Below are 47,128 nucleotides of genomic sequence, written 5' to 3'. Positions count from 1 at the left end.
CTTGTAAACCATTGATCTACAAGGCTTTTTCGTTTCCGTCTGCGCCGGAAGTGGGGCGAATTATAGACAGATCACAGAGGGCGTCAACCGTTAATTTCAAAAATCTGCAATTCAACTGCTGTGCCCCAACAAACACGGGAGATCCTCTTTAAAGACGATCTCCCGCTACGGGAATTTACAAGCTGGGAAATGCGAATTGCGACGCTTCATGGCTCGCACGTTGCGGCCAGCGCTGCGTAATCGCCTTGCGACGCGTATAGAAGCGCACACCATCGGGACCGTACGCATGCAAGTCGCCGAACAGGGAACGCTTCCAGCCACCAAAGCTGTGATAGGCAACCGGTACCGGCAGCGGAACGTTGACCCCGACCATTCCCACTTCAATCTCATCGCAGAACAACCGCGCAGCTTCGCCATCACGGGTAAAGATGCAGGTACCGTTGCCGTATTCATGGTCGTTGATCAGTTGCATGGCCTGTTCAAGGCTGTCCACGCGCACGATGCACAGCACCGGCCCGAAGATCTCTTCTTTATAGATGCGCATTTCTGGCGTTACGCGATCGAACAGACAGCCGCCCATGAAGAAGCCATGTTCGTGCCCGGCAACCTGGAGATTGCGACCGTCTACCACCAGAGTAGCGCCCGACTGCACACCATCTGCTATATAGCCGCCGACCTTGTCGCGATGCTGACCGGTAACCAGTGGCCCCATATCCAGGCCGCAAGTCGTACCTGCACCGATTTTCAGGCTCTGAATTTGCGGAACCAGTTTGGCCACCAACGCATCGGCGATCTGATCCCCGACGCATACCGCAACCGAAATAGCCATGCAGCGCTCACCGCAGGATCCATAGGCAGCGCCCATCAAGGCACTCACTGCGTTGTCCAGGTCGGCATCCGGCATCAGTACCGCATGGTTCTTGGCGCCACCGAGAGCCTGAACCCGCTTGCCACGCGCTGCGCCCTCTTTGTAGATGTACTCGGCAATCGGGGTCGAACCGACAAAGCTCAGCGCCTTGACCTCAGGCGCTTCGATCAGTGCATCGACGGCAACCTTGTCACCATGAACCACATTCAGCACACCCTTCGGCAGCCCGGCCTCGTGCAGCAGCTCGGCTATCAGCAGCGTGGAACTGGGATCGCGTTCGGAGGGTTTGAGGATGAAGCAATTGCCACACGCGATGGCCAGCGGGTACATCCACAGCGGCACCATGGCCGGGAAGTTGAACGGAGTGATACCGGCAACGATACCCAGCGGCTGGAAATCAGACCACGCATCGATGTTCGGCCCGACATTACGACTGTATTCACCCTTGAGCACTTCAGGCGCAGCGCAGGCGTACTCCACGTTTTCAATACCGCGCTTCAGCTCGCCCGCCGCATCTTCCAGGGTCTTGCCGTGCTCTTCACTGATCAACTGAGCAATGCGCGCTTCGTTCTGCTCCAGCAATTGCTTGAAGCGGAACATCACCTGAGCGCGCTTGGCTGGCGGTGTATTACGCCAGGCCGGAAACGCAGCCTTGGCCGAATCGATCGCCTTCTGGACAGTGTCCCGAGTGGCAAGCGCTACTGTGTGGATAACCTGGCCGATCGACGGATTGAACACATCTGCGGTGCGGCCATCTTCAGAAATGAACTCGCCGTGGATCAGGTGTTGAATGCTGCTCATGGAAAACTCCGGATAATTGCATCGGGCGCGAATGGCTTCGCGGCCCATGCGACAAAAGCACCTGTATAAAAGTACCTATATAAGAAGAGAGCCTGTCAGCGTGGTCAGTCGATCAGGTTCAGCGTCTCGCCGACGGCATCGAACAACCGGTCCAGGTCCTGCGCCTGACTGTTGAAGGTCGGGCCAAACTGCAAGGTGTCACCGCCAAAACGCACATAGAACCCGGCTTTCCACAGTTTCATGCCTGCCTCGAAAGGCCGCACGATTGCATCGCCGTCACGAGGTGCGATCTGGATGGCGCCTGCAAGGCCGTAGTTGCGGATATCCACCACGTTTTTCGCGCCCTTGATACCGTGCAGCACGCTTTCAAAATGCGGAGCGATTTCTGCTGCCTGCTGTACCAGGTTTTCACGCTGCAACAACTCCAGCGCCGCGAGCCCGGCCGCGCAGGCCACCGGATGTGCCGAATAGGTATAGCCGTGGGGGAATTCGACGGCGTATTCCGGCGTTGGCTGATTCATGAAGGTCTGATAGATCTCGCTGCTGGCGATCACTGCGCCCATGGGGATCGCGCCATTGGTGATCTGCTTGGCGATACACATCAGGTCAGGCGTGACACCGAAACTGTCCGCACCAAACATCGAGCCTGTACGGCCGAAGCCGGTAATGACTTCGTCGAATATCAGCAGGATATTGTGCTGATCACAAATCTCGCGCAGACGCTTGAGATAGCCTTGCGGCGGAACGATCACGCCGGCAGAGCCCGCCATGGGTTCGACGATTACCGCCGCGATGTTCGACGCATCGTGCAGCTCGATCAGCTTGAGCATCTCGTCGGCCAGCGCAATACCGCCCGCTTCGGGCATCCCCTTCGAATAGGCGTTGCTGGCCAGCAGCGTGTGCGGCAGATGGTCGACATCCATCAACTGGCCGAACATCTTGCGGTTACCATTCACTCCGCCCAGGCTGGTGCCCGCCACGTTCACGCCGTGATAGCCACGCGCGCGCCCGATCATCTTGGTCTTGGTCGCCTGCCCCTTCAGCCGCCAGTAGGCACGCACCATCTTCACTGCCGTGTCCGCGCATTCGGAACCGGAGTTGGTATAAAAGACGTGATTGAGATTGCCCGGCGTCAGTTCGGTAATCTTTTCCGCCAACTGGAACGACAGCGGATGCCCGAACTGAAAGCCCGGCGAGTAATCCAGAATGCCCAGTTGCCGGGAAACGGCTTCCTGAATTTCCTTGCGGGTGTGCCCGGCCCCGCATGTCCATAGCCCGGAAAGCCCATCGTAGATCTTGCGGCCCTTGTCGTCTGTCAGATAGCTACCGTGCGCAGCCACGACCATGCGCGGGTCACGCTGGAAATTTCGATTCGCCGTGTAAGGCATCCAGTGGGCATCAAGCTTCAACTGACTGGCTACAGGCACATCTGACGCTTCGAACATATTCATGGGGGCAAGCCTCGCAGGCGCTAAACGAACGGTCATTGCAGCCAAGGTGTCACGCGGCTAAAGTTCATAAAACCCGATTTTCATAATCTTTGGTTTGGTAAGGACTAAACAATGAGTGTCCGTCGCCCCGATCCACTGTCGCAGGTGAGCGATTTTGATATCCGCTTGCTGCGCATTTTCAAAAGTGTCGTCGAGGCAGGCGGTTTTTCCGCGGCCGAAAGCGTGCTCGGCATTGGCCGGTCGGCGATCAGTCAGCAAATGAGCGATCTGGAACAGCGTCTCGGCTTGCGGCTTTGCCAGCGAGGGCGGGCCGGTTTTTCACTGACCGACGAAGGACGTGAGGTTTATCAATCGTCGTTGCAACTGCTCAGCGCTCTGGAAAGTTTCAGAACTGAGGTCAACGGCCTGCATCAGAACCTGCGCGGCGAGTTGAACATCGGCCTGACCGACAACCTGGTCACCCTTCCCCACATGCGCATCACCCATGCACTGGCCCGCCTGAAAGAGCGTGGCCCGGGCGTGCACATCAATATCCGCATGATTGCTCCCGCCGAAGTCGAGCGAGGCGTATTGGACGGCGGCCTGCATGTCGGTGTCGTGCCACAGGCCAGCGCCCTGCCCGGCCTTGAATATCACCCGTTATACAGTGAGCGTTCGCTGCTTTATTGCGCGGTGGGCCACCCGCTCTTCTACGCGGACAACTCAACGCTGGATGATGAACGCCTCGCACAGCAGGAAGCCATTGCCCCGACCTTTCGCCTGCCCAACGATATTCAGGAGCATTATCAGGCACTGACTTGCACCGCCAGTGCTTCAGACCGCGAGGGCATCGCGTTCCTGATTCTGACTGGACGCTACATTGGCTACCTGCCAGATCATTACGCCAACGCCTGGGTGCAGGAAGGTCGATTGCGCGCGCTGAAACCGGACTCAAAGTTCTACGACCTCAACCTGGTGACCGTTACCCGAAAAGGCCGACGCCCTCATTTGGTGCTGGAGAGCTTTCTGGAAACACTGGCCGCTACCCGATGACACACTCCTGCAGGACACCCTTCCAGTCAGCCAACGTTGCAGAGCGGCTCGAAAACGCTATCAGGCTGATATTTATTGAAATAGTTGGACTCAAATAAAAATAACCTGAGCAACTGGACAGTTTTTTGCAGTGATCCCAGATAACGACACGCCAGTACATGGCAGTTCCCCGTCCGAGACCTTGCCATGCAGCCTGAAACACTCGACAACGATGACCTGATTTACGGCCTGAATGATCGCCCAAGACCTTTAACGGCCATATTGGCAGCGTTCCAGCATGTCCTCGCCAGCTTCGTCGGGATCATCACCCCGCCGTTGATCATCGGATCGACGCTCGGCCTGACTCAATACCTGCCGTATCTGATCAGCATGGCCCTGATGGTGTCGGGCACAGGTACTTTCATTCAGGCGCGCCGCCCGTTTGGTATCGGCGCAGGCATGATCTGCCTGCAAGGCACCAGCTTCGCTTTCCTGGGCGCGGTGTTGTCCGCGGGTTTTCTGGTCAAGCAACGCGGCGGCAGCCCGGAGGACATCATGGCGATGATCTTCGGCGTGTGCTTTTTCGGCGCGCTTGTGCAAATCGTGCTCAGTCGCTGTATTGGCCAGTTGCGACGTGTCATCACGCCGCTGGTGACCGGCATTGTCATCACGCTGATTGGTGTAAGCCTGATCAAGGTAGGTGTGACGGACCTGGGCGGCGGCTTCAACGCACCTGACTTCGGCGCGCCGTTGAACCTGGCGCTGGGCGCCTTCGTTCTGGCAGTGATCATCGTACTTAATCGTTCGAATACGCCTTGGGTGCGCTTGTCGGCGATCATCATCGGCCTGGCGGTCGGCAGTCTCGCCGCCTGGTTCAGCGGCAAGCTGATTCCACAGCCGATCCACGACCTGCCCTTGATCAGCGTGCCGGTGCCGTTCCGTTTTGGTTTCAGCTTTGACTGGACCGCTTTCCTGCCGGTCGCGCTGATTTATCTGATCAGCAGTATCGAAACGGTCGGCGACCTGACCGCCAACTGCATGCTCGCCAGCCAGCCGATCAGTGGCCCGAGCTACGTGGCGCGCCTCAAGGGTGGCGTGCTGGGTGACGGCGTGAGCTGCATGATTGCCGCAACGTTCAGTGCATTCCCCAACACCACCTTTGCGCAGAACAACGGTGTGATTCAGCTGACCGGCGTTGCCAGTCGCTATGTCGGGCTGTACATCGGCGCGGTGCTGTTCGTGCTCGGGCTGTTCCCGCATATCGGTGCCATCGTCCAGCAGATTCCCAAACCGGTACTCGGCGGCGCAACGCTGGTGATGTTCGGCAGCGTCGCGGCAGCCGGTGTGCGCATTCTGGCCCAGTCTCCGCTGGACCGACGCAGCATGCTGATCATCGCCACGTCACTGGGTGTCGGTCTGGGTATCGCCGCGCAGCCTGCGCTGCTGCATCAGATGCCCAAACTGGTACAGAACCTGTTCGATTCGGCCATCACCAGCGGCGGCATCACAGCCATCGTAATGTGCCTGCTGACTCCGGAAGGAAAGGTCGCCGTGACCCGGAATGATTCAGCGACGGAACCCAATCCCCTTGAACAACCACGATAGGCTTCCATAGCCGCACTTGCGCCGGTGCTTGCGAGATAATCGCCGGTGCGCTATCTGTTCATTAGTTGCGCCCTACGACCTGTCCGGAATTGCTCATGACCCTTGAAGTCCCCGCACACAGCGCTCACGTCACCAAGCCCGCAAGCCGTATTCGTCAGAAGAACGAACAAGCAATCATCCAGGCAGCCGAAGATGAATTTGCCCGCCACGGCTTCAAGGGCACCAGCATGAACACCATTGCACTGAAAGCCGGGCTGCCCAAAGCCAACCTGCATTACTACTTCACCAACAAGCTGGGCCTGTATGTCGCGGTACTGAGCAACATCATTGATTTGTGGGACAGCACGTTCAACCACCTGAGCGTCGAAGATGATCCAGCTGAGGCACTGGCCCGCTACATTCGCGCCAAGATGGAGTTTTCGCGCCGCCAGCCTCAGGCTTCACGGATCTTCGCCATGGAGATCATCAGCGGTGGCGAATGCATGAGCGAGTATTTCAGCCAGGACTACCGCCTGTGGTTCCAGGGCCGGGCAGCGGTTTTTCAAGCCTGGATCGATGCAGGCAAGATGGACCCGGTCGACCCTGTACACCTGATCTTCCTGCTGTGGGGAAGCACCCAGCACTACGCTGATTTCGCCTCGCAGATCTGCCGAGTCACCGGTCGCTCCCGCCTGACCCGGCAAGACATGGATCAGGCCAGCAATAATCTGATCCGGATCATCCTCAAAGGTTGTGGGCTCACGCCGCCAGCCTTGTAGAATCGACGCCTTGACGTCAGCTGGATACACGCATGCCTTTTACCCTGGTCGGCCCTTGCGAGTCTCGTGAAGAAATCCGCAAGAGCCGCTTCATGACCCTCGCCGCCCCCATCGCCAGCCCGGCCGACGCCCAGGCGTTCATCGAGCAGCACAGCGACCTCAACGCCACCCACAATTGCTGGGCCTGGAAGCTGGGTGGTCAGTATCGCAGCAACGATGACGGGGAACCGGGCGGTACTGCAGGCAGGCCAATCCTGGCAGCCATCGAGGCGCAGGAATTCGATCAAGTCGTGGTGCTGGTGATCCGCTGGTACGGCGGCATTCAACTGGGGACTGGCGGCCTGGCCCGCGCCTATGGCGGTGGTGCCAACAAATGTTTGCAGCAGGCCGAGCGTCTGCCGCTGATTCAGCGTTCGTCATTCCAGCTTGAATGCAGCTTCAGTGAACTGGCGCTGGTCAAGTTGCGTCTCGCGGAAGTCAACGGCCTGCTGGAAAGTGAAAACTTCACTGCCACTGGCGTGCAGATGGCAATCGCGATAGGCCCCGAGCATGCCGACACGCTGCAACGACAACTGGCTGATCTGAGTCGCGGCAGAATTGTTTTGCACAAGGCCACAACAGAGTAGGCAACGCGTCAGCAATTGCCCACATCTACTGTGCATCCGGCTGTGGATAAGCTGAGTACACTCCACTGCGGGCCTTGCCGGGCTTGCGTTTCAGGCGAATGATCGTTTTTTGAGCAATCGCCTGTCATGGATCCATAAACGGTGCAAAAACAGTCTGTTAGCGCTCGTTAGTCCCTTTGGATGCTAACCACCGACGTATTATTCTCCGCTGACGCGCTTGCGCACAGTATCTGTGGAAGAACCTGTGGATAACAGGTGCAAGGGTCGCGCATCCGTATAACGCACCTCGCTTGACGCCTGCTGTACATTTTTCACTCAAATCAAAGAGCCACCTTTGCCCCTCGCTCCGCCAGCGCGCCCCGAACTGGTGCCGAAATGATCGCGTCAGGTTGTCACTGCACGGCCATGAATGTCGAAAACACCTTACTCAACCTTGATTGAACGCACAGGACAGGAATCCTGACTCCTTGGCCAGGATTTTGCTTTATCCACAAGCGACCCACTTCTGCCTTCGAGCCTTTCATGTCAAACCACGCGATACCTGCGCGTCTACAACTGCGCCACATCACTAAACGGTATCCCGGCTGCCTGGCCAACGACGCTGTCGACCTGACGATTCAGCCCGGCGAGATTCATGCCCTGCTGGGAGAGAACGGTGCCGGCAAAAGCACGCTGATGAAGATCATCTATGGCGTGACGCAGCCCGACGCCGGGTCGATCATCTGGCAAGGCCAGGCGCAGACCATGCGCAATCCGGCACAGGCCAGAAGCCTGGGGATCGGCATGGTGTTCCAGCATTTCTCGCTGTTCGAAACCCTCAGTGTCGCGCAAAACATCGCCCTGGCGATGGGCGCGGCGGCAGGCACGCCCAAGCAACTGGAACCGCGCATTCGCGAGGTTTCGCAACGCTACGGCATGGCAGTGGAGCCCCAGCGCCTGGTCCATAGCCTGTCGATTGGCGAGCGGCAGAAAGTCGAAATCATTCGCTGCCTGATGCAGGACATTCGTCTGTTGATCCTCGACGAGCCCACCTCTGTGCTCACACCCCAGGAAGCCGAAGAGCTGTTCGTGACCCTCAGGCATCTGGCCGCAGAAGGCTGCAGCATTCTGTTTATCAGTCACAAGCTGGGCGAGGTTCGTGCCTTGTGTCACAGCGCAACCGTCCTGCGCAACGGTAAGGTATCCGGGCACTGTATCCCGGCTGAATGCTCCGATCTGGAGCTGGCGCGCTTGATGGTCGGTGATGCCGAAGGGTTGACCGCGCACTACGACAAAGTCAGCGGCAGCGAAGCCTTTCTGCGCGTCGACAAGCTGTCCTGGCACAACCCGGACCCGTTCGGTTGCTCACTGAAAGACCTGAGCCTGGAAGTACGCAGCGGCGAAATCGTCGGCATCGCGGGCGTTGCCGGCAATGGTCAGGATGAATTGCTGGCGCTGCTGAGTGGCGAACAGACCCTGCCTCATGCCCAGGCGACAACCCTGCGTTTCCAAGACACCCCGGTCGGCGACCTGCGCCCCGACGCCCGCCGCAAACACGGGCTGGCGTTCGTTCCGGCAGAGCGTCTGGGGCATGGCGCAGTGCCGGAACTGAGCCTGGCCGACAACGCTCTGCTAACCGCTTTCCAGCAAGGACTGGTGAGCCACGGCTTGATCCAGCGCGGCAAGGTTCGCGCACTGGCCGACGAAATCATCCGTCGCTTTGCAGTCAAGACGACGGACGCACAGGCCGCGGCGCGCAGCCTGTCGGGCGGCAACCTGCAGAAATTCATTCTCGGCCGGGAAATACTGCAAAACCCCAAACTGCTGATTGCCGCGCACCCGACCTGGGGCGTGGATGTCGGTGCTGCCGCAGCGATTCACCGGGCATTGATTGCCTTGCGTGACGCGGGGGCGGCCATTCTGGTGATTTCCGAAGACCTGGACGAGTTGTTCCAGATCAGCGACCGACTCGCCGCCCTGAGCGGCGGCCAGCTTTCCGACCTGATCCCCACTGAACAGACCAGCACCGTGCAAATCGGCGGCTGGATGGCGGGACAGTTCGATCATTCTCACACCCAGGCCCATACGGCGGGTTAACGGAGCAAAAGATGCTGCTTTCTCTGGAACCGCGCGGCCAGCAATCGCGCGCCATGTTGTGGTGTTCCCCTTTACTGGCTGCCGTCCTGACACTGGTCTGCGGCTCGCTGCTGTTCATCGGCCTTGGGCTCAACCCTTGGGTGACGCTGCACACCTTGCTGATCGCACCGGTCAGCGACTGGTATGGCGTGTCGGAATTGATGGTCAAAACCTTGCCGATTCTGCTCTGCGCGCTGGGCCTGGCGGTCGCGTATCAAGCGCGCATCTGGAACATCGGCGCAGAAGGCCAGCTGCTGCTCGGCGCGCTGGCAGGCAGTGCCGTAGCGGTAAATATCATTGAGATGGAAAGTCGCTGGGCCTTGGTCATGGTGCTGCTGGCCGGCACCCTGGCAGGCGCGGCCTGGGCGGGCGTGACCGCCTGGCTGCGCACGCGCTTCAATGCCAATGAGATCCTTACCAGCATCATGCTCAACTATATCGCCCTCAACTTGCTGCTGTACTTCGTGCACGGGCCGCTCAAAGACCCGGCGGGCATGAATTTCCCGGAGTCAGCGACTTTTGGCGACGCCAGCCGCCTGCCGCTGCTGATGGAAGATGGCCGCGCGCACATCGGCGTGTACTTCGCCCTGTTTGCGCTGGTCGCGGTGTGGGTGCTGCTGCAACGCAGTTTCGTCGGTTTTCAGATCAAGGTGCTGGGCCTGGACAAGCGTGCTGCCGGGTTTGTCGGCTTTCGAGAAAAACGCCTGGTCTGGCTCGCACTGTTGATCAGTGGCGCGCTGGCCGGGCTGGCCGGCGTATCGGAAGTGACCGGGCCGATCGGTCAACTGGTGCCGCAGGTCTCGCCAGGTTACGGCTATGCCGCGATCACCGTGGCCTTTCTCGGCCGCCTCAACCCCATCGGCATTCTGTTCTCCAGCCTGTTGATCGCCCTGCTGTATCTGGGCGGAGAAAGCGCGCAAATGACCTTGAACCTGCCCTTGGCAATCACGCAGTTGTTTCAGGGGATGATGCTGTTCTTCCTGCTGGCCTGTGATGTGCTGATTCTCTATCGCCCAAGTTTGAAACTGCACTGGACCAAGCGCCAGATGACAGCCGTCACAGGAGCCGCATGATGGATATCGACCTGCTGAGCAACATTTTCTATGCCATGGTCCGCTGCGGAACCCCCTTGCTGCTGGTGGCGCTGGGCGAACTGATCTGCGAAAAAAGCGGCGTCATCAACCTGGGTCAGGAAGGCATGATGCTGTTTGGCGCGGTGATCGGTTTCATCATCGCCCTGAGTACCGGCAATCTATGGCTGGGCGTGCTGCTGGCGATGCTCGCTGGCATGCTGCTGTCGGCACTGTTTGCGCTGGTGGCACTGGTGTTCAACGCCAATCAGGTCGCGACCGGGCTGGCGCTGACCATTTTCGGTGTCGGCCTTTCCAGCTTCGTCGGCGCCGCCTGGGTCGGCAAGCCATTGAGCGGTTTCGAACCGGTGGTCATCCCGCTGCTGAGTGACATTCCGCTGATCGGCCGCATGCTGTTTGCCCAGGACTTGCTGGTCTACCTGTCCTTCGCCTTGTTCGCTTTGGTCGCCTGGGCGCTGCTGAAAAGCCGCGTCGGGCTGATTATCCAGGCGGTCGGCGAAAATCCCGATGCGGCCAGCGCCATGGGCTTGCCAGTGTTGCGTGTACGCACGTTGGCCGTGCTGTTCGGCGGCGCAATGGCTGGGCTGGCCGGGGCTTACCTGTCGCTGGCCTATACGCCGATGTGGGCGGAAAACATGAGCGCCGGACGCGGCTGGATAGCCTTGGCGCTGGTGGTGTTCGCCAGCTGGCGCGTGTGGCGCCTACTGCTCGGTGCGTACCTGTTCGGCCTCGCCAGCATCCTGCACCTGGTCGCGCAAGGCATCGGCCTGGCCATCCCGTCCAACCTGCTGGCGATGCTGCCTTACCTCGCCACCATCATCGTCCTCGTCCTGCTCTCCCGCGACGCCCTGCGCACCCGACTGTATGCGCCGGTATCGCTGGGCCAGCCGTGGCGGGCGGGGCATTGAGGGAGCTCGCGGCGCAGATGGTTGACGCAGAGCGTCATGAACGGCATTCCCACGCTGGAGCGTGCGGAACGATAATCCCGACTATCGCGCCGATGCTCAGCGTCAGACATCTACCTTGAACGTTTCCGGCTCACGGAGATTCCAACACTGCATAGGCAGTAGTACGCTGCGGGGTCGAAACTTTCGAGAGGTCCTGCTTGCGCTGCCATGGAGTCTGTCTCTCAATTTGCCAAGGAATCATTCATGACCACTACCAAGAAAACCGCCCTCATTATCGGTGCTTCGCGTGGCCTCGGGCTCGGGCTGGTGCAGCGCTTGACCGAACAGGGCTGGCAGGTCACCGCCACGGTGCGTGATCCGCAGAACGCCGAAAACCTCAAAGCGGTAGAAGGCGTGCGCATCGAAGCGGTGGATCTGGACGAACCTGCTTCGCTGGAAGTGCTGGTCCAGAAGCTGCGCGGTGAAGTGTTCGACGTGCTGTTCGTCAATGCCGGCATCAGTGGCGCGGCACACCAGAGCGCTGCGAAGTCGACCGCTGCCGAACTCGGGCAGTTGTTCCTGACCAACGCTGTAGCGCCGATTCGTCTGGCCGAGCGCTTCGTTGAGCAAATCCGTCCCGGCACGGGCGTCCTGGCGTTCATGAGTTCGTGGCTGGGCAGCGTCACTTGCCCGGACGGCGCAAACCTTGCGCTGTACAAGGCCAGCAAGGCTGCACTCAATTCGATGACCAATACCTTTGTCACCGAGCTGGGCGAGAACCGTCCTACCGTGCTGTCGATGCATCCGGGTTGGGTGAAGACCGACATGGGCGGCGAAAATGCCGCCATCGACGTCATGACCAGCACCACCGGGCTTGTCGAACAGCTCAATGCCTACGCAGGCAAGGGCGGCCATCACTTCATCGATTATCAGGGCAAGACGATTGCCTGGTAATCGGCTGCTCGACTAGAATCGCCGTCCTTCGCCGGGGCGCACCTGACCCCGGCGACCCTGGATCAGCAGACAGGGCAACACTGAGCTGGCTAACCTGAACCTGTCTTTCAGAGGAGCCGGCCCATGCCTGCGATCCGTATCTGGTTGAAAAATCCCCTTGCCGTGTTCACTGCCAATGACCTGGACGCCCGTGGCGGTCTGGTGATCGAAGGCGGCGTCATCACTGAAGTGCTGGCCGCCGGACAACAACCGTCGACGCCCTGCACACAGACATTCGATGCCCGCGAGCATGTGCTGCTGCCGGGGCTGATCAACACGCACCATCACTTCTATCAAACCCTCACCCGCGCTTGGGCACCGGTGGTCAACCAGCCATTATTCCCGTGGCTGAAAACCCTGTACCCGGTGTGGGCGCGCCTGACGCCAGAGAAGCTCGCGGTCGCCAGCAAGGTGGCGCTGGCCGAGCTGTTACTGTCCGGGTGCACAACCGCTGCCGACCACCACTATCTGTTTCCCGACGGGCTTGAACACGCCATCGATGTTCAGGTGCAAAGCGTCCGCGAGTTGGGTATGCGCGCAATGTTGACGCGTGGTTCGATGAGCCTTGGCGAAGCGGATGGAGGCTTGCCGCCGCAGCAAACCGTGCAGCAGGGCGAGGTGATTCTGGCCGACAGTCAGCGCCTGATCGAGACCTATCACGAGCGCGGCGATGGTGCGCAGATCCAGATCGCGCTGGCACCCTGCTCGCCGTTTTCGGTCACGCCGCAGATCATGTCCGAGAGTGCCGCCATGGCCGAAAAGCTCGACGTGCGCCTGCACACCCACCTGGCTGAAACCCTCGACGAAGAGGACTTCTGCCTGCAACGCTTCGGCCTGCGCACCGTGGATTATCTGGACAGTGTCGGCTGGTTGGGACCGCGTACCTGGCTGGCCCATGGCATCCACTTCAACCCCGACGAAATCGCCCGTCTCGGCGCAGCAGGCACCGGCGTCTGTCACTGCCCAAGCTCGAACATGCGCCTGGCTTCTGGCATCTGCCCGACGCTGGAGCTGATCGCTGCCGGCGCGCCGCTGGGGCTCGGGGTCGATGGTTCGGCGTCCAACGATGCATCGAACATGATCCTCGAAACCCGCCAGGCGCTTTACCTGCAGCGCCTGCGCTACGGCGCAGAGAAAATCACCCCGCAACTTGTGCTGGGCTGGGCCACCAAGGGGTCAGCGCACTTGCTGGGACGCACAGACCTCGGTGAACTGGCGGTAGGCAAACAGGCTGATATAGCGTTGTTCAAGCTGGACGAACTGCGCTTTTCCGGCAGCCACGACCCGCTGTCAGCGCTGCTACTGTGTGGCGCGGACCGTGCCGATCGGGTGATGATCGCAGGACAATGGCGAGTGATCGACGGCCAGGTCGAAGGCCTGGACATCAAGCAGTTGATTGCCGATCACAGCCAGGCCGCGCGGGAGTTGATTCGGGGCTGAACGTGCGGGGCGATAATCTCAACTATCGTGCGACGCTCCGCGTCGGCATGCCGTTCAGGACGCTCTGCGTCCTCTTGCGACGCAGAGCGTGGGAGCGATAGGCAATAGGCCCTAAAGCCCCAGACACGAGAGCATGATGAACGTCGCGAACAGCACGAAGTGGGTCATGCCTTCGATGGCGTTGGTTTCGCCGTCGTTGAGGTTGATGGCGGACACCAGCAGGGTGATGAAGATCATCACGGTCTGCACCGGCGTCATGGCCATCTGGAACGGCTGGCCACTGTAAAGCGCCATCGCTTCCATGACCGGAACCGTCAGAATCACGGTGGACAACGATGCACCCAAAGCAATGTTGACCACTGACTGCATGCGGTTGGCGAGTGCCGCGCGCAGGGCGGTCAGAATCTCCGGTGCAGCGGAAATGGCGGCCACCAGAATGGCGGTCATCACTGGCGGTGCCCCCGTCCCTTCCAGGCCCAGGTCGACCGTCTTGGACATCACTTCAGCCAGCGCGCCAATCACCACCACACCGATGACCAATGTGACAATTGAGCGGGTCAGGTTGACCGGCTCTGCATGCTGTTCAGCCTGATCCGAGCCCTGGCGCTTTTTCTTTTCCGGGTAGCTGTAGCTGAAAAAGTAGCTGTGCGGGCCGACCTGCATGCGCAGGAACAGCGTGTAGAGCAGAATCATCGCGCCAATGGTGAACGCCGAATAGATCTTCCAGTCGCCTTTGGGGATGAACTCGGGCACCACCATCGACACGCCCATGGCGGTGAGGATCATCACGCTATAGGTGCGCGCCGAGTCATCGTTATAGGACTGCTCGCCGTGCTTGATACCGCCCATCAGCGCGGCCAGGCCAAGGATGCCGTTGATGTCGAGCATGACCGCCGAGTAAATCGTGTCTCGCACCAGCGTCGGCGATGGTTCGTTGCTCATCATGATCGCCAGAATCACCACTTCGACCAGCACCGCCGAGAGCGTGAGGATCATCGTCCCGTAGGGATCACCGACCTTTTCCGCGAGCATTTCGGCGTGGTGCGCGACGCGCATCGAGGCGCAGACGATGAAGCCGACCAGCGCCAACCCGGAAACCAGTGCGACGACCTGTCCGTTGCCCAGCAGCACATGCTCCAGCGGATAGGCGACAAACATGGCAATGATTGCTAGCAGTAGAAACTTTTCTTGCTTGAGCAAAGCGCCCATTACTTTCTCCAAACCCTTGCGACAGATCGCCGCGGATAGTCATGAACGTGTCTGTCATTGAAGCCGTTCAGAGTGCGGTGTGTGACAAAAGGTTTCAACAAATGACCCGAATGAGAACTGCACCCACACGTAAATGACTTTTGATCCCGTCGTCACGATGTGAAATAGTGCCCGCCGTTTTCCAGGCGCCTTTTCTGGCGCGTCTGTTTTTCACGATTCAGCTTCTGTTAGAAAGGACATTCGCCGTGCGTGCTTTTCGACTTCCGCATTTATTGGCTTGCGGCCTGCTCACTCTGCTGGCGAGCGCCGCCCAGGCCGCACCTATCGACATCGATGACGGCCAACACAAAGTCCACCTGCCTGACACTCCCAAGCGCGTGGTGGTGATGGAGTTCTCGTTTCTCGACGGCCTGGCGTCGGTCGGCGTAACACCCGTCGGTGCCGCGGACGATGGCGATGCCAACCGGGTACTGCCCAAAGTGCGTAAGGCGGTAGGCGAATGGCAGTCCGTGGGGCTGCGCTCGCAACCCAATATAGAAGTGATCGCGCGGCTCAAGCCGGACCTGATCATTGCCGACCTCGGCCGCCATCAGGCGCTTTACAACGATCTGGCCAGCCTGGCACCCACACTGATGCTGCCGTCGCGCGGCGAGGATTATCAGGGCAGTCTGAAATCTGCCGAGCTGATCGGCGTGGCGCTCGGCAAAGGCCCAGAGATGCAGGCGCGGATCGCGGAGAACCGCCAGCACCTGAAGACTGTTGCCGATCAGATTCCGGCCAACACCAACGTGCTGTTCGGCGTCGCCCGCGAAGACAGCTTCTCGATACATGGCCCGCACTCTTATGCGGGCAGCGTGTTGCAGGCGATCGGTCTGAAGGTCCCGGAAGTACGCAAAGACGCCGCGCCCACCGAATTCGTCAGCCTGGAGCAGTTGCTGGCATTGGACCCGAACTGGTTGCTGGTCGGTCATTATCGTCGCCCGAGCATCGTCGACAGCTGGAGCAAGCAGCCGCTGTGGCAGGTGCTTGGCGCAGTACGTAACAAGCAGGTAGCTGAAGTGGATGGCGACAGCTGGGCGCGCAATCGCGGGATCATGGCGTCCGAGCAGATCGCCGACGATGCGCTTGCCGTACTCAAGGGCGGCAAGGCCGTGCTGAACCCGTAAATGCGCCGCTGGCTGATGGCGGGCGTGATCACCGCGACCTGCCTGGGACTGTTCTGGGTGTCGCTGTTCGCCCTGTCTTCGTTCAGCATTCGTCAGGTAGATGCCTGGAACGGACTGTTCACGCAGGGTCGCGAGGGCGGCAACATCGCTTATATCGTTGCGCAATTGCGCGTGCCACGCGCCTTGTGCGCGGCGCTGGTCGGTGCCTGCCTCGGCGTGGCCGGGGCCTTGATGCAGGGCATCACGCGCAACCGTCTGGCCTCCCCCTCATTGTTTGGCGTTACGGCGGGCGCGGCGCTGGGGCTGGCGCTGTTTTCCACCGGGCTGGTCGCCCTGCCCTTCCCCGGCGGCGCGCTGCTGATGACCTGCCTCGGTGGTGCGTTGGCATGGATCACAGTGTTCAGTCTTGGCGGCGCATGGTCGCCTGCCACCGCTCAGGGGCGACTGGTGCTGGCGGGTGTCGCCGTCGCCGCGCTGTGCGCAGCCTTGACCCGCCTCACTGTGATTCTTGTCGAAGCACAGGCGCAAAGTGTCCTCAACTGGCTGGCCGGTTCACTGGCCAACGTCGGCGCGGCGCAGTTGCAACTGCTCTGGCCGTGCACGCTGATCGGTCTGGTGCTGGCGATTGCCTGTGCGCCGCGCCTGAACCTGATCAACCTCGGCGAAGACGCTGCCCGCTCACTGGGCGTACGCATCGGTGCCTTGCGCCTGCTGGTGTTCGTGGTCAGCTTGCTGCTGGTCGGCGCCAGCGTCTGTGCGGTGGGGCCGATAGCATTTGTCGGCCTGATCGCGCCGAACATTGCTCGCCAGTGGCTGGGCAATGACTACCGCTGGCTGATCCCGATCAGCGCCGGCCTGGGCGCGGCCATCGTGCTGGCCTCGGACCTGATCAGCCGCGCCGTGGCATTCCCCGTGGAAACGCCGGCCGGCGTGGTCACGGCGTTGATTGGCGCGCCGTTCTTTCTGTTTCTGGCGAGGCGCGCGCTATGAACCAGTCCCGCTCACGGCTGTTGTTGCTGATTGTGTTACTGGTACTGGCCCTGCTGTTGAGCCTCAGCGCGGGCACCGTCTGGCTGACGCCCGGCGCGGTGCTTGATCATCTGATCGCCCACGACAGCAAGGACTTCGAAGTCTGGAATCACCGCCTGCCACGCGGACTGATCGCAATCATGACCGGCTGCGCGTTCGGCCTGGCGGGTGCCATCGTGCAAGGTGTGATTCGCAACCCGCTGGCCTCGCCGGAAATTCTTGGCGTGACCCAGGGCGCAGGGCTGGCGCTGACCATCGCGATTATCGGCCTGCCGCAATTGCCGGTGGCCGCGCTGCCGTTTGTGGCGTGTCTGGGCGGTGCAGCGGGGGCATTGCTGCTGGCGTTGTACAACACCGGCGTGCAGTTTTCCGGCGTGCGTTTCGCGCTCTCCGGGGTAGCGATTGCCGTGACGCTGTCGAGCATCACCGAATTTCTGATTCTGTCCAACCCGCTGGATATCAATACCGCCCTGCTGGCCCTGACCGGCAGTTTGTGGAGCCGTAACTGGCACCATGTGTTGCTGGCCTCGCCGCTTCTGCTGCTGATCCCGCTCAGCTTGCTGCTGGCCAAACCGCTGAACCTGATCGGCCTGGGCGATGAAGCAGCGCAGAGCCTGGGTACCGGCCTCAAACGTACGCGCTGGCTGGCGATGAGCAGTGCCGTGCTGTTGACCAGCCTGGGCGTGGGCATCATCGGACCGGTGAGTTTTGTCGGGCTGGTCGCGCCACACATGGCACGCCGTCTGGTCGGCGGTCATCATCAATACCTGCTGCCCGCCTCCATGGTATTGGGCGCGTTATTGCTGGTGCTGGCCGATACGCTGGGGCGCACATTGATCGCACCCAGCGAGATCCCCGCCGGTATTCTCACGGCGGTGATTGGCGCTCCGTATTTCCTCTGGCTGCTGGCCCGATTCAAAGGTTGATCCCATGAGTATTCTGAAGGCGCAGCAACTCGACATCGGCTATGGCGCAACGCGGATCGTGCAAGACCTGTCATTCAGCCCGCCGCCTGCGCAGGTCACCGCGCTGATCGGCCCCAACGGTTGCGGCAAATCCACACTGCTCAAAGCGTTTGCACGGATTCTCACCCCGCAATCGGGCAGCCTCAGCCTGGACGGCAAAGCCTATAGCCAGCTCTCCGCCAAAGAGCTGGCCCGCAAGGTGGCTTTTCTGCCGCAAGTGCTGCCCATTCCAGAAGGCGTCAGTGTGCGTCAACTGGTGGCTTACGGTCGCAGCCCGCACAACAGTCTGTGGGGACGCTTGAGCGGGGCCGATCAGCACAGTGTCGAACAGGCGCTGCAACGCATGGAGCTGGAAACCCTGGCCGACCGGCCGCTGTCCGACCTTTCCGGCGGGCAGCGCCAACGAGCGTGGCTGGCGATGATCCTTGCGCAGGACGCGGCCATCGTCCTGCTCGACGAGCCGACCACCTATCTGGACATCAGCCATCAGGTCGAACTGCTGGACCTGATGCGCGAACTCAGCGCCGAAGGCAAAACCGTGATTACCGTGCTGCACGACATCAATCAGGCCTGTCGCTATGCCGACCATCTGGCGGTCATGCAGGGTGGACGTCTGGTGACCTGCGGCGCGCCGGGCGAGGTGCTGACAGCCGAGCTGGTCTGCCAGGTGTTCGATGTGCAGGTGCAGATCATGCGCGAACCCGTGGCCGGTACGCCAATGTGCATTGTCGAGCGCAGCACGCGCTGCACCAGTTAGCGGCGCAGCCCACCGCACCTGCACCTTCTCGCTGCACTACGCGTTACACACAAGTCTGTTTTAGATTCTGGCCGAAGGCCGTGGGAGCGAACTTGTTCGCGAAAGGGTCGGCATATTCTCCGAAAATGCATCGTCTGAACGACCTCCTTCGCGGACAAGTCCGCTCCTACACACGCACTATTGCTATAGGGTGAAGCACGCTAGCATCGTAAGTTGTCCTGTTGGTCAGTTATTTGCATTGTCGGGGTATGCACTCCAACAAGACCGCAAGGAGCTAGACCCGATGCACCTGACCAACCCACGTCGTCCTCTGAAAAAACTGCTGTGTGCCATGGCCGCCGTTGTCGGCATTGGCTCCAGCCTGCTCGCCTCGGCAGCCGATCCGCTGAAAGTCGGATTTGTCTACATCGGCCCCATTGGCGACCACGGCTGGACCTATCAGCACGAGCAGGGCCGCCAGGCGATGGTCAAGGCGCTGGGTGACAAGGTGACCAGCAGCTACGTGGAAAACGTGCCGGAGGGCGCGGACGCCGAGCGGGTTATCCGCAACATGGCCAAGGGCGGTTACGACCTGATTTTCAGTACCTCGTTCGGCTACATGAACCCCACGCTGAAAGTCGCCAAGCAATTCCCCAAGGTGAAATTCGAGCACGCGACCGGCTACAAGCAGGACAAGAACATGGGCACGTATCTGGCCCGCACCTATGAGGGTCGTTACGTGAGCGGTTACATCGCCGCGAAAATGACCAAGACCAAGAAAATCGGTTATGTCGCTTCATTCCCGATCCCTGAAGTGCTGCGTGACATCGACGCCATCCAGCTGGCGCTGAACAAATACAACCCGGGCACCGAGATCAAAGTGGTGTGGGTCAACTCCTGGTTCGATCCGGGCAAGGAAGCCGATGCTGCCAACGCACTCATCGATCAGGGCGTTGATGTGGTCTTCCAGCACACCGACAGCCCTGCGCCGATCCAGACCGCCGAGCGTCGTGGCGTCTATGCAGTCGGCTACGCTTCGGACATGGCGCACTTCGGGCCGAAAGCGGTACTGGCTTCCATCGTCAACAACTGGGGCCCGCATTACATTCAGGCCGCCGAGGGTGCCATCGCAGGCACCTGGAAACCACAGGATTACTGGGGCGGCCTGAAAGAGGGTACGGTCGAGTTGCCAATCAGCGACGTGGTACCTGCTGATGTGAAGGCTGAGGCGCAGAAGATCATCGCCAGCATCGAAAGCGGCGAATTCCATCCGTTCACCGGGCCGATCAAGGACCAGAACGGTACCGTGAAAATTGCTGACGGCGTGGTTGCAACCAACGCTGAGCTGGCGTCGATGAACTATTACGTCGAAGGGATCAAGGCCGAACTGCCTAAATAACCGCCTGGCGTCTCGTGCCTGCTTCGGCGGGCACGCTCATCGACAGCGAACACCACATGATTTCCAGGACCGTTAATGGACCAGCTTCCCGTCATCGACATAGCCCCGCTCTACGGCACCGACCTTGAGGCCTGGCAGAATGTCGCCCGGCAGATCGACAGTGCCTGTCGGCAATGGGGTTTCTTTTATATCAAGGGCCACCCGATCAGCGCGCAACGCATCGAGCAGGTGCAATCGGCAGCCAAAGACTTTTTCGCTCGTCCGGCAGCCGAAAAGCTCATCATCGACATCACGCAAAGCACCCATCATCGCGGCTACGGTGCCATCGCTACAGAGCAACTGGACCCCAGCCTGCCGAGCGACCTGAAGGAAACCTTCGACATGGGCCTGCATCTGGAGGCAGGCCATCCCGACGTGCTGGCTGGCAAACCATTGCGCGGGCCCAATCGGCACCCGGACATTCCCGGCTGGGAAAGCCTGATGGAACAGCATTACCTGGACATGCAGGCATTGGCGCAAACCCTGCTGCGCGCCATGACCCTCGCGCTGGGCATCGAACGCGATTTCTTCGATCAGCGCTTCAAGGACCCGGTCAGCGTGCTGCGCATGATTCATTACCCACCGCGTGATACGGCGACCTCGGCCGAGCAACAAGGCGCAGGCGCGCATACCGATTATGGCTGCATCACCCTGTTGTATCAGGACACGGCGGGCGGCTTGCAGGTACGCGACGTGCGGGGCGAATGGATCGACGCACCGCCGATTGACGGTACGTTCGTGGTCAATCTCGGCGACATGATGGCGCGCTGGAGCAACGACCGTTATCTGTCCACGCCGCACCGGGTTATCAGCCCGCTTGGCGTCGACCGCTATTCGATGCCGTTTTTCGCCGAACCGCATCCCGACACGCGTATTGAATGCCTGCCCGGTTGCCAGAGCGAAAGCCAGCCAGCGCGCTATCCTGTTACCACCTGCGCCGAGTTTCTGCTGTCGCGCTTTGCTGATACCTATGCTTACCGCCGCGATCAGGAGGCAAGTTGAACGTTCGGTCAGGTTTTACCCTGCGCAGCGACGTGCATCTGTAGAATGCCCGCGATCTGCACCTGATGAGAAAAGAATATGTACGACTGGTTGAACGCCCTGCCCAAGGCAGAACTGCACTTGCACCTCGAAGGTTCACTGGAACCCGAGTTGCTGTTCGCCCTGGCAGAGCGCAACAAAATTGCCCTGCCGTGGAATGACGTCGAAACCCTGCGCAAGGCCTATGCCTTCAACAACCTGCAGGAATTCCTTGATCTGTATTACCGCGGTGCGGACGTTTTGCGCACAGAGCAGGACTTCTACGACCTGACCTGGGCTTACCTGCTGCGCTGCAAGGAACAGAACGTTATCCACACCGAACCGTTCTTCGATCCGCAAACCCACACCGACCGTGGTATCCCGTTTGAAGTGGTGCTGGCCGGGATTACCGGTGCGCTGAAAGACGGCAAGTCGAAGCTGGGCGTCGACAGCGGTCTGATCCTGAGCTTCCTGCGTCACCTGTCCCAGGAAGAAGCCGAAAAAACCCTCGATCAGGCGCTGCCGTTCCGTGATGCGTTCGTCGCCGTGGGCCTCGATAGCTCCGAGATGGGCCACCCGCCAAGCAAGTTCCAGCGCGTATTTGATCGCGCCCGCAGCGAGGGCTTCCTGACCGTCGCCCACGCCGGAGAAGAAGGCCCGCCGGAATACATCTGGGAAGCACTGGACCTGCTGAAGATCGAGCGCATCGACCACGGTGTACGCGCCATTGAAGACGAGCGACTGATGCAGCGCATCATCGACGAACAAATCCCGCTGACCGTCTGCCCGCTGTCCAACACCAAGCTCTGCGTGTTCGACGACATGGCCCAGCACAACATCCTCGACATGCTCGAGCGCGGCGTGAAAGTCACCGTCAACTCGGATGACCCGGCCTATTTCGGTGGCTACGTGACCGAAAACTTCCATGCGCTGTACACCCACCTGGGCATGACCGAAGATCAGGCAAAACGCTTGGCACAAAACAGCCTGGATGCACGACTGGTCAAGCCCTAGGGAGTGATTGAGCGGCTACCCCATCGTTCCTCACGCTCCGCGTCGCAACAGGACGCGAAGCGTCCGGAACGGCATGCAAAAGCGGAGCGGTGACACGATAGTGGTGGAGCAAGCCACACCTGCGGTTCCCGTCAGGCCGCCGCGGCGATCTTGCTGATTTCCCGCTGCCCACTGGAGGAGACCTGCAAGGTGCTGGGCTCCTCGGTGGTGCGCAGCCAGCCCATTTGAAAGAATAACTGCAGTAGCCCCGCCCCCAGCGCGCCGCCCAGGTGCGGGTTGCGATCATTCCATTTCGGGCAGGCACATACCGTTTCACGCTTGCGCTGTGCCAGCGCCGGTATGTAAATACCGCGCTCGGCAAAACTGGCCACACCCTTGCTCGTGACCTCGACACGCTTCTCTTGCTGTTCTATCCAGCCCGCTTCCAGAAGGCGCTGATAAAGCTCGGCGGCCATTTCGCCGCCCAGATGATCGGAGCAGATTCTTGCACGGCGTAGCGGCAACGGCGGCATAGGCTGAGCAAACCTGCGGCTGATCTGTTCGGCACTGGCCAGCGAGGCACAGGCCAGAGCTTCTACAGCGGCCCCCACTTCCGGCGCGGCGAGGCGAAAGAAGCGCTTGCGACCCCGCGCCTCCTGTTTCAACAAACCGCCGCTGGTCAGACGCGCCAGGTGCGCGCCTGCAGAAGAAGTCGAGAGTCCCGCCAAAATCGCCAACTCATCGGCAGGACGAGCAGTACCATCCATCAGTGCCCAGATCATTGCGCTGCGCTTGGGGTCGGCCAGCAATGTTGCGATCTGGCTGATGCAAGGTCCGTATTCCATGTGTTCACTCCCTGTTGAAACATTCATCTATCGTGATGACTGGGTGAAAGCAATCACGCCTCGGTAGAGTTGAACGTGGTTCTTATATGAAATGACAAGTATAAACTCTATGCCCTTCGGCCCCAGTGGGCGAAAAACGATTCGTACAAACTGTTGTTGTACAACAGCTCGAAAAAACCCACGTTTCTCTCTCGCCCGATCGGCAGGAAGATCTTCCTGCCTTAACGGCGACCCCCTCTAGCAAAGGGGTTTCGACCATTACTTCAAAAAGAGATTGAAAAAACAAGCGTAATACCCATGACAAAAACGCCAAAACCACTCAACAACAGTCAGTTTTAACTTCGCCTGAGAGTTGAAACTTTGCACCATTGAAACACTTTCAAATATTATATTTTCCGACACTTCCGAAGGTTATTTCCTACCCGGACGTGGCTATTAAAACAAACCAACGGGCGACGGACCTACAGCCTGTTGCTTACAACGTGACCTGAGCATTTCCAGCAACAGAATGACCGGCTTGCTGAGCTGCGCCCGGTGCGCGCATAACAGGTTCAGCGGCGCTCGCTCGCCGATCAAATCTGGCATCAATACTTTCAGGTGCCCGGCCCGTACATCTGCGGCGACGTCCAGCCAGGATTTGTACGCCACACCTTCGCCCGCTACTGCCCAGCGGCGCACTACATCTGCGTCGTCACTGAACCGGTTGCCGCTGACCGTCAGGCTGATTTCGCGCTTGCCATCATTCAGCGTCCAGCGGTCATGCACACGGTCCCCGAGCATGAACAACAGGCAGTTATGCTGCGCCAGTTGCTCAACCTGCTGCGGTTCGCCATGACGCTGCAGGTAACTCGGCGCGGCACACAACACCCGCCGGTTGTCAGGCAACACCGGCAATGCGACCAGGCTTGAATCCTCCGGCTCGCCGTAACGCAGCGCCACATCGACCGGCTGGCGGAACAGGTCGGCAATACGATCACCCAGCAACAGGCGCACGGTCAGTTGCGGATGTTGCTGTTGAAATTCGTCGAGCCAGGGCAAGAGTACGTTACGTCCCAGATCCGACGGTGCCGAGAGTTGCAACACGCCTTCACAACGGTCCTGACTGCTGGCCAGCAGGCGCCGCCCCTCTTCCAGACTGCCCAGTGCGGCGCGGGCATACTCCAGAAACCCCTCGCCTTCGGCAGTCAGACGAAGGCTGCGGGTCGAACGTGCCAGCAAGCGCGCACCCAATTGCCGTTCAATACGTTTGAGCGCCGCGCTGGCAACCGCCGCAGACATGTCCATCACCCGCGCTGCGGCAGAAAGGCTGCCCAGGTCCGCTGCACGAACGAACAACTGCAAGTCGTCAAAACGCAACATCAATGCCTCGTATTATCAAAATAAAATTGAAAGAGCCTGCCGTTTTAGCGGGTTTTATCTTTACTGGAAATAGCCAATGATCTCTTCATCATTTTTCCCGAAGAGGCCCGTCATGAAAGCAATCGCGTATTACCACTCGCTGCCGATCAGCGACGCACTGTCATTGCAGGACATCGAACTGCCTGAACCGGTGGCTGGCGCTCGTGATCTGCTGGTCGAGGTCAAGGCCATCTCCGTCAACCCGGTGGACACCAAAATCCGCCAGAACGTCCAGCCCGAGGACGGCGCTCCGAAGGTACTGGGCTGGGATGTGACAGGTGTCGTGAAAGCGGTGGGTAGCCAGGTCACGCTGTTCAAGCCGGGTGACAAGGTGTTCTATGCCGGCTCCCTGACCCGGCCGGGTGGCAACAGCGAACTGCATGTGGTCGATGAGCGTATTGTCGGGCATATGCCGAAAACCCTGAGCTTTGCCCATGCGGCCGCGTTGCCGTTGACGGCGATCACTGCCTGGGAGCTGTTGTTCGAGCGCCTGCAGATCGCTCAGCAAAAAGGCGAAGGCTCGCACAGCCTGCTGATCGTCGGTGCAGCGGGCGGTGTAGGTTCGATCCTTACCCAGTTGGCACGTCATCTGACCACCCTGAAGGTCATCGGCACCGCTTCCCGGCCTGAGACCGAAAGCTGGGTCCGCGAACTGGGCGCACACGAAGTGCTGAACCACAGCAAGCCGTTGAGCGAAGAACTGAAGCGCGTCGGCCTGAACCAGGTGACCCATGTGGCTAGCCTGACCCAGACCGAACAGCATCTGGACCAGTTGGTCGAGGCGCTCAAGCCACAGGGCAAGCTGGCGCTGATCGACGATCCCAAGTCACTGGATGTATCGAAGCTCAAGCGCAAGAGCCTGTCGCTGCACTGGGAGTTCATGTACACGCGGTCGATGTTCGAAACCGAGGACATGATAGAACAGCACAACCTGCTCAACCGGGTGGCCGATCTGATCGACGCGGGAACGCTGAAAACCACCTTTGGTGAGCACTTCGGCAGCATCAACGCAGAGAATCTGCGCCGCGCTCATGCCCTGCTGGAAAGTGGCAAGGCCAAGGGCAAGGTTGTACTGGAAGGGTTCTGAACGCGATATGGTTGTGTCGCATCGCGTGACTGACACAACCGTTGCGCCGAATCAGACAGGCTTCGCCTGTGCATCCCGCGTGCCTTGCGCACGGCGTGTCAGTACCGAAAGGCCGACCGTCAGCACACCGCAAAGGCTGATAACCAACGCCATGGGTGTGGCCGTGCCATCATGCAACAAGCCCACCAGGCTGGCGGCGATGGCGGCAACACTGAATTGCAGACAACCCAGCAGCGCCGAGGCACTGCCCGCACGCGCCCACTGGCCGCTCATGGCGCAGGCTGACGCATTGGGGATGATGCACCCAAGGCTTGCCACGCAAATGAACAATGGCACCAGCAGCGGCCAAAGCGCTTCGGTGCGCAGCAAGCTGATCGCCAGCAACACCAGCGCCGCGGTCAGATAGATCCAGACCGTTCGTGACAACAAAAATGCCGGCCCCGTCTTGCGCAGCAGACGCGCATTGATCTGCGCGACCAGAATGAAACCCGCCGCGTTCATCCCGAACAGCCAGCCGTAATGCTCGGCAGGTACCCCGTACAGCTTGATGAACACGAACGGCGACCCGGCGACGTAAGCGAACATTCCGGGCATGGCCGATGAAGACGCGGTCCTGCAGCAGGTTGACGTACTGGCGAAATGCGCCACTCAACGGCTGACGAGGCGTGCTGGCGGGCATGCTTTCCGGCAGCCCCAGTGCAACCGCCGCCAGGCAGGCACCACTGAAAAGCGCCAGGCTGACAAAGATCGATTGCCAGCCAAAGGTGCTGACCAGTACTCCGCCAAGCATGGGTGCCAGAATCGGAGCCAGGCCCATGACCAGCATCAGTTGCGAAAAGACCTTGGCCGACTCGACGGCATTGCACTTGTCACTGACGATTGCCCGCGACAACACTATCCCGGCACAGCCGCCCAACGCCTGAACGAAGCGCGCACCAATCAGCCATTCAAGGCTTGGCGCAAAGGCGCAGGCTATCGAGGCGAGCATGAACATGGTAACGCCGAACAACAGCGGAATGCGCCGACCGAACCGGTCAGCCACCGGACCATAGGCCAGTTGTCCCAGGGAAAGCCCAAGAAAGTAAGCCGCGAGGGTCAACTGAATATGTTTATCGTCGGTCCCGAAATACGAGGCCATGGCAGGAAACCCAGGAAGATAGAAGTCGATGGCCAGAGGGCCGAAGGCACTCAATGAGCCAAGGATAAGGATTGTGCGTAGATTCATCGGGTGTCCATTAACGGGTCCAGGGCAACGGGTTAGTCTAACCGGCTTACCTTGCAGAGAACGAAGGACAGGGTAATTAATTCAAAACTTTTCAAAGTTTACAGACAGGGAGACCGCTCCGGTCTCCCTGACCCGCGTCATGCCGGCTGCGCCTGATAACCCTCTTCGCTGATCAACCTGACGATCTGCTCGGGTGACAGACTGCTTTGCACCTTCACCTGCTTGCTGGCCAGTTCAATCTGAACATCAGCGCCTGGGTCATCGTTCTTGATCGCTTGAGTCACCGCGCGAACACAGTGCCCGCAGGTCATGCCTTGAACATTGAATAACTGCATGGTGTCACTCCCTCATTGATGGATAGCGAGCATCTTCAACCTTGTCATCGTGGCAAGGTCAAGTTTCTGTTATCGCTGCCGGGCTGGTATTCGAGCTGATCGTGAGCCAAGCTGACTCATCAACGTTTACATCAGGAGTATCAGCGATGCGCTGGTCAGCAGTGAGCCTCTTCAGCATTCTCGGTTTCTTGGCTATCGCACCCGCCACTCAGGCCGATCAGGATTACGGCATCCTGATCATTTCCCGAGAGCGCCTGGAAGTCGCGACCTCCTGTGAGATCGGCATCTATGTGCAGGACCGTCTGGCCGGAAGGCTTTTTCAGGAGGACTCGGTGTCTTTCAACCTGCCTCCCGGTGAAGTGTCGATAAGACTGAGCACCCTGCGGGGCACCGTGGTGGGCTGCGAACCGGGAATGGAAGCGCCGCGCAGTACCAAGATCCAGCTACGCTCGGGCGATATCCTCAAATACCGTATCGCCGCGGACCTGAACGGCATGTACCTCAAGAAAGCCGACCTCAACTATTGATTCGCGCTTGACCTTGCCCATGTGGCAAGGTTGATCCTTGCAGGTATCCAGCCTCAGGGAGTGATTCACATGCAACAAACCACCACCTTCGACCTGCCGATCAGCGGCATGACCTGCGCCAGTTGTGCGGGTCGGGTCGAGCGTGCTCTGGCCAAAGTGCCGGGGGTCAACAGCGTGACAGTCAACCTCGCCAATGAGCGCGCCCATGTAGACACCGCAGCACAGACCGATCCGCAAACGCTGATCGATGCTGTCAGCCGTGCCGGTTACAGCGCGACGCTGGTTGAGGATCGCCACGCCGAAGCTGACCAGAAAGCACGCCACCTGCACAACGAACGATGGGCCCTGCTGTTGGCCATCGCGCTGGCACTGCCGTTGATCGCGCCAATGTTACTGACGCTGCTGGGCGTGCACTGGATGCTGCCCGCCTGGGCGCAATTCGCACTGGCGACACCGGTGCAATTCGTTCTGGGCGCGCGTTTTTATGTGGCTGCCTGGAAGGCCGTACGCGCGGGCGCAGGCAATATGGACCTGCTGGTCGCCATCGGCACCAGCGCGGGCTACGGCTTGAGCGTCTATCAATGGCTGAGTGCTGCACCCGGCACCACGCCGCATCTATATTTCGAAGCATCGGCGGTGGTTATCGCGCTGGTGCTGTTGGGCAAATACCTGGAAAGCCGCGCCAAGCGTCAGACGGCCAGCGCCATTCGTGCCCTCGAGGCACTACGCCCGGAACGCGCGCTGCGCGTGGTCGACGGCCTCGAACAGGACGTCGCGATCAGCTCACTGCAGCTTGGCGATCAAGTGCTGGTCAAACCTGGCGAACGGTTTCCTGTGGACGGCGAAGTGGTCGAAGGCAGCAGCCATGCCGACGAAGCGCTGATTACCGGTGAAAGCCTGCCGGTGGCCAAGCAGGCGGGAGACAAGATCACGGGCGGGGCCATCAACGGCGAGGGCCAGTTGCTGGTGAGAACTACAGCGCTGGGCGCGGAAACCGTTCTGGCACGCATCATTCGGCTGGTCGAAGACGCTCAGGCGGGCAAGGCCCCGATCCAGAAACTGGTGGATAAAGTCAGCCAGGTGTTTGTACCCACTGTACTGGCCATTGCCTTTTTCACGCTGGCAGGCTGGCTGCTGGCTGGAGCCACGCTTGAAGTGGCGCTGATCAATGCGGTCGCTGTATTGGTGATTGCCTGCCCCTGCTCTCTGGGCCTTGCGACACCCACAGCGATCATGGCCGGAACCGGCGTGGCGGCGCGCTATGGCATTCTGATCAAGGATGCAGAGGCACTGGAGCGCGCCCACGCTGTGGATGCCGTGGTATTCGACAAGACCGGCACGCTGACCGTAGGCACGCCGCGCATCACCAACATGAGTGCGGTGTCGGGCAATGAAGAACACCTGTTGCAACTGGCGGGCGCACTGCAACGCGGCAGTGAACACCCGTTGGCCAGGGCGGTGCTCGATGTGTGTCATGAATGGCAACTCAAGCTCGATGCAGCCGAAAACAGCCATGCCCTCAGCGGCCGGGGCATAGCGGGCACCGTTCAGGGCCGGGAGCTGGCGCTGGGCAATCGACGCCTACTGGATGAACGCGGCCTGCCCATCGGCGAACTGGCCGAATCTGCGCGTATCTGGGAAGCCGAAGGGCGAACGCTGTCCTGGCTGATCGAGCAGGCCCCGGAGCCGAAGGTCATCGGCATGTTTGCCTTTGGTGACACACTCAAGCCCGGAACGGATCAGGCGATCAGGGCGCTGAACGCACGCGGCATTACCAGCCATCTGCTGACCGGCGATAACCGTGGCAGCGCTCAAGTAGTCGCCAAGGCCTTGGGGATACACGATGTACATGCCGAAGTGCTGCCTGCCGACAAGACGGCCACCGTCACCCAGCTGAAAAACCATCATGTGGTTGCCATGGTCGGTGACGGCATCAACGATGCACCGGCGCTGGCGGCTGCGGATGTGGGTATTGCGATGGGCGGCGGAACGGACGTCGCGATGCATGCAGCAGGCATCACCCTGATGCGCGGCGACCCGCGACTGGTTCCAGCGGCGCTGGACATCAGCCGACGGACCTACGCAAAGATCCGTCAGAACCTGTTCTGGGCATTCGTCTACAACCTGATTGGTATTCCCCTCGCGGCGCTGGGCTACCTCAACCCGGTACTGGCTGGCGCGGCCATGGCGCTGTCCAGTGTCAGCGTGGTGAGCAATGCGCTGCTGCTGAAAACCTGGAAACCACATTATCTGGAGGACACGCCATGAACATCGGTCAGGCGGCGAAAAGCAGTGGCTTGAGCGCGAAGATGATCCGCTACTACGAATCCATCGGTCTGCTGCAAGCGGCACATCGCAGCGACAGTGGCTATCGCCTGTACAGCGCCGACGATTTACACACGCTGGCGTTCATCAAACGTTCGAGAGACCTGGGGTTCTCGCTGGAGGAAGTCGGCAAACTGCTGACCCTCTGGCAAGACCGCCAACGCGCCAGCGCCGACGTCAAGGCGCTGGCCCGTCAGCACATCGTGCAGCTGAATCAGAAGATCGACGAACTGGCCAGCCTGCGCGATACGCTTCAGGAACTGGTAGAACACTGCCACGGCGACGACCGCCCGGACTGCCCGATCCTCAAGGACCTGGCGTCGGGAGGGGTTGCTAGCCACCACCTAAGTTAGAGCTAGTCCAACACGCCCGTGGGAGCGAGCTTGCTCGCGAAAGGGCCGGTGCAAACTCCGAAAACAGCGAGCCTGATCCATCGTCTTCGCGAGCAAGCTCGCTCCCACAAAAGCTTTACTGCATCCACGGCGGCGGTGGTTCTTCGGTGGATTTGCTCGGTGGCGCATCGTCTGCCGCACGAGCTGCCTGACGGCGAGCCTCGTCGAGACGGGCGGCTTCGATTTCGCGCAGTACGCCGCCCACATCGGCTTCGTCCTCCGGCTCGTCGAATTCACCGGTCAGCACCGTGGCGGGCGACAAAGTGCCTGCCTCGTAGTACGACCACATTTCCTTGGCGTATTTGGTCTTTCTGAGTTCCGGCGCGAAGCGGCCGAAGTACAGCGCCATGTTGCCAACGTCACGCTCCAGCATGCTGAACGCGTGGTTGTTGCCCGCGGCGTCGACTGCTTGCGGCAAGTCGATGATGACCGGGCCGGACGGTGCCAGCAGCACGTTGAACTCGGAAAGGTCACCGTGCACCAGACCGGAACACAGCATCAGCACGATCTGCTCGATCAGGAACGCGTGATACTCGCGTGCCTGATCCGGCTCCAGCACCACATCGTTCAGACGCGGCGCAGCGTCGCCATACTCGTCGGCCACCAGTTCCATGAGCAGTACGCCTTCCAGGAAGTCGTACGGCTTGGGCACCCGGACACCCGCGCTGGCCAGACGAAACAGTGCAGCCACTTCGGCGTTCTGCCAGGCGTCTTCGGTTTCCTTGCGCCCGAACTTCGAGCCCTTGGCCATGGCCCGGGCCTGGCGACTGTTGCGTACCTTGCGGCCTTCCTGATACTCGGCCGCCTGACGGAAACTGCGTTTGTTAGCCTCCTTGTAAACCTTGGCACACCGCAGCTCATTGCCACAGCGCACCACATAAACAGCTGCCTCTTTACCACTCATGAGCGGGCGCAGCACCTCGTCGACCAGACCGTCTTCGATCAGGGGTTCAATGCGTTTAGGAGTTTTCATCAGCTTTTATTGTGGGTCCTTTGTTGCCAGATACGCGATTGTTGCCGTTATACGGCAATCCTCCGCCAGCGAGTAGGGGTAGTGGCCTTGGGATTGAAAGGTTTTTTAAGCAAAAACCACGCAATCCCCTGGTTTAAAGCACCTTTCGTGCCGTTCAGGCGATAAAAGATATTCCGGGACAAAACGTGTAAAGCCCGAAAATTCTTCGTTAAATGCACTCGTTAGTGCGCAATACAACCTGGCGTTACTTGAACAAATCACCGGGCGTATAGCCGAACAAGCCCTTGAACGCAGCGATGAAAGCCGACGTCGAGTCATAACCACAGGCCAGCGCGGTATGGGTCACACTGGCGCCCTCTTCCAGTGCAGAAAGTGAAGACAGCAATCGTGCCCGCTGACGCCAGCCACGAAAGCTCAACCCGGTTTCCCGCTGAAACAGGCGCATCAGGGTTTTCTCGGATGTGCCGAGACGTGCCGCCCAGTCGTGCAGGGTAATCAACTGGCCAGGTTCTTCGATCAACTCGTTGCACAGGCTCAGCAAACGCGGGTGACGCGGCAACGGCAGCGAAAAACCGACTTCCGGCAGGTGCGCCAACTGGTCCAGCAATACCTGCACCAGCCGCGCCTCATGGCTGTCCTGCTCGGGATAGTCCACGGGCAACAGACAGAAGCTCTTGATCAGTTCGCGGGCCAGCGGCGTGACTTCCAGCACCCGGCAACGCTGTGGTGCCCAGCCGGAATCAGCCGTGCGAATGTACAGGCTGCGCATTTCGGCACGCATGGAGGTCACGACCTCGTGTTCAAGCCCGGCCGGCACCCAGACGCCCCACTGTGGCGGTGCAAAAAAACTGCCCTCGGCGGTGTGCACACCCAATACCCCGCTGATCGCGTAGGAAAACTGCACCCAGTCGTGACGATGGGGCGGCGTCCACGAACCGGCACTGAGGCTTTCAGCGCGGGCATACAGCGGCCGCGGCAGACCGGACAGTGCCGGTATCTGCCGCTCGCCAGTGGGATGTCGCTGATCGATCTGTCCGTTAGTCGGCATCTTATGGCCTTATGTCGCAAGACGGCTGTTATGCAACAGAGTAGCCTGCGCACATCCTTGTTTACAAAAGTTGTCCGGGTCCGTCATGCAATCACTCAAACATTTCAAGCGCGTCGCCACCGACTGGTTCCTCTGGGCATGGTTTTGGCGACGGTGCTCGCCTACTTTTTCCCGCGTTTCGGTGCTACTGGCGGCAGCATGCACGCTGAATACGTCATCAACATCGGCGTGTTCGTGGTGTTCTTTCTGCACGGCGTGAACCTGTCCAGCGAGCAGATCAAACGAGGGCTGACCAACTGGCGGCTGCACGTGATGATTCAGGTCTTCACGTTTGTGGTGTTTCCGCTGATCTGGCTGGTGTGCGACAAACTGCTCGGCTCGCATGTACCTGCGCTGCTGATGCTGGGCTTTTTCTATCTGTGTGCCCTGCCCTCGACCATTTCGTCCTCGGTGGCGCTGACCGGCAGCGCAGGCGGCAATGTTCCGGCAGCGATTCTCAACGCCAGCATGTCCAGCGTCATCGGGATTTTCATCACGCCGTGGCTGGTGAGCCTGCTGGTCGGCACCGGTGCCGGGGGGATTGATCTGGGCGACACGCTGCTCAACCTGTGCGCGATGCTTCTACTGCCGCTGATACTGGGCCAGTTACTGCGGCCGCTGCTGGGCAAGTTCTTCGCGCGGCACAAGAAGTACACCAACCTGATCGACAAGCTGGTGATCCTCCTGCTGGTTTACGCTGCGTTCTGCAACTCGATGATTTCCGGCATGTGGCAGAGCCAGGGCAACAGTGTGATCCTGACGGCGTTCGTCGGCACCGCGCTGCTGCTGGCGGTGATCCTGTTGATGACCACGCGCACCGCACGGGCGCTCAAGTTCGATCATGCCGATAAGGTCGCGGCGGTGTTCTGCGCCACCAAGAAATCGCTTGCAGCAGGGGCGCCGATGGCAGCGCTGATCTTCGGCAGTAATCCGGGGCTGGGCCTGATCCTGTTGCCGATCATGATCTACCACCCGATGCAGTTGATCGTCTGTTCGATCATCGCCGAGAGCTACGCCAGTCGTCATCGCCAGCAGCTTTCGCAGGCCGCGCTGGAAGAAGCCCAGGCCGCATGACCGCCGTTACATCAGCGCGTCATCGCCCAGCGTGACGCGCGCGTAAAAGACGATTGCCACTGTCGGGATCAACGCTGAATAACCCGGCCTGAGCGCCGTGCCAAAGTGCGTCAGCAGGCGCTGCACCGGTGCCTGGCGAATTGCGCCCAGCAACCCTTTGATCGTGCCGGGAGCTTTCTCGGCCTGCGCGGGCTTGAAGAATGCAGCTACGGTCAAACGCTCGGCCAGTGCATCGACATGTGCGGCATACACCTCCCAGCTCATCGCGCTGACACTGGCGCGAGGCATTTGTACCAGCGGGTGATCGTTGCTGAACGCCTGCCGGAAAAACGTCCGCAGCAGCAGTTCCTCCACTTCAACCACCGTCGCACAGTTGTGCAGCGAATCGCTCAGGCCGTATTGCCGCGCCAGCATGCCCAGCACTCGCGTGTAGGGCACGCCTCGACGCCGGGCGGCATTGATCAGAAAGTGTCCGGCGACCAGCTGGAATTCGCGCACAAATGCGTAGGTGCGATCCGCTTCGGTGGCCTTGAGGCGTGTCCATCGACTGCTGCACAAATGCTTGATGGCCGCCTCCAGCACGTAGTCTGGGGAGCGGGCCAGAACGCTGTGCAGCCAGATGTCCTGCAAGACCGGGTCGCGGGTGACTGTCGGTAAAACGGCAACGCCGGTTTCCAGCCCTTCACAGCCGCTGAAGCGAGTTGCGATCAGCACTTCCTGCAAGCGTCTCCAGTAATGGTGATGGCGATAACCCGGCATCCGCACATTCTCGAAATGCTCGACCGGTGTGCGTCCCAGGCTCTTCTCGCCCAGATTCAACAACAGCACGTGGTCTTCGCTGGAGTAAGCGTTGATCAGTCGTCCGCTGATTTTCTGCTTCAACACTTCGGCCTCGGCCGCGTCAATGCGCACCGCAGCAGCCATCAGCAACACATCGCCCACCACCAGCCCGTGTTCGGGCGTCTGTTGCAGGTTCTTGAGCGCGCTGACCAGTAGTCGTCCGCCCAGTGAGTGGCCAATCAGGTTGACCTGTTTTACGTCCGGATGATGTTCGAACAGGTAACGGTCCAGTTGTGCCAGCAACACTTTGCCCATATCGCGAGCCCGGTTGCGGATACGCGCAAAATGAACGACGCGGTCTCCCGCCAGCGCGGCTGCGCCCGCCAGCGGATGCACTCGGGCGGCGGCCATCAACAGGCCACGGGAACGGTTGTCCATCTGGGTAAAATGGCTGGATGGCCAGAACGCCAGAATATTCACGCTTTGGCGCAAGGCACCAGGAATACTGTTGGCCAGCATGCGCCGGTCGTCCAGATCATGCCCTGACGAATAGCCGTGAATGAAGACGTTGGCGACCTCGCCCGATGTCCTGGGCAAGGTCAGAAACTTGAAGTGATTTTCCACGTTGTCCTGTCACACATGGGCGGGTTGCACGCTCAATTTCTGACGATGAAGCGCCTGGCGATCAGTATGATCAGCCGCAGGCAAAACATGATACCGGTCACAGCGATCACCCATTTGGCAACCAGCAGGAAATAACTTTCGATTTCATCGGAAACCAGCCCCACCAGCAAGCCCATCCCGCCGATCAGCAACCCAATCAGCGCCAGGCCGATATAGGGCCTCAGCCAGCGGGTCCGCGCGCCTTTGTCGAACAGATAGAACACCGTGCCGATCAGAATCAGAAGTACCGATACCCAAATGATGAACCCCATGCCTTACCTCAACGTTACAGGCCAATAATGCTGACTGTTCATCCCGCGCACGGGTGTGACGCGGAGCGTCACGAAATGCATTCCCACGCTGGTGAACTGCCCCCCAAAAGTTGGACGGTTTTAGCTTGCCGCCTGAGCCCTGTATTTTACGGGGCTTTGGCCGTTGAGCTTCAGCTTGATGCGGTCATGGTTGTAGTAGTGGATGTACTCATCCAGACCTGCTTTCAACTCATCGATGCTTTCAAACTGTTTCAGGTAGAAAAACTCGGATTTCAGTGTACCGAAAAAGCTTTCCATTGCCGCATTGTCCAGGCAGTTGCCCTTACGGGACATGCTTTGTTTGACGCCTCGTACCGATAGCTTATGGCGATACTGCGCGTGTTGATACTGCCAGCCCTGGTCCGAGTGCATCACAAGCTTCGGCTCGTCCTGCAACTGCTGAAGCGCCTTGTCCAGCATGCTGGTGACCAGCTCAAAGCTCGGCCTTGTCGACACTTCATACGCCACGATTTCACCGTTGTACAAGTCCATCACGGGTGAGAGATACAGCTTTCGATTGCCTACCTTGAACTCAGTCACATCGGTCACCCACTTCTGGTTCGGGCGTTGCGCGCTGAAATTGCGCTCCAGCAAATTCGGCGCAATGGTTCCGATTACGCCCTTATAGGAGCGGTATTTTTTGGGGCGCACCACTGATCGCAGGCCCAGTTCTGCCATCAGTCGTTCTACAACCTTCTTGTTGACCAAAATACCTGCAGTGCGAATGACCGCCGTGATACGCCGAGCGCCATAAAGGCCTTTCTCCTCGTGGTAAATGCTTTCGACTAACTGTTTCAAAGCAGCATAGGGATCGGGTCTGGATTGCACCTGAACCTGATAGTAAAACGTGCTGCGTGCCAAGCCCGCCAGCCTCAGCAGAGCGCAAAGCGGGAACCGGCCCCTCAGTTGCTTGATGCTCAGGGCTTTTTCGGTTGCCGTCGTTTCTGCTCCTTCAGCTCTTCCAACTTTTTTAGGTAAGCGTTCTCCATGCGCAGATATTCAAGCTCGCTCATCAACTGGTCGCGCGTCTTCTGCGTATCGTCGGCGGTTACTGGTTTGGCGGGATAAGGCTTCTTTGGCATGGCGACAGGCTTTCTTCTGGCAGGAACATACGGGGCTGTACCGCTACTGTAATGCCGCTTTTCCCAAATGACTATTTGGCCGGGATCCCCGATACCAAAATGCGCAGCGGCCTGACGGAGCGATAGCTTGTGTTCACGCCTGTGCTCAAGCACTGAGCGCTTGAAAGCTTCGCTGTATCGAAGACCAGGCTTGCGATGGCCGGTGTGACCATGACTCTTGTAGTTAGCGACCCAGCGTCGAAGCAGGCTGAAATCGATCGAGAACTGGCGGGCTACCATACGAAAGCCCATGTTGTCTTCAAGATACGCTTTGACGACAGTGAGCTTGAACTGCTCTGAATACTTACCCATTTGAACACCCCCGTGAGGTCGGATTGGTGTCCAACTTCTTGGGGGCAGTTCACTGGAGCGTGAGGAACGAGAGGTGTCCAGAAGAACCTTATCGTGCCAATGCTCCGCGTCGGCATGCCGTTCATGACGCTCCGCGTCATATCTCTTCAGACGTACCGTCCTTTTCCGCTGTGGATTATGCCCATGCCCCCAGTATTTGCCTAACGCTCCAGAATCGCCGTAACACCCTGCCCGCCAGCTGCGCAGATCGAAATCAATCCACGCCCGCTGCCTGCTGCATCGAGCAGTTTGGCCAGGTTGGCGACTATCCGGCCTCCGGTTGCGGCAAACGGATGCCCGGCTGCCAGCGAGCTGCCCTTGACGTTCAGTTTGCTGCGGTCAATAGCCCCCAATGGCGCGTCCAGTCCCAGACGGATCTTGCAGTAATCAGCGTCCTCCCAGGCTTTGAGCGTGCACAGCACCTGTGCAGCGAAGGCTTCGTGAATTTCGTAGTAATCAAAATCCTGAAGGGTCAGGCCATTGCGCGCCAGCAGGCGTGGAACGGCGTAGGCCGGGGCCATCAGCAGCCCTTCTGCGCCGTTGACGAAATCCACCGCCGCGGCCTCGCCATCCCGCCAATAGGCCAGCACCGGCAGGCCGCGCTCGTGCGCCCACTCTTCACTGGCCAGCAACACCACCGACGCGCCGTCGGTCAGCGGCGTCGAGTTGCCGGCCGACAGCGTGCCCTTGGCACTTCGCTCGAATGCGGGCTTGAGGCCAGCCAGCTTTTCGAGGGTCAGGTCCGGGCGCAGGTTGTTGTCACGGATCAGCCCAAGGTACGGCGTTATCAAGTCATCCTGCCAGCCCTCAGCGTAGGCTGCGGCCATTTTCAGATGGCTCTCGAGCGCCAGTTGATCCTGCGCCCCGCGTTCTATGCCCCAGTTCTGCGCCATCAGCTCACAATGCTGGCCCATGGACAACCGCGTACGTGGCTCGCCGTTACGGGGCAGCTCCGGTTTGAGGTGATGCGGACGCAACTGCATCAGGGCCTTGATCTTGTCGCCCGGCGTCTTGCTGCGGTTAACCTGTAACAGAATCTTGCGCAGCCCTTCATTGACACCTATCGGCGCATCCGACGTGGTGTCCACGCCCCCGGCAATGCCGCACTCGATCTGCCCCAGCGCGATTTTGTTGGCCACCAGCAACGCGGCTTCCAGCCCCGTGCCGCAGGCTTGCTGAATGTCATACGCCGGGGTCTGCGCCGACAGTCGCGAGCCGAGCACGCATTCGCGGGTCAGGTTGAAGTCTCTGGAGTGCTTGAGCACCGCGCCTGTCACTACCTCGCCCATGCGCAACCCGTGCAGATTGAAGCGCTCGATCAGCCCCTCCAGAGCGGCAGTGAGCATGTCCTGATTGCTGGCAGTGGCGTAAGGACCATTGGAGCGGGCGAACGGAATGCGGTTACCGCCAACGATGGCGACCCGACGAGGATGCGTCATGGAAAACTCCCTTTCTTCAAGCGAATGGATGAGCCGTGTCGATCGCAAGAACAAACGTCATGCCACCGTGGTCCATTCCTTTGAACCCCGACTTCAGGAGAGTGTTCCATGCCGTCAGATCGCTATATTGATTTCGCCAATTCCGACATGGGTCGGCGCCTGGTGAATGCCGTCGGTCTGCCCGCCCCCACGCACCTGGAGCGCTGGCAGGCCGGCCGGCTTCGTCCTGTAGAAGGCACACTGCTGATCAGTGCCGGGCCGCTGGGTGATCAGGTCCGTCAGTTCGCCAGTCGTCTGACCGACTCGCTTTACAGTTTCGCCAGTGACATGCCTGGCGCCACCACCTGGGTGTCCAACCAGGGGCCTCGCCTGAAAGCGGTGGTGTTCGACGCCAGCCAGATCCTGCGCACCGAGCAGCTCAGGCAGTTGCGGGACTTCTTTCAGCCGCTGCTGCGCAATCTTGACCACTGCGCACATGTGGTCATCCTCGGCAAATCCCCCGAAACACTCGCTGATCCGCTGGCGGCCAGCACTCAACAGGCCATCGTAGGTTTCAGCCGCTCGCTGGCCAAGGAAGTGCGCAACGGCGCAACGGTCAAGCTGCTGCAAGTGGATGACGACGCGCAGGATCAACTGGAGGGCGCCTTGCGCTTCTTCCTGACGCCCAAGGCTGCGTTCATCTCCGGTCAGTTTGTCCACCTGAGTGCCTGTCCGGGCAAAGTGCAGGACTGGACTCGCCCGCTGGCCGGACGCAAGGCAGTGGTGACGGGCGCGGCGCGCGGTATCGGTGCGTCGATTGCCGAGACCCTGACCCGTGATGGCGCGCAGGTCATCCTGCTGGACGTGCCACAGACCAAAAACGAACTGGAAGCACTGGCCTCACGGCTCGGCGGCCAGGCACTGGCGCTGGACATCTGCGCGGCGGATGCTCCAGCCCAGTTGCTTGAGCACCTGCCGGACGGCGTCGACATACTGGTGCATAACGCTGGCATCACGCGTGACAAGACGCTGGTCAACATGCCGGAGGACTTCTGGGACTCGGTACTGGCGGTCAACCTCAACGCTCCGCAAGTGCTGACTCAGGTGCTTCTCGACGCCGGTGCGCTGAGGGATAACGCGCGGATTGTGCTCATGGCGTCGATCAGCGGCATTGCCGGTAATCGCGGGCAAACCAACTACACCACCAGTAAGGCCGGTCTGATCGGTTTTGCCAAGGCGATGGCTCCCGGGCTCAAGTCGCGCGGCATCAGCATCAATGCCGTCGCGCCAGGCTTCATCGAAACGAAAATGACCGCGCACATGCCGTTCACCCTGCGTGAGGCAGGACGGCGCATGAGTTCGCTCGGTCAGGGCGGTTCGCCACAGGATGTTGCTGAAGCTGTGGCGTGGTTCAGCCAGCCGGGCAGCGGCGCGGTGAGCGGTCAGGTTCTACGTGTATGTGGTCAAAACGTGATCGGGGCATAAGCCCCAGCATCGAATTCAAGGAGATGGATGATGACGGCTCACTGGCGCTACCTCAATTCTCTGCAGCCCCTGTCCAACCTGTTCATCCAGGCAGCGCTCAGGCGCAAGGTCACAGGGTCGCAGTTACCCGATCTGGGATTGCGAAGCTGGATCGCGGTCGATACCGACAAGCTTGATGCCTACCGCAAGGTCTGTGGATTCGAAGAAAGCAGCCTGCTGCCGCCGACGTATCCGCATGTGCTGGCCTTTCCGTTACAAATGCAGCTGATGACCTCTCAGGAATTCCCGTTTCCGTTGCTGGGGCTTATTCACCTTGCCAATCGCATTCGCACTCATCGCCCGCTCGGCGGCGTAAGCCAGCTGTATATCAGCGTTCAGGCCACCGACCTGCGCCCGCACGCCAAAGGCGCCACCTTCACCATGGTGACTCAGGCCGAGGACGGCATGGGCCTGCTTTGGGAAGAAGAAAGCACCATGCTGTGCACCGCCGTGCATCTGGAAGACGCGCCTGTAGAGCATCCCGAGCTTGCGCCGCTGCCTTTGATCGAGCTGGACAACTGGCGTGCGTCGGCACAAATCGGTCGTGACTACGCCAAAGTATCGGGCGACTACAACCCTATTCACCTCAGCGCACCCAGCGCCAAGCTGTTCGGCTTACCGCGCGCCATCGCCCACGGCATGTGGCTCAAGGCACGTACGCTCGCGGCCCTTGGCGAGCACTTGCCAGCCTCGAATGTCGAGATCAGCGTGCAGTTCCAGAAGCCGGTACGCCTGCCCGCCGACGTCACACTCTCGGCCAGCGCCGCTGGCTCTCATGGTCAGTTCCGTGTCGAAGGCCAGGAGGGCATCGTGCATATGATCGGTAGCTGGCAGCCTGCAACCGAGTGATGCATCCCTGATAAAACCCTCTGACGGGAGCACCGCTCCCTTCAATGGCTGAACAAACCGCAACGCCCACTTGCCTGGCGACCCGTTCCCCCTGAAGCTATGCACCTTCAGGAGAGCACGATGAACCTCGACGAGTTGACCCAACGCCTGCACCGCATCCGCGACCAGAATGACTGGAAGCAATTTCACAGCCCGAAAAATCTGGCCATGGCTGCCAGCGTGGAAATGGCCGAGCTGGTGGAGATATTCCAGTGGCTGCGTGAAGACCAGTCCCGCGAGCTGCCTGCCGACCAACTGGAACATGCCGGTCAGGAAGTCGGCGATATCGTTCTTTATCTGTTGTTGCTGTGCAGCGAGCTGGGGCTGGACATGGAAACCGTGGTGCGCAACAAGCTGGCAGACAGCGAGCGGAGATTTGCCAAGTGAGTGATCGGCATTTCGACCAGCTGGCGACCCGCTTTGCAGAAAAGATCTACGGCGGTGCCAAGGGAGCCATTCGTCTGGCGGTGCTGCAGGCCGATTTGACCGAGACGCTGCCCGCACGACCGCTTCGCGTGCTGGATATCGGCGCGGGGCTGGGCCACATGTCACTGTGGCTGGCCGAACAAGGACATGAAGTGACCCTGGCCGAGCCCGCCGAACCCATGCTCGAAGGCGCACGTCAGCGCTTTGTCGAGGCCGGACAGACGGCGTCCTTCATTAAGGCTCCTTGGCAGGCGCTGCCCGGTTTACTGAGCGACACTTACGATCTGGTGCTGTGCCACGCCGTGCTGGAATGGCTGGCCGAGCCGCACGCCATCCTTCCAGTACTGCGCCGCTTGACCCGCGACGATGGCTGGCTGTCACTGGCTTTTTACAACCGTGATGCGCTGATCTATCGCAACTTGTTGAAAGGTCATTTCCGCAAGATGCGCAAAAATGACATGGCCGGGGAAAAGCAGAGCCTGACGCCACAACAACCGCTCGACCCTCGGGAACTGGCGACGCAACTTGAAGGCCTGTGGCAAGTCGAAACCCGTAGCGGGGTGCGGGTATTTCACGATTACATGCCGGTTGAATTCCAGGCTCGGGCCGAGCTGACGGATCTGCTGGAAATGGAACTGGCGCATCGGCGTCATCCAGCCTTTGCCGGGCTGGGTCGATATCTTCACTGGATGTGCCGTCCGGTCTGACATCACTGCGGAGCCCACCATGAAACACCGTTCTGCCTTGTTTGCCGTGCTGCTGGGGACCAGTCTGTTCGGGATCAGCGCCTGCCAGAGCGACAACCCGTATGTCGCCAGCTCTCTGCCCATGCCGCCCGCTCCTGCGCAGGCGGCAAGGACGCTGGACATGAGCGCCTACCCTGCGCCGCCGCGGGACTATGGGCGTTATCGGTCCTGGGGCTGGCTAAACGGCCAGCTGCCGCCCGGTACGGCGTGGGTGGATTCGGCGCAGGTGGTCGAAGCCGTGAGCAACGGTCTGGACCAGCGTGGTTTGCGACCGGCTCGCGGCAATCAGCCGGCAGACTTGTACGTCACTGCCACGACCCGCCAGGAAACCCGGCTGCGTCAGGTGCGTGAAGATTACGATCCCTACTATGGGGGCGGCATGGGCTATGGCCGCTACGATGGCTACCGGCCCGGTTACGGCGGCTACGCCAGCGTGCCGGTGGTACGCACCTATCAGGAAAAGGTCATGGTGGTGCAGATCAACCTGATCGACGCGCGCAGCAACCAGCCGGTATGGAGCGCCAGCGCCGATGCGCGCGCCAGCAATAATCTGGCCGACCGCAGCAGTGCGTTGCGCCAGGCCGTGCAACAGGCTCTGGCGGCCTACCCGCCTTCTTAACCCTTTCGGAGAACTGCCATGTTTCGCCGTATCGTTCTGCTGACCTGTGCCGTGCTGCTGACGGCCTGTCAGAGCAACTCGATCAATCGCGACTTCGATGCCCAGCAGGATTTCGGCGGCTATCGCAGCTGGAGCTGGAAGGAGCCCGCCGTTCAGTATCAGCCTGACAATGATCCGCGGCTCAAGAGCGACCTGACCGAGCAGCGTCTTCGCCAATCGATCGGCGAACAGCTGGACCAGCGCGGTCTGCGCATGGCAACAGCCGGTGCCCGGCCGGATTTGAAAGTGCAGGCCTGGCTGATTGTCGAAAACCGTCAGCAGACGGTCAGCACCAACTATGGCGGGGGCTGGAATCCCTGGGGTGGTTATGGCTACTGGAACGGGCCGATGAACACCGAAACCCGCAGCGTGGACTACAAGGTCGGCACCTTGCAGATTGATATGTTCGACGGTAAGGACGGCAAACTGGTCTGGCGCGGCAGCACCGAGCGCATCCTTAACGACAACGCTGGCAACCCGGCTGAACGGGAGCAGGCCATCCGCACCACGGTGGCAAAAATTCTGGAGCAATATCCGCCGCGCTAACCTCGCCTGACGTGTTGCGCAATGAGCAGCGCGATCGAGGCTCAGGCCTGCAGATCGCCCTGCATTTCATCGAGTAGCTCCTGAATCGCGTCGAGGCGTTCTTCGGGGTCGTCGATTTCCAGAAGCTCCACCTTGTCCTTTTCGGTGAACGGCAGCAGATAGGCAAGCTGGTTGGACAATGAATACTGCCCACCGGCCGACACGCCCATGTTCAAGGACGCCACCATCGGGTGCTCGGCCAGCGCTTCCAGCAGTGCAACGAGGTCGGCGTCTTCTTCCTGCAACGGACGCTCCACTGGCTCTTGCAGCCATTCAACCTCGGCCATCAGCAGTTGATCGCGCTGAACTTCAGCGGCGACCACCCGGAAGCGCCGCCCACCGACGACACGGATGCCCAGCAAGCCGTTGTCCTGCTGCTGGAAATCCGTGACCAGTGCTTCGCAGCCAATCGGCGAGTAGCCGCCCGGCACGGTGCCCACCTCACTTCCTTCGGTGATGCACACCACACCAAACCCTTCACCCTGCTTCATGCAGCGGCCGATCATGTCCAGATAGCGCGCTTCAAACAACTGCAGATCAAGCACGCAACCTGGAAACAGCACAGCGTTCAACGGAAACAATGGCAACGTCATGGAAAAGCCTCCTTTAAATGGCCAGCGACATTGCCAGCGGCAGGAACAGTGCCGTCGCAACGCCCATCAGACTCATTGCCAACGCAGCAAAAGCCCCCGATTCCTCTCCCTCCTGCAATGCCACGGAAGTCCCCACCGCATGAGCGGTAAGACCCAGTGCCATGCCGCGAGCCGCAGGGTTATCAACCCCGGCCAGCGACAGCAGACCGGGGCCGAAAATGGCACCGAATACGCCAGTAATCAACACAAAAACCGCCGCCAGGGCTGCGACGCCGCCGATCTGCTCGGCAACCAGCATGGCGATGGGCGAGGTGACCGACTTGGGTGCCATGGTCATCAGAATCATATGGTCGGCACCGAACAGCACCCCGAACCCGACACACAACCCGGTGGCAAAAACCCCGCCGACTACCAGCGTAGTCAAGACAGGCCAGAACAGCTGCCGGATTCGGCGCATATTCAGGTAAAGCGGCACCGCCAGCGCCACGGTCGCAGGCCCCAGCAGCGTGCTGAGAATTTCAGTGCTCTTGCGGTACTCGGTGTATTCAAGATCGCAGAACAGCACAACACTGATTACCACCACCATCGAGACCAGCACCGGCTGCAGAAACAGCCAACGGGTTCGCTCGTACACAGCCATCGCCAGTTGATAGGCACCCAGGGTGATCGCGATGCCAAAAAGCGGATGGTGAATCACCGACAGCCATGCACCGTGCCAGTCCATATTCATGACCCCTCCTGGCGTCGGGCCTGGCGCCTGATGAGTGTCTGCATCAGCCAGCCGACAAAGGTCACGGAAATCATCAACGACAGGGTCAGCGTACCGAAGATCGCCCAGAAGTCCTTGGCGATGGCCGACGCATACACCATAACGCCAACGGCAGGCGGTACCAGCAGCAGCGGCAGATAACGCAGCAGACTGCTGGCGGCCATGCTGATCGGCTCGCTCACTTCACCGCGCAGCACCAGATAGGCCATCAACAGCACAAGACCGATGATCGGCCCCGGCAATATCGATAGAAACAGATGGTTCAGCGCGGTTCCCAACAATTGGAACAGCACCAGCCATGTCAAACCCCGTAACAACATGAGGACCCCGGCAAATAAACGAATCCAGCAAATTATCGGCGTCATTATAAACACGCTGCGTTGCAGGTCATGAGCGGGTATTCGTATTGAGGCAGTTGCTTGACCAACCGGCAACACTCTGCTGATCTTGTGATTCGCCCGCAGGCGTTAGCTGATGCGGGCGGTGGCACCTCGACACAAAACCACATCAGACAAGGAGAGCGGCATGCCTTCTGTACCCGTCACAGAGCTCAAGCATTACATTGGCAAGGATGCAGAATGTTCAGACTGGCTGACCATCGACCAGGAGCGCATCAACCTGTTCGCCGAAGCCACAGGGGATTTCCAGTTCATTCATGTCGACCCGGTCAAAGCGGCGCAGACCCCGTTCGGCGCGACTATTGCGCATGGTTTCCTGTCGTTATCACTGATCCCCAAGCTGATGGAGGGCATCATGGTGCTGCCCGAAGGCTTGAAGATGGCGGTCAACTACGGGATGGACAGCGTGCGCTTCGTTCAGCCTGTGCTGGTCAACTCTCGCGTGCGTCTCAAGGTCCAGTTGACTGAAGTGACCGAGAAAAAACCCGGTCAATGGCTGCTCAAGGCAATCGCCACGCTGGAGATCGAAGGTCAGGAAAAACCCGCTTTTGTGGCCGAACCTTTAACCCTGTGTTTCGTGTAACACGTTTAAAACATGAAACAGTCGTAACAGACTGTTTCATCCCGCTTACTCGCTGCGGCATACTCCCCTGCGGTCGTGCCCCATAACATCTGCTCAAGCAGAGCCGGGCCCGCCCCTGAATCATTCTTCCGGGATCTCACATGCGCGCGCTCGCTCCATTGGCTTTGACACTCTTGATCGCAGGCTGCGGTGATGGCGAATCAATTTTGCCGCCCGACGGCCGCCTCTCCGACGGCGGGCGCTATCGCGGCGATCTGGTCAACGGCGTATTGCAGGGCCAGGGCCGTATCGACTACCCCAACGGCAGCTGGTACTCAGGCCAGTTCGAAAACGGCCTGCGCCAAGGCCAGGGTGAATGGCACGCCAGCAACGGCGACGTCTACAAGGGTGGTTTCGAGCAAGGCCTGTTCAACGGTCAGGGCAGATTAACGACTCGCAATGGCGCGAGTTATGTCGGTAACTTCAAGCTCGGGCTGCGCGACGGCGAAGGCACTCAGAAAGACAAGGGCGCGCTTTATCGCGGTCAGTTCAAGGCAGGCCTGTACGACGGCCCCGGACGTCTGGAGCTTGAAGACGGCAGCCAGCACCAGGGCATGTTCGCCAATGGCAAGGCCAACGGCGAAGGTTCGCGCAGTGACGCCAGCGGCAATCAATACAGCGGTAATTTTGTCGACGGTCAATTGCAGGGCACCGGCAGCTTCACCAGCGCTGATGGCGATCAATACGTCGGCAACTTTCGCAACAGCCAGCTCGACGGCAAAGGTCGCTATGAAAATAGCGACGGCGACGTCTGGAGCGGTGATTTCAAGGAAGGCGCGCTGACCGGCAAAGGCGAATTGATCGGTGCTGACGGCAGCCGTTATCAAGGCGACTTCGACAACTGGCGCTTCATGGGGCAAGGCCAGCTGCAACTGGCCGACGGCAGCCGCTATGTCGGCCAGTTCGCCGATGACACCTATCAGGGCGATGGCGTGCTGATCTCCCCGGACGGCAAGGAGCAGCGCGGTATCTGGGCCAATGGCCAACGGGTGCGCGACGCCAAAGGCAAACTGCTGCCCGACGCACTTGAAGCAGGGCTGCTGGTACAAGGCACCCTGCTGGAAAAAGCGCTGGCCGCAGTCCCTGCGTCAACGCCCGCCACCGAGCTTTACACTCTGGTCGTGGGCGGCGACGGCAAGCAGAGCGTGTTCATGCGCGAGGCAGACTATGTCAGCAACCTGCTGAAGTCGCGTTTTGGAGCCGTCGGGCAGGTCAGTCTGGTCAATCATCGCGACCACATGGATGACCGGCCAATGGCAACCCGCGAGACCATCTCCCGCGCAGCCCAGACACTCGCGCAACGTACCGGCCCGGAAGACCTGATCTTCATTTACCTGACCAGCCACGGCACCCAGGACCATGAGCTGGTGCTGGACCAGCCGCGTCTGTCGCTGGCCGACCTGCCCGCCGATGCCCTCGCCGCGGCCCTTGCGCCACTAAAGAATCGTGACAAGATCGTGGTGATTTCGGCCTGTTATTCCGGTGGTTTCATTCCAGACCTGAAAGATGAACGCACGTTGATCATGACCGCCTCACGCGCCGACCGGGTGTCGTTCGGCTGCTCGGAAGAGGCTGATTTCACTTACTTTGGCGATGCACTATTCGCCAGGGCACTGGTCGAAACCGATGACCTGCAACACGCTTTCAACGAAGCAAAAGCCTATGTTGCCCAACGAGAGAGCGAAGACAATTTCGACGCCTCCGAACCGCAGATATGGGCACCGAAAGGAGTTCTGGCGCGCTGGCAGCAGTTGCGCAAAAGCCAGGCCGAACGCGCTTTGAATACGGCGTTGAACCGCACGGAA

The 47,128-nt window shown here is 60.0% G+C and carries 43 protein-coding genes and 2 pseudogenes (1 of these 45 running past the window's edge); 29 read left to right on the top strand and 16 right to left on the bottom strand.

Features of this window, described 5'->3' with window-relative positions:
• Positions 1-175: 175 nt before the first annotated feature.
• Both AC4ANE_RS03520 and aptA read right to left on the bottom strand, forming a co-directional pair.
• The gene (locus AC4ANE_RS03520) at positions 176-1,669 is read right to left on the bottom strand and encodes a CoA-acylating methylmalonate-semialdehyde dehydrogenase (protein ID WP_002555506.1); all 1,494 of its coding nucleotides are present in this window, start codon (positions 1,667-1,669) and stop codon (positions 176-178) included.
• Between the two features lie 104 nt (positions 1,670-1,773).
• Positions 1,774-3,120, bottom strand: a complete 1,347-nt coding sequence (gene aptA / locus AC4ANE_RS03515; RefSeq protein WP_002555507.1) for an omega-aminotransferase AptA — start codon at positions 3,118-3,120, stop codon at positions 1,774-1,776.
• A gap of 111 nt (positions 3,121-3,231) precedes the next feature.
• On the opposite strand from aptA, the gene AC4ANE_RS03510 reads away from it, so the two are divergent.
• From AC4ANE_RS03510 to AC4ANE_RS03470, 9 genes are all read left to right on the top strand, one after another.
• Complete coding sequence (locus AC4ANE_RS03510; RefSeq protein ID WP_002555508.1) at positions 3,232-4,152, top strand: LysR family transcriptional regulator; 921 nt, start codon at positions 3,232-3,234, stop codon at positions 4,150-4,152.
• A gap of 186 nt (positions 4,153-4,338) precedes the next feature.
• On the top strand, positions 4,339-5,736 hold the full coding sequence (locus tag AC4ANE_RS03505) for a uracil-xanthine permease family protein (protein WP_002555509.1): 1,398 nt from the start codon (positions 4,339-4,341) through the stop codon (positions 5,734-5,736).
• 95 nt (positions 5,737-5,831) lie between these two features.
• Positions 5,832-6,494, top strand: a complete 663-nt coding sequence (locus AC4ANE_RS03500; RefSeq protein ID WP_002555510.1) for a TetR/AcrR family transcriptional regulator — start codon at positions 5,832-5,834, stop codon at positions 6,492-6,494.
• A 32-nt stretch (positions 6,495-6,526) separates the two neighbouring features.
• A complete protein-coding gene (locus AC4ANE_RS03495; RefSeq protein ID WP_002555511.1) occupies positions 6,527-7,120 on the top strand; it encodes an IMPACT family protein in 594 nt (197 codons plus the stop codon).
• Between the two features lie 522 nt (positions 7,121-7,642).
• Positions 7,643-9,196, top strand: coding sequence for an ABC transporter ATP-binding protein (locus AC4ANE_RS03490; RefSeq protein WP_002555512.1), 1,554 nt, complete (start codon positions 7,643-7,645; stop codon positions 9,194-9,196).
• Positions 9,197-9,207: 11 nt separating this feature from the next.
• Entirely contained in the window at positions 9,208-10,308 is a 1,101-nt protein-coding gene (locus tag AC4ANE_RS03485; protein ID WP_002555513.1) for an ABC transporter permease, read from the top strand.
• A complete protein-coding gene (locus AC4ANE_RS03480; protein ID WP_002555514.1) occupies positions 10,308-11,234 on the top strand; it encodes an ABC transporter permease in 927 nt (308 codons plus the stop codon). Before AC4ANE_RS03485 ends, AC4ANE_RS03480 begins: the two co-directional genes overlap by 1 nt.
• Before the next feature lie 243 nt (positions 11,235-11,477).
• Positions 11,478-12,167: an SDR family oxidoreductase gene (locus AC4ANE_RS03475; RefSeq protein ID WP_002555515.1), complete on the top strand. Its 690-nt coding sequence runs from the start codon at positions 11,478-11,480 to the stop codon at positions 12,165-12,167.
• 123 nt (positions 12,168-12,290) lie between these two features.
• Positions 12,291-13,646: an 8-oxoguanine deaminase gene (locus tag AC4ANE_RS03470; protein ID WP_002555516.1), complete on the top strand. Its 1,356-nt coding sequence runs from the start codon at positions 12,291-12,293 to the stop codon at positions 13,644-13,646.
• A gap of 111 nt (positions 13,647-13,757) precedes the next feature.
• Here the strand turns inward: AC4ANE_RS03470 and AC4ANE_RS03465 are convergent, their stop codons facing one another.
• Positions 13,758-14,855 (bottom strand): calcium:cation antiporter, encoded by a 1,098-nt coding sequence (locus AC4ANE_RS03465; protein WP_002555517.1) that lies wholly within the window; start codon positions 14,853-14,855, stop codon positions 13,758-13,760.
• A 245-nt stretch (positions 14,856-15,100) separates the two neighbouring features.
• Between AC4ANE_RS03465 and AC4ANE_RS03460 the strand changes: the two genes are divergently transcribed.
• The 7 genes from AC4ANE_RS03460 to AC4ANE_RS03430 all read left to right on the top strand — a co-directional run bounded on the left by AC4ANE_RS03460 (position 15,101) and on the right by AC4ANE_RS03430 (position 22,223).
• Complete coding sequence (locus AC4ANE_RS03460) at positions 15,101-16,021, top strand: Fe(3+) dicitrate ABC transporter substrate-binding protein FecB (RefSeq protein WP_460408702.1); 921 nt, start codon at positions 15,101-15,103, stop codon at positions 16,019-16,021.
• On the top strand, positions 16,022-17,011 hold the full coding sequence (fecC, locus tag AC4ANE_RS03455; RefSeq protein ID WP_002555519.1) for an iron-dicitrate ABC transporter permease FecC: 990 nt from the start codon (positions 16,022-16,024) through the stop codon (positions 17,009-17,011).
• Positions 17,008-17,976, top strand: a complete 969-nt coding sequence (locus AC4ANE_RS03450; protein ID WP_002555520.1) for an iron chelate uptake ABC transporter family permease subunit — start codon at positions 17,008-17,010, stop codon at positions 17,974-17,976. Before fecC ends, AC4ANE_RS03450 begins: the two co-directional genes overlap by 4 nt.
• A 4-nt stretch (positions 17,977-17,980) precedes the next feature.
• Positions 17,981-18,772 carry a Fe(3+) dicitrate ABC transporter ATP-binding protein FecE gene (fecE, locus tag AC4ANE_RS03445; protein ID WP_002555521.1) on the top strand — a complete coding sequence of 264 codons (792 nt, stop codon included), beginning with the start codon at positions 17,981-17,983 and terminating at the stop codon, positions 18,770-18,772.
• Between the two features lie 283 nt (positions 18,773-19,055).
• Complete coding sequence (locus tag AC4ANE_RS03440; protein ID WP_002555522.1) at positions 19,056-20,150, top strand: BMP family ABC transporter substrate-binding protein; 1,095 nt, start codon at positions 19,056-19,058, stop codon at positions 20,148-20,150.
• A gap of 75 nt (positions 20,151-20,225) precedes the next feature.
• Complete coding sequence (locus tag AC4ANE_RS03435; protein ID WP_002555523.1) at positions 20,226-21,191, top strand: 2-oxoglutarate and iron-dependent oxygenase domain-containing protein; 966 nt, start codon at positions 20,226-20,228, stop codon at positions 21,189-21,191.
• A gap of 78 nt (positions 21,192-21,269) precedes the next feature.
• Positions 21,270-22,223: an adenosine deaminase gene (locus AC4ANE_RS03430; RefSeq protein WP_002555524.1), complete on the top strand. Its 954-nt coding sequence runs from the start codon at positions 21,270-21,272 to the stop codon at positions 22,221-22,223.
• Between the two features lie 131 nt (positions 22,224-22,354).
• On the opposite strand, the gene AC4ANE_RS03425 is transcribed toward AC4ANE_RS03430, so the two are convergent.
• Together AC4ANE_RS03425 and AC4ANE_RS03420 are read right to left on the bottom strand one after the other, a co-directional pair.
• Complete coding sequence (locus AC4ANE_RS03425) at positions 22,355-23,047, bottom strand: ArsR/SmtB family transcription factor (RefSeq protein ID WP_002555525.1); 693 nt, start codon at positions 23,045-23,047, stop codon at positions 22,355-22,357.
• 435 nt (positions 23,048-23,482) lie between these two features.
• Positions 23,483-24,406, bottom strand: coding sequence for a LysR family transcriptional regulator (locus tag AC4ANE_RS03420; protein WP_002555526.1), 924 nt, complete (start codon positions 24,404-24,406; stop codon positions 23,483-23,485).
• A gap of 112 nt (positions 24,407-24,518) precedes the next feature.
• Between AC4ANE_RS03420 and AC4ANE_RS03415 the strand changes: the two genes are divergently transcribed.
• Entirely contained in the window at positions 24,519-25,532 is a 1,014-nt protein-coding gene (locus AC4ANE_RS03415; RefSeq protein WP_002555527.1) for a zinc-binding alcohol dehydrogenase family protein, read from the top strand.
• Positions 25,533-25,583: 51 nt separating this feature from the next.
• Here the strand turns inward: AC4ANE_RS03415 and AC4ANE_RS03410 are convergent.
• Positions 25,584-26,757: pseudogene (locus AC4ANE_RS03410) on the bottom strand (multidrug effflux MFS transporter).
• Positions 26,758-26,894: 137 nt separating this feature from the next.
• Positions 26,895-27,092 carry a heavy-metal-associated domain-containing protein gene (locus tag AC4ANE_RS03405; protein WP_002555529.1) on the bottom strand — a complete coding sequence of 66 codons (198 nt, stop codon included), beginning with the start codon at positions 27,090-27,092 and terminating at the stop codon, positions 26,895-26,897.
• 146 nt (positions 27,093-27,238) lie between these two features.
• On the opposite strand from AC4ANE_RS03405, the gene AC4ANE_RS03400 reads away from it, so the two are divergent.
• The 3 genes from AC4ANE_RS03400 to cueR all read left to right on the top strand — a co-directional run bounded on the left by AC4ANE_RS03400 (position 27,239) and on the right by cueR (position 30,297).
• Complete coding sequence (locus AC4ANE_RS03400) at positions 27,239-27,619, top strand: hypothetical protein (RefSeq protein WP_002555530.1); 381 nt, start codon at positions 27,239-27,241, stop codon at positions 27,617-27,619.
• Between the two features lie 69 nt (positions 27,620-27,688).
• Positions 27,689-29,887: a heavy metal translocating P-type ATPase gene (locus AC4ANE_RS03395; protein ID WP_002555531.1), complete on the top strand. Its 2,199-nt coding sequence runs from the start codon at positions 27,689-27,691 to the stop codon at positions 29,885-29,887.
• Complete coding sequence (cueR, locus tag AC4ANE_RS03390) at positions 29,884-30,297, top strand: Cu(I)-responsive transcriptional regulator (protein WP_002555532.1); 414 nt, start codon at positions 29,884-29,886, stop codon at positions 30,295-30,297. The genes AC4ANE_RS03395 and cueR overlap by 4 nt, the downstream gene beginning before the upstream one ends.
• Positions 30,298-30,412: 115 nt before the next feature.
• On the opposite strand, the gene AC4ANE_RS03385 is transcribed toward cueR, so the two are convergent.
• Both AC4ANE_RS03385 and AC4ANE_RS03380 read right to left on the bottom strand, forming a co-directional pair.
• Positions 30,413-31,309 carry a PA4780 family RIO1-like protein kinase gene (locus tag AC4ANE_RS03385; protein WP_002555533.1) on the bottom strand — a complete coding sequence of 299 codons (897 nt, stop codon included), beginning with the start codon at positions 31,307-31,309 and terminating at the stop codon, positions 30,413-30,415.
• Between the two features lie 244 nt (positions 31,310-31,553).
• Entirely contained in the window at positions 31,554-32,357 is an 804-nt protein-coding gene (locus AC4ANE_RS03380) for an AraC family transcriptional regulator (RefSeq protein ID WP_002555534.1), read from the bottom strand.
• Positions 32,358-32,442: 85 nt separating this feature from the next.
• Here AC4ANE_RS03380 and AC4ANE_RS03375 point away from each other — a divergent pair.
• Positions 32,443-33,470: pseudogene (locus tag AC4ANE_RS03375) on the top strand (bile acid:sodium symporter family protein).
• 6 nt (positions 33,471-33,476) lie between these two features.
• On the opposite strand, the gene AC4ANE_RS03370 reads toward AC4ANE_RS03375, so the two are convergent.
• The 4 genes from AC4ANE_RS03370 to AC4ANE_RS03355 form a co-directional block, all read right to left on the bottom strand.
• Positions 33,477-34,874: a DUF726 domain-containing protein gene (locus AC4ANE_RS03370; protein ID WP_002555536.1), complete on the bottom strand. Its 1,398-nt coding sequence runs from the start codon at positions 34,872-34,874 to the stop codon at positions 33,477-33,479.
• Between the two features lie 32 nt (positions 34,875-34,906).
• Positions 34,907-35,185: a hypothetical protein gene (locus AC4ANE_RS03365; RefSeq protein ID WP_002555537.1), complete on the bottom strand. Its 279-nt coding sequence runs from the start codon at positions 35,183-35,185 to the stop codon at positions 34,907-34,909.
• Between the two features lie 120 nt (positions 35,186-35,305).
• Positions 35,306-36,657 (bottom strand): IS3 family transposase gene (locus AC4ANE_RS03360; RefSeq protein WP_095077641.1). Its coding sequence is split into 2 segments (ribosomal slippage): positions 35,306-36,198 and positions 36,198-36,657, totalling 1,353 coding nucleotides; the frame shifts between segments, so codons are not numbered across the junction.
• Between the two features lie 200 nt (positions 36,658-36,857).
• Positions 36,858-38,135, bottom strand: a complete 1,278-nt coding sequence (locus AC4ANE_RS03355) for an acetyl-CoA C-acetyltransferase (RefSeq protein WP_031595955.1) — start codon at positions 38,133-38,135, stop codon at positions 36,858-36,860.
• Positions 38,136-38,243: 108 nt separating this feature from the next.
• Here AC4ANE_RS03355 and AC4ANE_RS03350 point away from each other — a divergent pair, with 108 nt between their 5' ends.
• From AC4ANE_RS03350 to AC4ANE_RS03325, 6 genes are all read left to right on the top strand, one after another.
• A complete protein-coding gene (locus tag AC4ANE_RS03350) occupies positions 38,244-39,599 on the top strand; it encodes a 3-oxoacyl-ACP reductase (RefSeq protein ID WP_460408700.1) in 1,356 nt (451 codons plus the stop codon).
• Between the two features lie 30 nt (positions 39,600-39,629).
• Positions 39,630-40,487, top strand: coding sequence for a MaoC family dehydratase (locus AC4ANE_RS03345; RefSeq protein ID WP_002555540.1), 858 nt, complete (start codon positions 39,630-39,632; stop codon positions 40,485-40,487).
• A gap of 120 nt (positions 40,488-40,607) precedes the next feature.
• Positions 40,608-40,913, top strand: coding sequence for a MazG-like family protein (locus AC4ANE_RS03340; RefSeq protein ID WP_002555541.1), 306 nt, complete (start codon positions 40,608-40,610; stop codon positions 40,911-40,913).
• Complete coding sequence (locus AC4ANE_RS03335) at positions 40,910-41,659, top strand: methyltransferase domain-containing protein (RefSeq protein ID WP_002555542.1); 750 nt, start codon at positions 40,910-40,912, stop codon at positions 41,657-41,659. The genes AC4ANE_RS03340 and AC4ANE_RS03335 overlap by 4 nt, the downstream gene beginning before the upstream one ends.
• 19 nt (positions 41,660-41,678) lie before the next feature.
• Positions 41,679-42,317 carry a DUF4136 domain-containing protein gene (locus AC4ANE_RS03330; protein WP_002555543.1) on the top strand — a complete coding sequence of 213 codons (639 nt, stop codon included), beginning with the start codon at positions 41,679-41,681 and terminating at the stop codon, positions 42,315-42,317.
• An 18-nt stretch (positions 42,318-42,335) separates the two neighbouring features.
• Positions 42,336-42,902, top strand: a complete 567-nt coding sequence (locus AC4ANE_RS03325) for a DUF4136 domain-containing protein (protein ID WP_460408699.1) — start codon at positions 42,336-42,338, stop codon at positions 42,900-42,902.
• 41 nt (positions 42,903-42,943) lie between these two features.
• Here AC4ANE_RS03325 and AC4ANE_RS03320 read toward each other — a convergent pair whose 3' ends face one another.
• The 3 genes from AC4ANE_RS03320 to AC4ANE_RS03310 are packed head-to-tail and all read right to left on the bottom strand — an operon-like array spanning position 42,944 to position 44,623.
• Positions 42,944-43,534 (bottom strand): LON peptidase substrate-binding domain-containing protein, encoded by a 591-nt coding sequence (locus AC4ANE_RS03320; protein ID WP_002555545.1) that lies wholly within the window; start codon positions 43,532-43,534, stop codon positions 42,944-42,946.
• A gap of 13 nt (positions 43,535-43,547) precedes the next feature.
• Entirely contained in the window at positions 43,548-44,264 is a 717-nt protein-coding gene (locus tag AC4ANE_RS03315; RefSeq protein ID WP_002555546.1) for an LrgB family protein, read from the bottom strand.
• Positions 44,261-44,623 carry a CidA/LrgA family protein gene (locus AC4ANE_RS03310; protein ID WP_002555547.1) on the bottom strand — a complete coding sequence of 121 codons (363 nt, stop codon included), beginning with the start codon at positions 44,621-44,623 and terminating at the stop codon, positions 44,261-44,263. Before AC4ANE_RS03310 ends, AC4ANE_RS03315 begins: the two co-directional genes overlap by 4 nt.
• A 205-nt stretch (positions 44,624-44,828) precedes the next feature.
• Between AC4ANE_RS03310 and AC4ANE_RS03305 the strand changes: the two genes are divergently transcribed.
• Both AC4ANE_RS03305 and AC4ANE_RS03300 read left to right on the top strand, forming a co-directional pair.
• Positions 44,829-45,284, top strand: coding sequence for a MaoC family dehydratase (locus tag AC4ANE_RS03305; RefSeq protein WP_002555548.1), 456 nt, complete (start codon positions 44,829-44,831; stop codon positions 45,282-45,284).
• 140 nt (positions 45,285-45,424) lie between these two features.
• Positions 45,425-47,128, top strand: partial view of a C13 family peptidase gene (locus AC4ANE_RS03300; protein ID WP_460408698.1) — the 5' portion only. It continues 24 nt past the right edge of the window; the window shows 1,704 of its 1,728 coding nt (coding positions 1-1,704); the start codon lies at positions 45,425-45,427; the stop codon falls past the right edge of the window.

This window comes from Pseudomonas sp. Pme6b (assembly GCF_058129925.1).
The sequence above is the reverse complement of the archived record's forward strand: the minus strand, read 5'-3'. Positions and strand labels throughout refer to the sequence as shown.

What these genes read in the sequence shown, in the direction of transcription:
- AC4ANE_RS03520 (WP_002555506.1), bottom strand. Translation starts at nt 1,669, where the DNA reads ATGAGCAGCATTCAACACCTGATCCACGGCGAGTTCATTTCTGAAGAT.
- aptA (WP_002555507.1), bottom strand. Translation starts at nt 3,120, where the DNA reads ATGAATATGTTCGAAGCGTCAGATGTGCCTGTAGCCAGTCAGTTGAAG.
- AC4ANE_RS03510 (WP_002555508.1), top strand. Translation starts at nt 3,232, where the DNA reads ATGAGTGTCCGTCGCCCCGATCCACTGTCGCAGGTGAGCGATTTTGAT.
- AC4ANE_RS03505 (WP_002555509.1), top strand. Translation starts at nt 4,339, where the DNA reads ATGCAGCCTGAAACACTCGACAACGATGACCTGATTTACGGCCTGAAT.
- AC4ANE_RS03500 (WP_002555510.1), top strand. Translation starts at nt 5,832, where the DNA reads ATGACCCTTGAAGTCCCCGCACACAGCGCTCACGTCACCAAGCCCGCA.
- AC4ANE_RS03495 (WP_002555511.1), top strand. Translation starts at nt 6,527, where the DNA reads ATGCCTTTTACCCTGGTCGGCCCTTGCGAGTCTCGTGAAGAAATCCGC.
- AC4ANE_RS03490 (WP_002555512.1), top strand. Translation starts at nt 7,643, where the DNA reads ATGTCAAACCACGCGATACCTGCGCGTCTACAACTGCGCCACATCACT.
- AC4ANE_RS03485 (WP_002555513.1), top strand. Translation starts at nt 9,208, where the DNA reads ATGCTGCTTTCTCTGGAACCGCGCGGCCAGCAATCGCGCGCCATGTTG.
- AC4ANE_RS03480 (WP_002555514.1), top strand. Translation starts at nt 10,308, where the DNA reads ATGGATATCGACCTGCTGAGCAACATTTTCTATGCCATGGTCCGCTGC.
- AC4ANE_RS03475 (WP_002555515.1), top strand. Translation starts at nt 11,478, where the DNA reads ATGACCACTACCAAGAAAACCGCCCTCATTATCGGTGCTTCGCGTGGC.
- AC4ANE_RS03470 (WP_002555516.1), top strand. Translation starts at nt 12,291, where the DNA reads ATGCCTGCGATCCGTATCTGGTTGAAAAATCCCCTTGCCGTGTTCACT.
- AC4ANE_RS03465 (WP_002555517.1), bottom strand. Translation starts at nt 14,855, where the DNA reads ATGGGCGCTTTGCTCAAGCAAGAAAAGTTTCTACTGCTAGCAATCATT.
- fecC (WP_002555519.1), top strand. Translation starts at nt 16,022, where the DNA reads ATGCGCCGCTGGCTGATGGCGGGCGTGATCACCGCGACCTGCCTGGGA.
- AC4ANE_RS03450 (WP_002555520.1), top strand. Translation starts at nt 17,008, where the DNA reads ATGAACCAGTCCCGCTCACGGCTGTTGTTGCTGATTGTGTTACTGGTA.
- fecE (WP_002555521.1), top strand. Translation starts at nt 17,981, where the DNA reads ATGAGTATTCTGAAGGCGCAGCAACTCGACATCGGCTATGGCGCAACG.
- AC4ANE_RS03440 (WP_002555522.1), top strand. Translation starts at nt 19,056, where the DNA reads ATGCACCTGACCAACCCACGTCGTCCTCTGAAAAAACTGCTGTGTGCC.
- AC4ANE_RS03435 (WP_002555523.1), top strand. Translation starts at nt 20,226, where the DNA reads ATGGACCAGCTTCCCGTCATCGACATAGCCCCGCTCTACGGCACCGAC.
- AC4ANE_RS03430 (WP_002555524.1), top strand. Translation starts at nt 21,270, where the DNA reads ATGTACGACTGGTTGAACGCCCTGCCCAAGGCAGAACTGCACTTGCAC.
- AC4ANE_RS03425 (WP_002555525.1), bottom strand. Translation starts at nt 23,047, where the DNA reads ATGGAATACGGACCTTGCATCAGCCAGATCGCAACATTGCTGGCCGAC.
- AC4ANE_RS03420 (WP_002555526.1), bottom strand. Translation starts at nt 24,406, where the DNA reads ATGTTGCGTTTTGACGACTTGCAGTTGTTCGTTCGTGCAGCGGACCTG.
- AC4ANE_RS03415 (WP_002555527.1), top strand. Translation starts at nt 24,519, where the DNA reads ATGAAAGCAATCGCGTATTACCACTCGCTGCCGATCAGCGACGCACTG.
- AC4ANE_RS03405 (WP_002555529.1), bottom strand. Translation starts at nt 27,092, where the DNA reads ATGCAGTTATTCAATGTTCAAGGCATGACCTGCGGGCACTGTGTTCGC.
- AC4ANE_RS03400 (WP_002555530.1), top strand. Translation starts at nt 27,239, where the DNA reads ATGCGCTGGTCAGCAGTGAGCCTCTTCAGCATTCTCGGTTTCTTGGCT.
- AC4ANE_RS03395 (WP_002555531.1), top strand. Translation starts at nt 27,689, where the DNA reads ATGCAACAAACCACCACCTTCGACCTGCCGATCAGCGGCATGACCTGC.
- cueR (WP_002555532.1), top strand. Translation starts at nt 29,884, where the DNA reads ATGAACATCGGTCAGGCGGCGAAAAGCAGTGGCTTGAGCGCGAAGATG.
- AC4ANE_RS03385 (WP_002555533.1), bottom strand. Translation starts at nt 31,309, where the DNA reads ATGAAAACTCCTAAACGCATTGAACCCCTGATCGAAGACGGTCTGGTC.
- AC4ANE_RS03380 (WP_002555534.1), bottom strand. Translation starts at nt 32,357, where the DNA reads ATGCCGACTAACGGACAGATCGATCAGCGACATCCCACTGGCGAGCGG.
- AC4ANE_RS03365 (WP_002555537.1), bottom strand. Translation starts at nt 35,185, where the DNA reads ATGGGGTTCATCATTTGGGTATCGGTACTTCTGATTCTGATCGGCACG.
- AC4ANE_RS03355 (WP_031595955.1), bottom strand. Translation starts at nt 38,135, where the DNA reads ATGACGCATCCTCGTCGGGTCGCCATCGTTGGCGGTAACCGCATTCCG.
- AC4ANE_RS03350 (WP_460408700.1), top strand. Translation starts at nt 38,244, where the DNA reads ATGCCGTCAGATCGCTATATTGATTTCGCCAATTCCGACATGGGTCGG.
- AC4ANE_RS03345 (WP_002555540.1), top strand. Translation starts at nt 39,630, where the DNA reads ATGACGGCTCACTGGCGCTACCTCAATTCTCTGCAGCCCCTGTCCAAC.
- AC4ANE_RS03340 (WP_002555541.1), top strand. Translation starts at nt 40,608, where the DNA reads ATGAACCTCGACGAGTTGACCCAACGCCTGCACCGCATCCGCGACCAG.
- AC4ANE_RS03330 (WP_002555543.1), top strand. Translation starts at nt 41,679, where the DNA reads ATGAAACACCGTTCTGCCTTGTTTGCCGTGCTGCTGGGGACCAGTCTG.
- AC4ANE_RS03325 (WP_460408699.1), top strand. Translation starts at nt 42,336, where the DNA reads ATGTTTCGCCGTATCGTTCTGCTGACCTGTGCCGTGCTGCTGACGGCC.
- AC4ANE_RS03320 (WP_002555545.1), bottom strand. Translation starts at nt 43,534, where the DNA reads ATGACGTTGCCATTGTTTCCGTTGAACGCTGTGCTGTTTCCAGGTTGC.
- AC4ANE_RS03315 (WP_002555546.1), bottom strand. Translation starts at nt 44,264, where the DNA reads ATGAATATGGACTGGCACGGTGCATGGCTGTCGGTGATTCACCATCCG.
- AC4ANE_RS03310 (WP_002555547.1), bottom strand. Translation starts at nt 44,623, where the DNA reads ATGTTGTTACGGGGTTTGACATGGCTGGTGCTGTTCCAATTGTTGGGA.
- AC4ANE_RS03305 (WP_002555548.1), top strand. Translation starts at nt 44,829, where the DNA reads ATGCCTTCTGTACCCGTCACAGAGCTCAAGCATTACATTGGCAAGGAT.